Source organism: Acinetobacter sp. YH16042, assembly GCF_013417245.1.
GTDB lineage: Bacteria > Pseudomonadota > Gammaproteobacteria > Pseudomonadales > Moraxellaceae > Acinetobacter > Acinetobacter amyesii.
Genome location: NZ_VPEJ01000008.1, coordinates 57,672 through 115,342, shown reverse-complemented (window position 1 = coordinate 115,342; position 57,671 = coordinate 57,672). Strand labels below are relative to the sequence as shown.

Annotated in this window: 52 protein-coding genes, 2 tRNA genes and 3 pseudogenes (2 of these 57 cut by a window edge); 25 read left to right on the top strand and 32 right to left on the bottom strand. The window is 40.5% G+C overall.

Going from position 1 to position 57,671, the window contains the following annotated elements; translation table 11 throughout:
• On the top strand, nt 1-689 hold the 3' portion of the coding sequence (locus FTV37_RS08120; RefSeq protein ID WP_180063489.1) for a glycerophosphodiester phosphodiesterase family protein. The gene continues 499 nt to the left of window position 1, outside the view; only the last 689 of its 1,188 coding nucleotides appear in the window; its start codon lies beyond the left edge, outside the window; it ends in the stop codon at nt 687-689.
• A gap of 56 nt (nt 690-745) precedes the next feature.
• On the opposite strand, the pseudogene FTV37_RS17870 reads toward FTV37_RS08120, so the two are convergent.
• A pseudogene (locus FTV37_RS17870) lies at nt 746-952 on the bottom strand (hypothetical protein); the annotation flags it as partial.
• A gap of 84 nt (nt 953-1,036) precedes the next feature.
• Nucleotides 1,037-1,816 (bottom strand): annotated as a pseudogene (locus FTV37_RS08110) (MBL fold metallo-hydrolase); the annotation flags it as partial.
• Between the two features lie 372 nt (nt 1,817-2,188).
• Between FTV37_RS08110 and FTV37_RS08105 the strand changes: the two are divergent.
• From FTV37_RS08105 to lon, 3 genes are all read left to right on the top strand, one after another.
• Nucleotides 2,189-2,563 carry a diacylglycerol kinase gene (locus tag FTV37_RS08105; RefSeq protein ID WP_168378310.1) on the top strand — a complete coding sequence of 125 codons (375 nt, stop codon included), beginning with the start codon at nt 2,189-2,191 and terminating at the stop codon, nt 2,561-2,563.
• Nucleotides 2,564-2,870: 307 nt separating this feature from the next.
• The gene (locus FTV37_RS08100) at nt 2,871-3,458 is read left to right on the top strand and encodes a 5-formyltetrahydrofolate cyclo-ligase (protein ID WP_168378311.1); all 588 of its coding nucleotides are present in this window, start codon (nt 2,871-2,873) and stop codon (nt 3,456-3,458) included.
• Nucleotides 3,459-3,605: 147 nt separating this feature from the next.
• Nucleotides 3,606-6,032, top strand: a complete 2,427-nt coding sequence (gene lon, locus FTV37_RS08095; protein ID WP_180063488.1) for an endopeptidase La — start codon at nt 3,606-3,608, stop codon at nt 6,030-6,032.
• 416 nt (nt 6,033-6,448) lie between these two features.
• On the opposite strand, the gene FTV37_RS08090 is transcribed toward lon, so the two are convergent.
• Nucleotides 6,449-7,360, bottom strand: coding sequence for a M20/M25/M40 family metallo-hydrolase (locus tag FTV37_RS08090; RefSeq protein WP_180063505.1), 912 nt, complete (start codon nt 7,358-7,360; stop codon nt 6,449-6,451).
• Nucleotides 7,361-7,563: 203 nt separating this feature from the next.
• On the opposite strand from FTV37_RS08090, the gene rlmH reads away from it, so the two are divergent.
• The 4 genes from rlmH (at nt 7,564) to FTV37_RS08070 (ending at nt 10,369) form a co-directional block, all read left to right on the top strand.
• A complete protein-coding gene (gene rlmH, locus FTV37_RS08085; protein ID WP_078189858.1) occupies nt 7,564-8,046 on the top strand; it encodes a 23S rRNA (pseudouridine(1915)-N(3))-methyltransferase RlmH in 483 nt (160 codons plus the stop codon).
• Nucleotides 8,047-8,182: 136 nt separating this feature from the next.
• Nucleotides 8,183-8,959 carry a dioxygenase gene (locus FTV37_RS08080; protein ID WP_180063487.1) on the top strand — a complete coding sequence of 259 codons (777 nt, stop codon included), beginning with the start codon at nt 8,183-8,185 and terminating at the stop codon, nt 8,957-8,959.
• Nucleotides 8,960-9,126: 167 nt separating this feature from the next.
• A complete protein-coding gene (locus FTV37_RS08075; RefSeq protein ID WP_180063486.1) occupies nt 9,127-9,903 on the top strand; it encodes an META and DUF4377 domain-containing protein in 777 nt (258 codons plus the stop codon).
• A gap of 175 nt (nt 9,904-10,078) precedes the next feature.
• Entirely contained in the window at nt 10,079-10,369 is a 291-nt protein-coding gene (locus FTV37_RS08070; protein WP_257224256.1) for an META domain-containing protein, read from the top strand.
• Between the two features lie 162 nt (nt 10,370-10,531).
• Here FTV37_RS08070 and gdhA read toward each other — a convergent pair whose 3' ends face one another.
• The gene (gene gdhA, locus FTV37_RS08065) at nt 10,532-11,878 is read right to left on the bottom strand and encodes an NADP-specific glutamate dehydrogenase (RefSeq protein ID WP_227591817.1); all 1,347 of its coding nucleotides are present in this window, start codon (nt 11,876-11,878) and stop codon (nt 10,532-10,534) included.
• Between the two features lie 330 nt (nt 11,879-12,208).
• Between gdhA and FTV37_RS08060 the strand changes: the two genes are divergently transcribed.
• Nucleotides 12,209-13,003 (top strand): RnfABCDGE type electron transport complex subunit B, encoded by a 795-nt coding sequence (locus FTV37_RS08060; RefSeq protein ID WP_180003967.1) that lies wholly within the window; start codon nt 12,209-12,211, stop codon nt 13,001-13,003.
• A 2-nt stretch (nt 13,004-13,005) separates the two neighbouring features.
• Complete coding sequence (nth, locus tag FTV37_RS08055) at nt 13,006-13,695, top strand: endonuclease III (RefSeq protein ID WP_180020700.1); 690 nt, start codon at nt 13,006-13,008, stop codon at nt 13,693-13,695.
• 56 nt (nt 13,696-13,751) lie between these two features.
• On the opposite strand, the gene FTV37_RS08050 is transcribed toward nth, so the two are convergent.
• The 4 genes from FTV37_RS08050 to FTV37_RS08035 all read right to left on the bottom strand — a co-directional run bounded on the left by FTV37_RS08050 (nt 13,752) and on the right by FTV37_RS08035 (nt 16,679).
• Nucleotides 13,752-13,949, bottom strand: coding sequence for a hypothetical protein (locus FTV37_RS08050; protein ID WP_180063484.1), 198 nt, complete (start codon nt 13,947-13,949; stop codon nt 13,752-13,754).
• An 86-nt stretch (nt 13,950-14,035) separates the two neighbouring features.
• Nucleotides 14,036-14,695 (bottom strand): adenylate kinase, encoded by a 660-nt coding sequence (gene adk / locus FTV37_RS08045; protein ID WP_078189866.1) that lies wholly within the window; start codon nt 14,693-14,695, stop codon nt 14,036-14,038.
• An 84-nt stretch (nt 14,696-14,779) separates the two neighbouring features.
• Nucleotides 14,780-16,096, bottom strand: coding sequence for a hypothetical protein (locus FTV37_RS08040; protein WP_168378316.1), 1,317 nt, complete (start codon nt 16,094-16,096; stop codon nt 14,780-14,782).
• Between the two features lie 64 nt (nt 16,097-16,160).
• Entirely contained in the window at nt 16,161-16,679 is a 519-nt protein-coding gene (locus FTV37_RS08035) for a hypothetical protein (RefSeq protein ID WP_180063483.1), read from the bottom strand.
• A gap of 234 nt (nt 16,680-16,913) precedes the next feature.
• On the opposite strand from FTV37_RS08035, the gene mrdA reads away from it, so the two are divergent.
• Complete coding sequence (gene mrdA / locus FTV37_RS08030; RefSeq protein WP_180063482.1) at nt 16,914-18,935, top strand: penicillin-binding protein 2; 2,022 nt, start codon at nt 16,914-16,916, stop codon at nt 18,933-18,935.
• Between the two features lie 3 nt (nt 18,936-18,938).
• Nucleotides 18,939-19,490 (top strand): 16S rRNA (guanine(966)-N(2))-methyltransferase RsmD, encoded by a 552-nt coding sequence (gene rsmD, locus FTV37_RS08025; RefSeq protein WP_180063481.1) that lies wholly within the window; start codon nt 18,939-18,941, stop codon nt 19,488-19,490.
• 56 nt (nt 19,491-19,546) lie between these two features.
• Here the strand turns inward: rsmD and FTV37_RS08020 are convergent, their stop codons facing one another.
• Nucleotides 19,547-20,044: a hypothetical protein gene (locus tag FTV37_RS08020; protein WP_180063480.1), complete on the bottom strand. Its 498-nt coding sequence runs from the start codon at nt 20,042-20,044 to the stop codon at nt 19,547-19,549.
• 199 nt (nt 20,045-20,243) lie between these two features.
• Between FTV37_RS08020 and FTV37_RS08015 the strand changes: the two genes are divergently transcribed.
• Together FTV37_RS08015 and FTV37_RS08010 are read left to right on the top strand one after the other, a co-directional pair.
• Nucleotides 20,244-20,981, top strand: a complete 738-nt coding sequence (locus FTV37_RS08015; RefSeq protein ID WP_180063479.1) for a sulfite exporter TauE/SafE family protein — start codon at nt 20,244-20,246, stop codon at nt 20,979-20,981.
• Nucleotides 20,982-21,171: 190 nt separating this feature from the next.
• Entirely contained in the window at nt 21,172-21,501 is a 330-nt protein-coding gene (locus FTV37_RS08010) for a hypothetical protein (protein WP_180024138.1), read from the top strand.
• A gap of 80 nt (nt 21,502-21,581) precedes the next feature.
• Here the strand turns inward: FTV37_RS08010 and FTV37_RS08005 are convergent, their stop codons facing one another.
• Nucleotides 21,582-22,160 (bottom strand): 1-acyl-sn-glycerol-3-phosphate acyltransferase, encoded by a 579-nt coding sequence (locus FTV37_RS08005; protein ID WP_180063478.1) that lies wholly within the window; start codon nt 22,158-22,160, stop codon nt 21,582-21,584.
• A gap of 281 nt (nt 22,161-22,441) precedes the next feature.
• Between FTV37_RS08005 and FTV37_RS08000 the strand changes: the two genes are divergently transcribed.
• Nucleotides 22,442-22,924, top strand: coding sequence for a copper resistance protein NlpE (locus tag FTV37_RS08000; RefSeq protein ID WP_180063477.1), 483 nt, complete (start codon nt 22,442-22,444; stop codon nt 22,922-22,924).
• A 79-nt stretch (nt 22,925-23,003) separates the two neighbouring features.
• Here the strand turns inward: FTV37_RS08000 and groL are convergent, their stop codons facing one another.
• The 4 genes from groL to FTV37_RS07980 form a co-directional block, all read right to left on the bottom strand.
• Nucleotides 23,004-24,638 carry a chaperonin GroEL gene (groL, locus tag FTV37_RS07995; RefSeq protein ID WP_180063476.1) on the bottom strand — a complete coding sequence of 545 codons (1,635 nt, stop codon included), beginning with the start codon at nt 24,636-24,638 and terminating at the stop codon, nt 23,004-23,006.
• Nucleotides 24,639-24,711: 73 nt separating this feature from the next.
• Nucleotides 24,712-25,002: a co-chaperone GroES gene (gene groES / locus FTV37_RS07990; protein ID WP_078192966.1), complete on the bottom strand. Its 291-nt coding sequence runs from the start codon at nt 25,000-25,002 to the stop codon at nt 24,712-24,714.
• A gap of 183 nt (nt 25,003-25,185) precedes the next feature.
• The gene (locus FTV37_RS07985) at nt 25,186-25,971 is read right to left on the bottom strand and encodes a metallophosphoesterase (protein ID WP_180063475.1); all 786 of its coding nucleotides are present in this window, start codon (nt 25,969-25,971) and stop codon (nt 25,186-25,188) included.
• Complete coding sequence (locus tag FTV37_RS07980; RefSeq protein WP_180063474.1) at nt 25,952-26,890, bottom strand: diacylglycerol kinase family protein; 939 nt, start codon at nt 26,888-26,890, stop codon at nt 25,952-25,954. Before FTV37_RS07980 ends, FTV37_RS07985 begins: the two co-directional genes overlap by 20 nt.
• A gap of 412 nt (nt 26,891-27,302) precedes the next feature.
• Between FTV37_RS07980 and FTV37_RS07975 the strand changes: the two genes are divergently transcribed.
• Complete coding sequence (locus tag FTV37_RS07975) at nt 27,303-29,135, top strand: phosphoenolpyruvate carboxykinase (GTP) (RefSeq protein WP_180007483.1); 1,833 nt, start codon at nt 27,303-27,305, stop codon at nt 29,133-29,135.
• Between the two features lie 81 nt (nt 29,136-29,216).
• Here FTV37_RS07975 and glpD read toward each other — a convergent pair whose 3' ends face one another.
• Nucleotides 29,217-30,734 carry a glycerol-3-phosphate dehydrogenase gene (gene glpD, locus FTV37_RS07970; RefSeq protein WP_180063473.1) on the bottom strand — a complete coding sequence of 506 codons (1,518 nt, stop codon included), beginning with the start codon at nt 30,732-30,734 and terminating at the stop codon, nt 29,217-29,219.
• A 355-nt stretch (nt 30,735-31,089) separates the two neighbouring features.
• Here glpD and FTV37_RS07965 point away from each other — a divergent pair.
• From FTV37_RS07965 to FTV37_RS07955, 3 genes and pseudogenes are all read left to right on the top strand, one after another.
• Nucleotides 31,090-31,266 (top strand): annotated as a pseudogene (locus FTV37_RS07965) (alpha-ketoglutarate permease); the annotation flags it as partial.
• 287 nt (nt 31,267-31,553) lie between these two features.
• Nucleotides 31,554-32,873: an MFS transporter gene (locus tag FTV37_RS07960; RefSeq protein ID WP_078190125.1), complete on the top strand. Its 1,320-nt coding sequence runs from the start codon at nt 31,554-31,556 to the stop codon at nt 32,871-32,873.
• A gap of 197 nt (nt 32,874-33,070) precedes the next feature.
• Nucleotides 33,071-33,499 carry a hypothetical protein gene (locus FTV37_RS07955; RefSeq protein WP_180063504.1) on the top strand — a complete coding sequence of 143 codons (429 nt, stop codon included), beginning with the start codon at nt 33,071-33,073 and terminating at the stop codon, nt 33,497-33,499.
• Nucleotides 33,500-33,564: 65 nt separating this feature from the next.
• On the opposite strand, the gene FTV37_RS07950 is transcribed toward FTV37_RS07955, so the two are convergent.
• Nucleotides 33,565-34,233 (bottom strand): methyltransferase, encoded by a 669-nt coding sequence (locus FTV37_RS07950; RefSeq protein WP_078189884.1) that lies wholly within the window; start codon nt 34,231-34,233, stop codon nt 33,565-33,567.
• A 269-nt stretch (nt 34,234-34,502) separates the two neighbouring features.
• Nucleotides 34,503-35,351, bottom strand: a complete 849-nt coding sequence (folD, locus tag FTV37_RS07945) for a bifunctional methylenetetrahydrofolate dehydrogenase/methenyltetrahydrofolate cyclohydrolase FolD (protein ID WP_180063472.1) — start codon at nt 35,349-35,351, stop codon at nt 34,503-34,505.
• A 152-nt stretch (nt 35,352-35,503) separates the two neighbouring features.
• On the opposite strand from folD, the gene FTV37_RS07940 reads away from it, so the two are divergent.
• Nucleotides 35,504-35,577, top strand: a tRNA-Cys gene (locus tag FTV37_RS07940).
• A 10-nt stretch (nt 35,578-35,587) separates the two neighbouring features.
• Nucleotides 35,588-35,673, top strand: a tRNA-Leu gene (locus FTV37_RS07935).
• Between the two features lie 154 nt (nt 35,674-35,827).
• On the opposite strand, the gene FTV37_RS07930 is transcribed toward FTV37_RS07935, so the two are convergent.
• Nucleotides 35,828-36,820, bottom strand: coding sequence for an NAD(P)H-quinone oxidoreductase (locus tag FTV37_RS07930; protein ID WP_180063471.1), 993 nt, complete (start codon nt 36,818-36,820; stop codon nt 35,828-35,830).
• A 131-nt stretch (nt 36,821-36,951) separates the two neighbouring features.
• Between FTV37_RS07930 and FTV37_RS07925 the strand changes: the two genes are divergently transcribed.
• Nucleotides 36,952-37,302, top strand: a complete 351-nt coding sequence (locus tag FTV37_RS07925) for a co-chaperone YbbN (protein ID WP_180063470.1) — start codon at nt 36,952-36,954, stop codon at nt 37,300-37,302.
• Between the two features lie 16 nt (nt 37,303-37,318).
• Here the strand turns inward: FTV37_RS07925 and FTV37_RS07920 are convergent, their stop codons facing one another.
• The 7 genes from FTV37_RS07920 to cysD form a co-directional block, all read right to left on the bottom strand.
• On the bottom strand, nt 37,319-37,579 hold the full coding sequence (locus tag FTV37_RS07920; protein ID WP_180063469.1) for a DUF2798 domain-containing protein: 261 nt from the start codon (nt 37,577-37,579) through the stop codon (nt 37,319-37,321).
• Nucleotides 37,572-37,913 carry a DUF3861 domain-containing protein gene (locus FTV37_RS07915; RefSeq protein ID WP_180063468.1) on the bottom strand — a complete coding sequence of 114 codons (342 nt, stop codon included), beginning with the start codon at nt 37,911-37,913 and terminating at the stop codon, nt 37,572-37,574. Before FTV37_RS07915 ends, FTV37_RS07920 begins: the two co-directional genes overlap by 8 nt.
• Nucleotides 37,910-38,431, bottom strand: a complete 522-nt coding sequence (locus FTV37_RS07910) for a PadR family transcriptional regulator (RefSeq protein WP_180063467.1) — start codon at nt 38,429-38,431, stop codon at nt 37,910-37,912. Before FTV37_RS07910 ends, FTV37_RS07915 begins: the two co-directional genes overlap by 4 nt.
• Before the next feature lie 95 nt (nt 38,432-38,526).
• Nucleotides 38,527-39,252 (bottom strand): retron Ec48 family effector membrane protein, encoded by a 726-nt coding sequence (locus FTV37_RS07905; protein WP_180007476.1) that lies wholly within the window; start codon nt 39,250-39,252, stop codon nt 38,527-38,529.
• Nucleotides 39,242-40,441 carry a reverse transcriptase family protein gene (locus FTV37_RS07900; protein ID WP_180063466.1) on the bottom strand — a complete coding sequence of 400 codons (1,200 nt, stop codon included), beginning with the start codon at nt 40,439-40,441 and terminating at the stop codon, nt 39,242-39,244. The genes FTV37_RS07905 and FTV37_RS07900 overlap by 11 nt, the downstream gene beginning before the upstream one ends.
• A gap of 334 nt (nt 40,442-40,775) precedes the next feature.
• The gene (cysN, locus tag FTV37_RS07895) at nt 40,776-42,389 is read right to left on the bottom strand and encodes a sulfate adenylyltransferase subunit CysN (protein WP_180063465.1); all 1,614 of its coding nucleotides are present in this window, start codon (nt 42,387-42,389) and stop codon (nt 40,776-40,778) included.
• A gap of 152 nt (nt 42,390-42,541) precedes the next feature.
• Nucleotides 42,542-43,456, bottom strand: coding sequence for a sulfate adenylyltransferase subunit CysD (cysD, locus tag FTV37_RS07890; RefSeq protein WP_078189893.1), 915 nt, complete (start codon nt 43,454-43,456; stop codon nt 42,542-42,544).
• A 321-nt stretch (nt 43,457-43,777) separates the two neighbouring features.
• On the opposite strand from cysD, the gene FTV37_RS07885 reads away from it, so the two are divergent.
• The 3 genes from FTV37_RS07885 to FTV37_RS07875 all read left to right on the top strand — a co-directional run bounded on the left by FTV37_RS07885 (nt 43,778) and on the right by FTV37_RS07875 (nt 47,311).
• Nucleotides 43,778-44,320, top strand: coding sequence for a hypothetical protein (locus FTV37_RS07885; RefSeq protein WP_180063464.1), 543 nt, complete (start codon nt 43,778-43,780; stop codon nt 44,318-44,320).
• 464 nt (nt 44,321-44,784) lie between these two features.
• The gene (locus FTV37_RS07880; RefSeq protein WP_180007473.1) at nt 44,785-45,423 is read left to right on the top strand and encodes a YqiJ family protein; all 639 of its coding nucleotides are present in this window, start codon (nt 44,785-44,787) and stop codon (nt 45,421-45,423) included.
• Between the two features lie 175 nt (nt 45,424-45,598).
• A complete protein-coding gene (locus tag FTV37_RS07875; RefSeq protein ID WP_168379214.1) occupies nt 45,599-47,311 on the top strand; it encodes a flotillin family protein in 1,713 nt (570 codons plus the stop codon).
• 1,014 nt (nt 47,312-48,325) lie between these two features.
• On the opposite strand, the gene sucD is transcribed toward FTV37_RS07875, so the two are convergent.
• From sucD to sdhA, 7 genes are all read right to left on the bottom strand, one after another.
• Nucleotides 48,326-49,216, bottom strand: a complete 891-nt coding sequence (sucD, locus tag FTV37_RS07870; protein WP_168379215.1) for a succinate--CoA ligase subunit alpha — start codon at nt 49,214-49,216, stop codon at nt 48,326-48,328.
• A gap of 13 nt (nt 49,217-49,229) precedes the next feature.
• A complete protein-coding gene (sucC, locus tag FTV37_RS07865) occupies nt 49,230-50,396 on the bottom strand; it encodes an ADP-forming succinate--CoA ligase subunit beta (RefSeq protein WP_078192988.1) in 1,167 nt (388 codons plus the stop codon).
• A gap of 181 nt (nt 50,397-50,577) precedes the next feature.
• Nucleotides 50,578-52,008, bottom strand: a complete 1,431-nt coding sequence (gene lpdA, locus FTV37_RS07860; RefSeq protein WP_078189903.1) for a dihydrolipoyl dehydrogenase — start codon at nt 52,006-52,008, stop codon at nt 50,578-50,580.
• A gap of 60 nt (nt 52,009-52,068) precedes the next feature.
• Nucleotides 52,069-53,286, bottom strand: coding sequence for a 2-oxoglutarate dehydrogenase complex dihydrolipoyllysine-residue succinyltransferase (gene odhB, locus FTV37_RS07855; RefSeq protein ID WP_180063463.1), 1,218 nt, complete (start codon nt 53,284-53,286; stop codon nt 52,069-52,071).
• 16 nt (nt 53,287-53,302) lie between these two features.
• The gene (locus FTV37_RS07850; protein ID WP_180063503.1) at nt 53,303-56,125 is read right to left on the bottom strand and encodes a 2-oxoglutarate dehydrogenase E1 component; all 2,823 of its coding nucleotides are present in this window, start codon (nt 56,123-56,125) and stop codon (nt 53,303-53,305) included.
• A gap of 795 nt (nt 56,126-56,920) precedes the next feature.
• Nucleotides 56,921-57,628 carry a succinate dehydrogenase iron-sulfur subunit gene (locus FTV37_RS07845; RefSeq protein WP_078189905.1) on the bottom strand — a complete coding sequence of 236 codons (708 nt, stop codon included), beginning with the start codon at nt 57,626-57,628 and terminating at the stop codon, nt 56,921-56,923.
• 14 nt (nt 57,629-57,642) lie between these two features.
• Nucleotides 57,643-57,671, bottom strand: partial view of a succinate dehydrogenase flavoprotein subunit gene (gene sdhA / locus FTV37_RS07840; RefSeq protein WP_180026465.1) — the end only. It continues 1,870 nt past the right edge of the window; only the last 29 of its 1,899 coding nucleotides appear in the window; its start codon lies beyond the right edge, outside the window; it ends in the stop codon at nt 57,643-57,645.

Below are 57,671 nucleotides of genomic sequence, written 5' to 3'. Positions count from 1 at the left end.
ATAATGATCAATACAGCATCCCAACGCTCGAACAAATCATTGAACTTGCCGAAGCTCATTATAAAAAAACTGGAAAAATTGTTGGTTTATATATTGAAACCAAGCATCCCACATTTTTCCAACAGCAAAATCTAGCCATGGAAGATCGTTTACTCACCACGCTTGCCAAATACAGTTATACACGTGATATCGCACCTGTATATTTACAGTCTTTTGAAACCACCAATCTTAAGTACTTACGTGATCAACTTACGCAAAAGAAAACCATCAAACACGGCAAAATTATTCAATTATTAGATAGTCCAACTGCCATACCGGGTGATTTACAGCAGCAAACGTCTCCACAAAATTATGCAAGCTTAGCCACAGCAGAAGGCCTAAAATCAGTTGCAAATTATGCAGATGGTGTAGGTCCAAGTAAAACGTATATCTTTTCAAACACTGAATTTAAACAAACCAGTTTTGTCAAAGATGCCCATGCTGCTGGTTTGAAAGTCCATCCTTATACGCTCAGACCTGAAAATGGTTTTTTACCTGACTATTTAAAATGTAACTCAGTGGCGACCGAACGTTGTGATACGGGTGCAGCTAAAGAATTTGAGAACTTCTATAAAGCTGGTGTAGATGGTGTATTTGCCGATGATCCAGGACTGGCACGTAAAACCTTAACGCAACTGCAAAAGCCCTAATTTTCCTAAAATGAAAAAAGACGCCGAGGCGTCTTTTTTATTGTTCAATGGAAACCTTAAAGTGGGTTTGCCAAATATTCTGCGGCTGACTGCGTTGCCACTGGCTGAGGTGCTGGAGCTGTCGGAGCTATCGGAGCTGTCGGAGCTGTCGGAGCTGTCGGAGCTGTCGGAGCTGTCGGAGCTGTCGGAGCTGTCGGAGCTGTCGGAGCTGTCGGAGCTGTCGGAGCTGTCGGAGCTGTCGGAGCTGTCGGAGCTGTCGGAGCTAAATTTAGCGGGTTCCAACGGAACTGACCATCATTGATTTCACTTATTTTACCAATACCCGGAAATGGTAAATGTGCAAATGCAACAAAGGTTTGCTCTCGAGCAAAACGTTTAAAAATTGCTAAACGAGTTTCACTGGCTTTGACCGGATCGACATCAAAATCAACAGATAACTTGGGTTGTTCAAACTGTAAATGATAGGAATGAACCACATCACCGAGGATGGCAAAACTTTTAGCTTGCGATTTTAAGATAAAAGAATAATGCCCCGGTGTATGTCCAATACTCGGTAGTACTTCTAATCCATTAATCACCGAACCAACGCTAAAAGTCTTAAAACTCCGCATGGTTTGATAAGGCGCAATCGCAGCTTTAATTTTCGCAACAGTTGCTAAATAACCTTCACGCTTTTCAGCAGCTAAAGTGTCGACGGTGCTTTCACTTAACCAATACTGACTTTCTTGTTCATTGACGTAGATCGTTGCATTTGGAAACACAGCCTTACCTTGTTTCGCAATGCCACATGCATGATCAGGATGTAAATGGGTTAAGAAAACACTGCGTACGCGATTAAGCTTATAGCCAGCTGCTTCAATATTTTGTGCAATAGATCCTAAGTTCGGACCAAAACAACTGGCTGCACCACTATCAACAAGACTGATGCCACCTTGTCCATCATCAATCAGATAGGCATTGACACTGGTTTGTATGCCTTTGCTCTGATCAACCGCAAGCTTTTGAAATAAGGCACTGACTTCTTCTGGAGTTAAGTTTTGTTTAAACAAATCAGGACTTAATTCGAGTGTCCCATCTTTTAAAGCAATGACTTTATATGCACCCACTTGGAAAGGATAAAATCCCATGGGCTGTGTCACATTCGTTTTGATTTCCGTTTGAATAACTGCCGGCTCTGCACTGACAAACTGGCTGGTTAAAAGTGTTGCTGCAAGCACAGCAAAACTAAAGTTTTTCATTGTTGACCTATATCACTTTTATTATTTCATGCAATGAAGCAAAGGCTTCAAAATTAAAAATTTTAAACGCCTGTATTGTGCCTGAAATTCAGGCAAATTTTAAGTCTAATAATGAATAAACATAGCACTAACTTGATACAGGCTTATGTAAATCCCCTTAAATTTTTAGGCCCAATAAAATAAAAACTGAATGCAAGAAAACTTTAAGCTTGGCATGCTATATTTTCGCCAGTTTTTAAATCTATACGTCTGTACAGTGCTATGAGTGAAATTTCCCCGTTTAAAGGCAAATCTGGATTTAAACGAATTTTAAATGCAACGCAATATTCCCTCGACGGATTCAAAGCTGCTTATCAAAATGAAGCTGCATTTCGACAAATTGTCTGGATGAATATTGTGCTTATTCCTACCAGTTATTTTCTCGATGTGAGTCGTGCTGAACATGCCCTTATGGTAGTGGTGTGCTTATTTGCCTTGATAGTTGAGTTATTCAATTCTGCCATTGAAGCCGTTGTCGACCGCGTATCTTTAGACAAGCATCCACTTTCTAAAATTGCAAAAGATATGGGGAGTGCCGCTCAATTCGTTGCTTTAGCAATTATCTTTTTTACTTGGTTTATTATCCTTTTGCCTTAAATAAAGGCTGTCTCACTCTATTTGCAGGGTTATGCCCTGCTTTTTTTAATTCCTTATTTCTGTTTTTTAAGTAAAATTTACGCTTCCCTATGCACATCTACTGATCCATCGAAATAAGCCAAAAATTCAAACTATGAAATCATTGGCTTAAACAAGATTAGAGGGGGGGAAAATAGATACACATTCATTGAGCAGACCGCTTCTTAAGGACGCTTTTACAAGAAAAGATAAAATCTATTTCTTCGGACTTTTAAGCTTGAACGCGTTAAAATGCCTTTGAGAATTTTGTGCTACTTTGAAATGAATCATGACTTTGAGCACCACCAGCCTTCGCAAACAACTCCGCAAGCAGCGTCGTAGCCTAAACCTATGGGCCCAACGACAAGCTGAACAACAGGTCCTACAGCGTTTAATCCGACTCAGTCATTTTCAGCGCAGTCAGCATATAGGCGTGTATTTACATGCATTCGGTGAAATTCACACTCAACAGCTCATCCACTACTGTTTTACTCATCAAAAAAAAGTGTATTTACCCATGATTTGCAACATGAATCAGCAACTGGTTTGGGTTGAAATCTCACGACATCAATACATCAACAAACGTTTTTCTCATCACCCACTCGGCATGAAAGAGCCTATGGCGAGTCGTGGGAAGCATGTTTCTCATCTTGACCTTTTAATCATGCCCTTGCTCGCTTGCGACAAGTACGGCACACGTATTGGCATGGGGGGTGGCTTCTACGATAAAACATTAGCAACAGCCCACTCTATACCCTACCGTTTAGGACTTGGTCACGATTTTCAACTCATCCAAGACCCCTTAGTCCGAGAAGCATGGGATCAACCGCTAGATGGCTTTATTAGCCCATCTCAAACTTTAAGCTTCAAACGTTAATTTGATATTCTTGACACTGAGTTACACTTATAAATCACATATTTAGTCATTTTTTATACATTTTAATTGGCATGACCCTTGTAATTTAAAAAATACACATCACTATAAAAAACATGGCAACACCGTTGTCACTCATTAGGAGTGCCCATGTCTGAGATTATTATGAATGAAGAAAGCTTGGAAACTACAATTCCGAGCGTATTACCGCTCTTAGCGCTACGAGATGTGGTTGTATATCCTCACATGCAAATTGCACTGTTTGTGGGTCGTGAAAAGTCGATCAATGCAGTCAATGTCGCACGTGACAGTGACAATCTTGTATTCGTAGTTGCACAAAAAGATTCGCTTACAGAAGAAATTGATCACGACAATTTATATCAATACGGTACTGTCGCGAAGATTGTGCAAGTTGTGAATCATGAGAATGATGAAAACTGTATAAAAGTACTGATTGAAGGCTTATATCGTGCCAAGTTAGAAAAAATTATCGATGCCGATGATTACCTGACTGCCGAGCATTCATTAAGCCCAATGACGGTTTCTGTTGACTCAGAAACTCAGAATAATCGTGTGGAAGAATTACGCACCTTATTTGCTCAATATGCAGAAGCAAAATTGCGTAACGCACGTGAATTGATTGCAGCAGCCAATAAAATTGATGATTTGCTACAATTATTATTCTTCGTAGCAACACGCGTGCCTTTGAATATTGATGTAAAACAAAAATTCTTAGAGCATGATGAATTTGAAGCACATTTAGCTGAGCTCATGACGTATTTATTACAACAGTCAGAAGAGCAGCAAATTGAGCAAACCTTACATGATTCTGTGAAACGCCAAATGGAAAAGAATCAGCGTGAATACTTCTTAAATGAAAAAATGAAGGTCATTCAACGCGAACTTTCTGATATGAATGGCGGTGGTGAGGATGACGTTGCAGAAATTGAAAAACGTCTAACTGAAGCCGATTTACCTGAACATGTACGTAAAAAAGCTGAAAATGAGTTCCGTAAGCTAAAAGCAATGCAACCTGCTTCGAGCGAAGCTGCTGTCGTGCGTAACTATCTAGAAGTTATTTTAGATACGCCTTGGAACAAAGCCAGCAAAGTCAGCATTAACCTTGCGAAAGCTCAAGACATTCTTGATGCCGATCACTATGGTTTAGACGACGTGAAAGACCGCATTGTGGAATACCTTGCTGTTCAATCACGTGTGAAAAAACTTCGCGGTCCAATTCTTTGCTTAGTTGGTCCCCCAGGTGTAGGTAAAACTTCACTCGGTGAATCTGTTGCCAAAGCAACTGGTCGTGAATTTGTCCGTATGGCGCTTGGCGGCGTGCGCGACGAAGCTGAAATCCGTGGTCACCGTCGTACATATATCGGTGCGATGCCGGGTAAAATTGTGCAGTCTTTGACTAAAGTTGGAGTAAAGAACCCACTGTTCTTACTCGATGAAATTGACAAAATGGCGCAAGACTATCGTGGCGACCCTGCTTCAGCATTGCTTGAAGTCCTAGATCCATCACAAAACAGCAAGTTCAATGATCACTACTTAGATCTTGATCTAGACCTTTCTGAAGTGATGTTCATCTGTACTGCAAACAGCATGAATATTCCAGAAGCTTTGCTTGACCGTATGGAAGTGATTCGTCTACCGGGTTATACCGAAGATGAAAAAGTGAATATTGCTGAACGTTACCTTGTTCCAAAAGCCATCAAGAACAACGGTCTACGTGCGAAAGAATTAACCGTTCACGAAGAAGCCATTCGCGATATCGTACAACGTTATACACGTGAAGCTGGTGTCCGTAGCTTAGAACGTGAAGTGTCTAAAATTGCACGTAAAGTGGTAAAAGAAGCGGTGAGCAAGAAAGCGAAAAATCTTCAAATTGAAGTGAATTCGAAAAATCTTCCTGACTACTTAGGTCCACACAAATTCGACTTCGGTATGGCCGAAGAAGAAGCTGAAGTGGGTCGTGTAAATGGCTTGGCTTGGACATCTGTTGGTGGTGAACTACTAACAATTGAAGTTGCAGCAGTGAAAGGTAAAGGCAAGTTCATTACCACCGGTTCTCTTGGCGATGTCATGAAAGAATCGATCACAGCAGCGATGACCGTTGTACGTACCCGTGCAGATGAACTAGGTATTGAAGCGATTCGCTTTGAAGAAACAGATGTACACGTGCATTTACCAGAAGGTGCAACACCGAAAGATGGTCCATCTGCTGGTTTAGCCCTAACTACCGCTCTTGTTTCAGCTTTTACAGGCATTGCAATTCGTCCAGATATCGCGATGACAGGTGAAACCAGTCTTGGTGGCCGTGCAATGCGCATTGGTGGTTTAAAAGAGAAGCTTCTCGCTGCTCACCGTGGTGGTATCAAGCTTGTCTTTATCCCACAAGACAACGTTCGTGACTTGGCTGAGATTCCAGACAATGTCAAAGAAGGTCTAGAAATTAAACCAGTGAAATCGATTGATGAGATTTTACCTCTAGCCTTGGTTGATATGCCTAAACCTCTTACAAAGACACCGATTGTCAAAGCAACTGAAGGTGGCAAAGCTGCACGTCACTAAGTGCTAGCAACTCGCAATAAATGAAAAAAAGCCCTGTTTCGACAGGGCTTTTTTACATTCATGCTTTCACACTAAATATTTGAAAAATTTCATTCAAATCCTTCGCTATGACAAGACTCAAGACAACAGCTATGACTATTGATTAGATTACTATTTCAAATTCGACATCAAGATCAGTAATAGCCAATAAGAAAGTCTTACAAAATTTGAATGCTATTACTTGAAATATTGCCCTCTATCCCACATATATAGTAGAGAGATATACGCGCTGTATGTTTCTTTATTGGTTCCAATCACGTGTAAAAACGTGATGATCATTGGAACAAGAGGTCATCTACATCTCCAGGTAGATGACCTTTTATCGCAGTCCACAGGCTTTCGGGGCTGCGTTTTTTATGTCATGTTTTTAAGACATGCTATTTCAAATTTAAGATGTTTTTCACCAAACCATCGATCACTTGAGCCATTTTATCTAAGTTTAATTTATCCATAGTATCTTGCTCAGTGTGATAGTGCTTATTACGATAAAATGCCGTATCAGTGATCATCATCGCCGGCATATCAAATTGCCAATAATTCATATGATCTGAAAAATCCACACCCTGAATAAATGAGGGTGAAATCAAGCGTTCACATTGCAACTGCTTCAAAGACTCCATCGCCGCACAATACGATGAGGTTAAGTCACGAGACTGAATGTTCCCCACCGATGCAATAAAATTCGTATGCGATGGATAAATCCACCTCAGCCCAACTGGATATTCTTGGGTAACTTTCGGATCAAAATAACCAATCATTTCCAGAATATACACACCTGAAATTTTATCCTTTTCCTTTGCTACCGATTTTGCATGGATAAAACTGCCCATCGACTCTGTTCTAAAATACGGCGGTTCTTCGAGGGTATAAAATACAAATTCAATATTTTGTTTTAAACGCGCTTTTTCAGCCGAAAGAATCCGAGCAGCTTCGAGTACACCTGCAACGCCAGAAGCATTATCATCAGCGCCATGCTGCTCCTCAAATACATCGTAGTGCGCGCCAATGATCACTCGGTTGCTATGCCCTGCATTTAAGGGACAAACCACATTACGGTATGGTTGGCTGTTTACGGTATAGGTTTGAAAACGGCAATTCACACCAAATAAACGCATCTGCTCACGAATCCAAGCAGACACCCGATTTAACTCTTGAATGTTCTTATAGTTACGATATTCAGCTTCATTACCAATAATTTGCTCTAAATAGACTTTTAAATTATCCGGTTCAGCGGTTCTAATATTGTTGGCATACGCCGCAAATGAACACCATCCAAAAATTAAAAGCATTGCTGCTTGCTTGAGCAAAAATAATTTACCGTCCTGCCATGTTTTTTTCATTGTTATTATTCCAATTTTCATCTTAGATCTAATCTGCTTATGCTGCGTATTTAAACAGCAAGCAGAACACGATTTCAATTGCAAATTGTGTCTGAACATACAAAGTGCAAGCGAACCGTTATAATGCTCTTTTGTATACTTTCAGGCGCTGTATGAAAATTCGTATTCTGACAATCGGTCAAAAAATGCCAGCATGGGTACTGACGGGTTTTGAAGATTATTTCAAACGTATTCAGCCTTTTGTTCAAACGCAGATCATTGAATTGCCTATGGCCAAACGTGGCAAGAACGACTCAGAAGCCGACATTTTAAAATACCGTCAAATTGAAGGTGACAGCATTTTAAATGCCATGAAATCGAATGAAGTGCTGATCGCCTTAGAAGTCGGTGGTCGAGAGTTCAGTACCGAAAAACTAGCTGAAACCATGAAAGGTTGGATGCTTGAAGGCAATGATGTGGTTTTAGCCATTGGTGGGCCAGATGGACATTCTGAAGCAGTACGTAAAGCTGCAGCATGGCATTGGTCTTTGTCTAAACTAACTTTGCCGCATCCAATGGTTCGTGTCATGCTCATCGAACAGCTATACCGTGCAATGAGTATTAACCATAATCACCCTTACCATCGTGCGGGTTAATCCGAACTGACTCCAGTATCTACAGCAAGTACAGCGTTGCAACAATGAAACAAACCGTTGAAATTATCCGAATTGTTACGCTGAATAATTTAGTGCATGATCATCATATTCCTTTAAACAACCAACGGCGACCGCGATGAATTTACAAACACTTCCAGGTTTATTTATTTCCCATGGCTCACCTATGCTTGCCATCAATCCTGAGCAAGTCGGTCCTGCGTTGGAACGTTTAAGCCTGAATCTTCCAAAGCCTGAAGCCATTATTATTATGTCCGCGCATTGGGAAAGTAACGCACTAGAAGTAAGTACCAGTGCCCGTCCTGAAACTTGGCATGACTTCCGTGGCTTCCCTGCGGAACTTTATGATATCCGCTATCCTGCACTGGGTAACCCAGCGCTTGCTGAAGAAATCCTTCATTTGCTTGCCAATGCAGGATTATCTGCACACGCCAACAGCACCCGTCCACGCGATCATGGCGTTTGGATGCCGTTATTGCATATGTATCCTGATGCCGACATTCCTGTAATTGAAATATCACTGCCGATGACCATGTCTGCGCAAGAGATCTATAAAATTGGACAAACGCTTGCCCCTTTACGTGACAAGCAAATCCTGTTGATTGGATCGGGCAGTATTACTCATAACTTACGTGAATTGGCTTGGGATGGTCGTGCAGCAGCCGTGCCTGAATGGGCTTCGACATTTCGTAATTTTGTGGTCAATAAGCTCACTCATCAAGATTTTGATGCAGTTCTCGATTGGCAAAATATCCCGTTTGTACAACGCAACCATCCGACCATTGAACATTTTGCACCCATCTTCTTTGCGATGGGTGCAGGCCCCCGCTTCTCTATTGTTCACAGTAGCTTTAGTATGGGTTCGCTCGGTATGGATATTTATCGTTTTGATTAAACGTGGAAAAATGAGATAGATTGACTTATTCATAATTTATATTAATAAGTTAACAAATTATTATTTATGGATACATTTTGCTACTTATTTGAGCTGAATGTATTCATATTTTTTTAAAATGAATGGGTTATGCTACAGGCTGAAATTCACTTAGAACAGTTAGCGTAATGAAATTAAAATATTTAGCGATCGCCCTCTTCCCTTTAGCCCTTGCAGCATGTCAATCAAGCGATATCCAAAAAGCTGGAGATTTAGCCGTGAGCGTATTACAACAACAAAATGCTGATAAAACTTTAGCTTCATATCAATGGAGCACCACCACTGAAAATGCACCAAAACCTTTGGTTTTAAATTTTTTAGAAAATGGCACTTTGGGTATTTCAACCAGCTGTAACAGTATGTCAACCCAATGGAAAGTGGAACACAATACACTTGTAACAGGCAACATTGCATCTACCATGATGGCGTGTCCTGATAATGCGATGAAACAAGAAGGACTTGCATCTTCACTATTTAGTGACCGTAAAGCACCTTTTGTTTTAAATACTACAGATCCACAAAATCCAACGTTAACCATTATCTCTGCAACAGGTGAAAAACTGGTTTTCACTGGAAAATTAACACCTGAAACTCAGTACAACTCGCAAGGCGAAACGATTTTCCTTGAAATCAGCCCTGAAACTAAACAATGTACAGGCGTTGCTCCACAAACTTGTTTGCAAGTACGTGAAGTGAAATACGATGAAAAAGGCCTAAAAACACAAGTTGATAAAGACTGGACTTTATTTTACGATCAAATTGAAGGCTTTAAGCACACTCCTGCAGAACGCCAAATTATTCGCGTAAAACGTTTTGAACGTAAAAACCCTGCTGCTGACCAATCAAAATATGCCTATATTTTTGATATGTCAGTCGAACGTGAAACCGTAAAAGGTACGTTGTAAGTTACAGCCGATAAAAAACCGAGGTCATCGCCTCGGTTTTTTTATATCTACACAACCGCAAACGCTGATTGGATATGCATAGTATTCAAATCACGATGTACTGTTCAGCCAACGCTTTAGCGATGTCAATCTAAAGCTACTTCAAAAGCAAAATGCCCTGCCTGAATTAATCGTGATGAATAGCAATCAACAGACCTATATTTTTAAAGGCATACAGCGAATTGCTGATTTACGTGATTTTGAAGCAGAACAATTAACTCAAAAGACGTGGGTTCTCGTAGAGAATAAGGCTCTACCCGCCCCAATAACTCTCAAATTCAACAATGGCCGTATGACATTTTTTAATGGCTGTAATCGCATTGGCCACAATTATGATGTAGAAAAGCATACTTTGCGTTTTATAGGAGATGTAGGGAGTACTCTGAAGTTCAGCACACAGTTACATCGGTCAGGGCTTCATTTTTAAACGTTTGCTCGACCAACCCTTAAATTTTCACTTCAACATTATCGATAGCAAATTACAACTTAGGCTAATGAACACCTAGCAATATATCTATATTTTCTAAACCATTCCGCCATAAAAAAACCGAGGCTTGAGCCTCGGTTTTCAGTTCAACTTACGGAGAACTTAGTAAACGCCTTGAGCAAGCATTGCGTCAGCAACTTTTACGAAGCCTGCAATGTTAGCACCGTTTACGTAGTTCACAGTACCATCTTCTTCAGTACCGTATTTCACGCAGTTGCGGTGAATTTCTTTCATGATCGCGTGTAGACGCTCGTCAACTTCTTCGAAAGTCCAACCCAAACGAATTGCGTTTTGAGACATTTCAAGACCAGAAGTTGCAACACCACCTGCATTTGAAGCTTTACCTGGTGCATAAAGAATTTTCGCTTCAACGAATTTCTCAACTGCAGCCAAAGTAGATGGCATGTTTGCGCCTTCAGCAACACAGATTACGCCATTAGCAAGAAGAGCTTCAGCATCAGCTTCATCTAATTCATTTTGAGTTGCACATGGCAGTGCGATATCACATTTGATTGACCAAGGGCGTTGACCTTCTAAATATTCAAAACCGTGCTTAGATGCAAATTCAGAAATACGGCCACGCTTAACGTTTTTCAATTCCATTACTTCAGCAAGAAGTTCAGTTGTGAAACCGTCTTTCACGTATACAGTACCTGCTGAGTCTGAAAGTGAAACCACTTTCGCACCTAAGTACATTGCTTTTTCAGCAGCGTATTGTGCAACGTTACCAGAACCCGAAATCGTTACAACTTTATCTTTAAAGCTATCGCCACGAGTTTTTAGCATTTCCTCAGCGAAATACACAGTACCGTAACCAGTTGCTTCAGGACGCGCAAGTGAACCACCGAAAGTTAAACCTTTACCAGTGAACACACATGCTGTGTCATTGCTTAATTTTTTCATCATACCAGCCATGTAGCCAACTTCACGGCCACCTACACCGATGTCACCCGCAGGGATGTCAGTGTTAGAACCAAGATGACGGTATAATTCGATCATTAATGCTTGGCAGAAACGCATGATTTCGCCTTCAGATTTACCTTTAGGGTCAAAATCTGAACCACCTTTACCACCACCCATAGGAAGTGTAGTTAAAGCATTTTTGAAAGTTTGTTCAAAACCTAAGAATTTAAGAATTGAAAGGTTCACTGATGGGTGGAAACGCATACCACCTTTGAATGGACCAATTGCTGAGTTGTATTGAACACGGAAAGCACGGTTAACTTGAGTTTGACCTTTGTCATCTACCCATGAAACACGGAACTGAATTGCACGCTCAGGCTCAACAAGACGTTCTAGCAAACCGTAGTCAGCATATTGTGGGTTCTTTTCGATGAATGGCCAAAGGCTCGTCATCACTTCTTCAACAGCTTGAAGAAATTCAGGTTGATGTTCATCACGTGTTTTAACGTAGTCTAGGAAGTCGTTAAGGCTGTTATATTTCAACACTTAATCCTCAGCAGATGTATGGATCAAAATTGATCACAATTTTGATCAAAGATATATTTTGGCGCAAAATATTAAATATCTTTTGTAACTAATCAGCAATAGTTTTTTTAAAAAATCTTTAAATTCTTTAAAGAACAGCGATTTAAATTGATTAATCAGATATTTTAGTTATAAATATTATTACTTTTAGGAATATTTTAATGAATTATTTTGCTCATTTATGATGCATCTATAGACCCATTTTTGCGCACAGCAATTCATACTGAAACATGCTAGAATTCAACGTCCTCTTTGGTTTTTCACTGCCTTCATTTGTACTCGCGACTACCCATGACTTCTGAAATTTCCCTCATCCAACAAATTGATGCCCTATTGCCACAAACTCAATGTGGACTTTGTGGACACCGAGACGGCTGCTTACCCTATGCCAAAGCCATCAGTGAAGGAGAAGAAGCCAATAAATGTATACCCGGTGGTCAACCTGTGGCAGATTCACTAGCAGCGTTATTAAATCGTCCACACTTAACAGCAGAAGCCAGTGTTTGGCCCATCCAAAGTGATGGGCGCCCGCAACGGGTCAAAGCCGTGATTCGTGAGGATGAATGCATTGGTTGTACCAAATGTATCAGTGCCTGCCCTGTTGATGCCATTATTGGCTCAGGCAAATTGATGCATACGGTCTTGACGGATTTATGTACGGGCTGCGAACTCTGCATCCCACCGTGTCCAGTGGATTGTATCGACCTTGTCGAAGAGCTTGATCAAGTGCCATCTGAACCTGTTCGAATCGCAGAACAGAATGATTTACGTCGCCGCTACTATGCACATATTCAGCGTGAGGAAAAGCGCCGAATTCATCGTAAAGGCCCTATTGTACGCGCAGAAATTGATACGGAACTTTTTGCCCAATTTTCGACCCAGACAGACTCAGTACCGGTCATTGAAGTCGTGGAAAAACCTGCTACGCCAGTCGTTCAACTCGATGCAAAAACCACCATTGAACTTGCAAAAATTCGTACACAAATTAAGAAATTAGAAAAACAACTGAGTGTTCGAGACGATGCAAAAAAACGTGAGTTACTCCATACGCTCACGCAACAATTAACACAACTGCAAGGGGCTTAATCATGGCTGTTAAAAACATGACTAAGAAGCAAATTCAAACTTTTTTTGAACGCTTACGTGAGCAACGCCCCAACCCGAAAACTGAACTCAATTATAGTAGTCCATTTGAACTTTTAGTGGCTGTTACCCTATCTGCTCAGGCCACAGATGTCAGTGTCAACAAAGCCACAGATAAACTTTTTCCAGTAGCAAATACTCCTGAAGCTATTTATGCGTTAGGTGTTGACGGACTGAAGGAATATATCAAGACCATTGGCCTGTATAACTCAAAAGCGGAAAATGTCATTAAAGCCTGCAAGATTCTCATTGAGAAGCACAACAGCATCGTTCCGAATAATCGTGCAGATTTGGAAGCCTTACCCGGTGTCGGTCGTAAAACTGCAAATGTGGTGCTGAATACTGCTTTTGGTCAACCGACCATGGCCGTTGATACACATATTTTTCGTTTAGGTAATCGTACAGGATTGGCTGTCGGCAAAAATGTTCTGGAAGTCGAACACCGACTCGTCAAAGTGATTCCTAAAGAATTTATCGTCGATTCACATCATTGGCTGATTTTACATGGACGCTATTGTTGTATTGCCCGCAAACCCAAATGCGATGAATGTATCGTGTCTGATGTATGTAATTGGAATGATAAGTATGAGTTTGGTGCATTAAGACCGATTAAAACCACCCAAATTGAAGATTAATCTCTTCAATTTCGGGGTAGATGGAATTTGTAAGAATCAATTGATCAAATTGATGCTTAATTTTTATCTTGTTCTTTGTTTTTTTTATCAAACTCTTGCTGCAGCTTTGGATGTAAGCGATATTGCTTCGAGTTCAATTTAGCTTGCTCTGCTTCTTCCACTTGCACCTTACGCAACATTTTAAAGCTGACAAATAATAAGCCCAATAACACCGCCACAGCGATGATGACCATTATAACCAAAGCAAATTTCATAACAGATTCGCCCTAAAAGCCACATAAAAAAAGAGCCCCACTATGCAGTAGGACTCTTTGATTGTCAAAAATTCAAAAAAGTTGAATTATTTAGACTGATCTAAAATCGCGAACAAATCAGTTTGAACTTGATCGATTGGACGAAGACCATTTAATTTGTCATAAGTCGGTGCGTTTTCGCCAGAAGCTGCACGACCTTGGTAGAAACCAACCAATTGCTCAGTTTCAGCGTGGTAAGAACCTAAACGCTTACGAATTGTTGCTTCTTGGTCATCCGGACGTTGAACAAGGTCTTCACCAGTTTCGTCATCTTTACCTTCCACTTTTGGTGGGTTGTAAACGGTGTGATATACACGACCAGATGCAGGGTGTTGACGACGACCAGATAAACGTTGAACGATTTCTTCGTCAGGTACATCGATTTCAATCACGTGATCGATGCTAATACCTTCGTTTTCAAGCGCTTCAGCTTGTGGAATCGTACGTGGGAAACCGTCGAAAATGCAGCCGTTAACACAGTCAGGTTGAGCAATGCGTTCTTTAACAAGACCAATAATAAGCTCATCAGATACAAGGCCGCCATTGTCCATGACGCTTTTAGCTTGTAGACCTAATTCAGTACCTTCACGAATCGCAGCACGGAGCATATCACCGGTTGAAATTTGTGGGATATCGTAGCGCTTACAGATCAACTGAGCTTGTGTACCTTTACCTGCTCCAGGTGGTCCGAGTAATATAATGCGCATAAAAAAACATCCTCATTTTAAACATTGTATATGACGCTATGTAGTGATCTGAACCCAAGATTCAAATCGTCTTCCAGCATCTAATTATAAGAAAGCCACAAACAAATGTATTGTACCCGCGATAAAACCGGTTACACCACCCAAGACAATTAAAATCCATTCGTCTTCCTGAAATGCAGGACGTAATAGATTTTGAAATTCTTTCGGTGTTAGCTCACGAATACGGTCTCTAAACATTTGAAAGATTTTCTGTGCACGGCTCGCATTAAACGCAGGGTCGCATACAGGCACCATCGTAATTTCAATTGAGCGATCGATCAAGTCTGTCTTGAGTTTTGCGTACTCTTTTGGACCTAAAGACAACTGTAATGAGGTACGAACCAGTGGAGATTCCATAATTTCATTAATATGACGTTTCACAATGCGACGAGTCTTATCTTTCTTCCCGCCATACATCATTTCGGTCATGATAGATTTTAACGTAATTAGGTCTTCTGTGACTACACTTGCGAATACATCTGAAACTTCTTCTTGGCGTTTCATAAACGCCCCTTGAACATTGTACGTTCCAATACGTGGAATCACAGGTTTAATCCAAGGGAATTTACGATCTTTAGTTAATTCAAATAATTGCAAATACTTAACAGGGTGCGGCTCTATTGGATTAAATACCATCCAGATGGCAATCCAGTTGGTCAAAAAGCCCCAGATTGCGGCCCAAAATGGAACCGTCCAATGCCATGGCACCACAAACCAAACGATCATTTGGAAGATACCAAAGAACATCCCAATCAAGGCACTAATATGCCAAATAAAGTTGATTTCTTTTTGGCCAACTTTAAGGAACATACGCACCATCAAGAGACGATCCGCTTCCATTTGGCTCACCACCATTTCACGCATATCAACAAGTGACTCTACGTTCATGGTCAGTTCGGTCACGAGTTCTTTTAAGGTATTTGGCAGCTGCTTGTGTGCTTGGGCATAAATACGACGTTTAATCGAATACGGTAGGTTTTCCCAAAGCACCGCATTTCGGTCTAGCATGACTTCATCAATCAAATGTTCAAGCTCAAAGCCAACTTGTTCACCAATGATGCGCGCCATGTCCTCAGGATCCATTGCATCCAAAAACTCACGCAAGGAACCCAATTTAGACAATGTATTATCCGTAATAATGCCAGAAATACGTCCAGCTTTTCTTGGCACAATCCCCTGCCATCCCACGGGTAATGGACCTAAATGGAATCCCCAGAAAGTAATCGGGTAAAACACCATTTTCAGTGCCATCCAAACGTGTGCCCAGGTAACGAATGCGGTAACGGGGATAATACTTAGCACAGCCCAAAAATCGGGACGTTGCAAAAAGGTTTGCCACAATTCGTTAACATACTCAAGCATGCATAACTTCCATATTTAATTTTATTCAGTGAGTGCGGTTATAAAATAAAGTTGATTATTTTCACTACAAACCAAAACTTAAAGTATATGAGATTTGTAGTCTCGGTTCGGTTTCCACAATCACATTACCTGATTTGTCTTCTAATTTTTCACCCACACCCAAGCCTACACTAAACGTACTAATACGCTCGGCACTCAACATCACATAAGCAAGATCGATACCACCACCTAAACGCGCTTCATCTTCACCATCTACTTTCTTGGAGTCGATGTGGCCCGCATAAGCTCCGATATAATAACCATTTTTATCTTTGCCAGTGAAATGAACGGGGTAACGAAAGCCGACTTGCCCACCAGGTGTTTTATCATCGTTCAAGAAAACACCAGCTTTTGCATAGGCAATGCCATATGGGTTTACCCACTCACCATTCACGTGAATAATTTTTTGAGTAAAACCTGCTCCAACATTCCATGGTTGATAACCCTTACCTGTTAACTTTGCCTCAGGTAAAAATGAATTGTCATTGGCATGTGCGATGCTTCCGAGCATCATAAATGCAAGCAATGGATATAATTTATTCATTGTTTTCACAAACTTCCTTAGTATTATTTTTTGGAATATTCCTTTTTTATACGTTTCGACTTTAGCAGAATAATATGAACTGTTATACACAAAGCCCCATATTTTTCATGTCTGCAAAGTCAAAATGTAGACTGCAATCACAGCAGAGTCTTTTTTATTTATCAAAAAAATGTCAGTTGCGCTAGAATATGCCTCTTCCGTTATTTTAGCTCTCAGTCTTTAAGTCGATCGCGTATGAAGCAGCATTATCCTTTAAAAAATGTCCAGCAAGAAAAGCGGATTTATCGTAATCGCGTGGTGATTTCGATAGGGATTGTCTCCTTCTTTATGCTGTTGCTTGTGGCACGATATGCATATTTGCAAATCAAAAGTTATGAGACCTTTTCGACTGCTGCCGATCAAAACCGAATTCGATTGCAACCGCTTGCACCTTCTCGTGGTTATATCTATGACCGTAATGGTGTGTTATTAGCGGATAATTATCCGGTTTTCTCAGCAACCATGAGCCGTGCGGATGTTGAAGACATTGATGATACGGTAGAGCGCCTAACGCCTCTGTTAGAACTGACTGATGAAGACATTGAACGTTTCAAAAGTCGGATTAAAACCTCTAAAAAGACTGAACGCGTTTCGATTAAACTGAATTTAAATGAAAATGATATCGCCCGTTTTAGTGAGGTGAAATATCAATTCCCGGGTGTCAATATAGAGACCCAAATGACTCGCTACTATCCACATGGTGAACTGTTTGCCCATGTGATTGGCTACGTAGGTCGTATTAATGACAAAGAACTAAAAACGATTGATAAAGATTTATACGCTGGCTCAAACCTGATCGGTAAAATTGGCGTTGAAAAATCATACGAAGAACTTTTACATGGTATGCCGGGAAATGAGTCGGTTGAAGCCGATGCCTTTGGTAATGTGTTACGACATCTAGGTCGTAAAGATCCGATTCGTGGTAATGACTTATATTTATCCCTAGATTATGGACTGCAAATGGTCGCTTCAGAGCAGCTTGCAGATCGACGTGGTGCAATTGTGGCGATTGACCCACGTACTGGGGAAATTCTTGCTCTTGTGTCCAGTCCTAGTTTTAACCCCAATTTATTTGTTACTGGCATTAGCAGCAAAGATTATTCTGAACTACGTGATAGCCTCGATCAGCCATTATATAACCGTGCTGTGCAAGGGGCTTATCCACCGGGTTCAACGATTAAGCCAATGTTTGGTCTAGGTGGTATTCATTATGGTCTAGTGGATTGGAGTACAGCCATTTCCGATCCGGGCTATTTCACGCTTCCGGGTGACAGCCATCGTTTCCGTGACCACAAAAAAACTGGTCATGGCTCAGTTAATTTACACAAAGCTCAAGTCATTTCCTGCGATACCTATTTCTATGTCTTGTCCTATCGTATGGGCATTGAAAAAATGAATACTTGGATGCGTCAGTTTGGCTTCGGTGAAAAAACCGGTGTAGATTTACCAAGTGAAAGTACGGGGCTATATCCAAATCCTGAATGGAAGCTCCGCACACGGAAGTCCAATTGGCTCAAAGGTGAAACGATTTCCGTCAGTATTGGTCAGGGTGCATTTACTGCAACACCATTACAACTGGCGATGGCGACTGCTATTACCGCCAATCAAGGCTCACATGTTACACCTCACGTTTTGCGTGAAAGTAAAGGCGCTAAGGTTCATAAAGTCCATAACGCCCCGAATGGTCGCATTCAATTTAATGGTAAGCCAGATGATTGGATTAAAATGCATGATGCCATGATTGATGTGGTTCAAACAGGGACCGGTCGTGGTATTCGTACCCCAATGTATCAAATCGCAGGTAAAACAGGCACCGCACAGGTTAAAAGTATTGCCCAAGGTAAACGCTATAACGAATCTTTATTGACAGAGCGTCAGCTTGACCATGGTTTATTTGTTGGTTTTGCCCCTGCGGAAAAACCTGAAATTGCGATTGCCGTCGTTTGGGAAAATGGTCGTCACGGTGGTTCTGCTGCTCAAATTGCTAAACCAATGTTTGACTACTGGTTATTAACACGTAAAAAGAATCCAATTCGTCCTGCTAGCCATCAAATTAGCGGTGGTCTCATGACTGCGGGTCTAAAACCGAGTGAGTTACCAAGCGGCTCGAATATTTTATCAGCCGACCCAAATGCAAGCCCAACTGCACAGCAGAACAATAGTGCAAATACAACACCTCGTGCTGCCAGTGCCGCACATGCAACCGATGAGGAATAATTCATGAAAAATCAATTAAGAATCATTGGGGGTGAATGGAAACGCCGTCAACTGCCTTTTGCCAGTATTGATGGTTTACGCCCTACACCTGACCGTGTGCGCGAGACATTATTTAACTGGCTCATGTGGGATGTTCAAAATGCCAAAGTTCTCGACCTTTGTACAGGTTCAGGTGCTTTGTCATTTGAAGCACTCTCACGTGGTGCAGCAGAAGCTGTTTTAATTGAACCTGATCGCACCCAAGCGAAATTTCTCATGGACAATTTAGAACTCTTAAGGGTGAGTAAACAACGTGTGCAACTCAAAAACATGACGGCACAACAAGCCATTCCTAACGTGAAAGACCAATTTGATCTGATTTTCTTAGATCCCCCTTATAGTCTTGATTTATGGCAGGAACTTGCTGAATTGGTCGATCCGTGCATTGCAGACAATGGTTTAATTTATATCGAAGCTGATCGCGATCTTGCTCAGTTAAAACTCCCAAGCACTTGGCAGCAAATTAAACAAACCAAAGCTGGAACGGTGCGTGCAGGCTTATATAAAAAGGCTTAATGTAGATGCACATAAAAAAGGACGTTAATGCGTCCTTTTTTATTACTTGAAAATCATTAAACCTGTGGTCGAAGTGGACGCTGGCTGTTAAATCCACCCGGGGTTTTAGCTTTATCCACGGGCGTTACTTTAGGACGTTGTTGCTGTGGTTTTTGCTGCTGGGGCTTGCTTGTATTGGGTTTAGCTGGCGTCTGAGGCTTTGCGCTTGGACGATGCACATTTGACGGATGCTGAGATGAAGGATTCTGTACATTCGGTTTATGCGCATTTGGTTTATGCACATTCGGTTTATGAGTATCGTCTGGACGGTTATTCGAATTCGATCGTGGTGAGTTTGGTCGATGTTGCGGGCTATTCACTCGACTATATGAACGGTCATAACGCTGACTTGAGTCATAGCGCTGTCCGTATGAACCATCATATTGACCTGAATAACCATATTGATTTGCATAGCCATATCGATTCGATTGGTATCGGCCATCATCAAATGGCGCCACGACACACCCTGTAAATGTAACTGCAACCACAGATAGCAAAGCAACTTGTTTAAGCATGTGTAGCACTCCTCTTTGATGAAGAGCATTTTCACTTATCGAAATGAATTTAATTGGAAGTCTGTGTACATCTGCTGTATTTAAATATTCATGTTCTATTCATGATTTGATGTCCAATTTTGCTACATTTACTCAGTCAGCCACATTTATATAGAAAAATTCACTACAATAGCGCCACGTATTTCAAAGCTGTAATTTAATGACTTGGCTGATTTTTATTCTTGGTGCCATCTTTGCGGGATTCGTACAAGGATTAACAGGGTTTGCATTCGCCCTTATCGCAATGTCATTTTGGGTTTGGATACTCCCCCCGCAAATAGCCGCACCCTTGGTGGTCTGCGCTTCAGTTTATAGCCACTTCATCTCATTATCATCAGAACGTAAAAGCATTCCGATCAATAAAAAAATCATTTATCCCTATTTAATTGCAGGAATTTTAGGTGTACCGCTCGGCACCTATTTATTAGACAGCATTAATCCAGATACATTTAAATTGGTTTTGGGCGCTTTTTTAATGTTTTGGTGCCCAATTTTATTTTTTAATCCGAAATTTTCATTCATCCAAAAATCAGGGAAATGGGCGGATTCTAGTATTGGATATATTGCTGGAATCTTGGGTGGTCTTGGAGGCTTTTGTGGTGCATTACCCTCTGCATGGCTCATGCTGAAAAATACACCCAAAGCAGAACAACGCTATATTTTGCGACATTTCAATTTAGCCATTCAGCTCGTTACACTCATCAGCTATCTGCTACAAGGGATCATCCATCGTGAACATCTGCCCTATTCAGCCGTGCTGTTGGTGATTATGGCTTTTCCAGTGATTTTTGGTGCCAAACTTTTTTATCGCATTTCAGAACGCCAATTTAAGCATATCGTGTTAGGGCTATTATTTTCTTCAGGCTGCTTTTTGGTAACGATGAGTATCTTAACCTGATGACTCAAAACCTAAAGATATTTGTAGAAATTATTCTAATAAAACGCCTTTTCAGTTAGACATTCACATCTTGTAACAATGACACAGTTCACATTTAAATAAAAATTAGCCAAATGGTAAAAAAGTAATTAATTTTTCTGACGAAAATTAATAGAATATTGCACCTCATAATTTTGCTTAAAATAAAACCATGAAAAAGTTCATCCTGCTTGCAGGTGTAACTCTGCTTAGCGGCTGTATGTTTGGCACGTCCAGCGAAATTAAAAAAGCTGAAAAACTACTCTCACATTTTCAGTGCAATAATATTGAAAGTTCACATATGACTCATAGCTCGATTACAACTTTCCATGAAGAAAAACTAGCATCAAGCAAACAAAAAGTCGTGTCTTATATCGATAGCTATAAGCAAGGCGAAAAGTTATTTCGTATCCCGCTCATCGATGTGGTTGATCAGCAATACATTATTTATAAGGCGGCATGTCAAAATCTGGGCGGTATCCATCCCGATTTTAATGATTAAATTCAATATAAAAATCTAAACAGAATCATCTAAACGTAAAAAGGACAGCCAATACTGTCCTTTTTTATTGGATTGTTAGATTAATAATAGCGTGTATCGACACTGAAGTTTTCAGGAAATTTGGCATGAATTTGCGCGTAAAAATCCATGATTTCAGCCATATCTTTTTCATAATCGCCTGTAGGATAAACAATTTTACCCACACCCGTTTTTTTCTGCGCATAGTCCATATAGGCTAAAGCAATCGGCACACCTGCTTGCATGGCAACATGATAAAAACCGGTTTTCCACTTCTCTTGTTTAGCGCGCGTCCCTTCAGGCGTTACCAACATGACTAATTTCGGATGTTGCTTAAATAAGTCAGCCATCAGCTCAACCATACTTTGACGTGCTTCACCATCTTGTTTTGGACGACGATTAATACCAATTCCGCCCATGGCACGTACAAAAGGCCCAAACGGGAATTTCATATAACTGTCTTTAATCGTGATACGAACATTTACCCCTAAAGCTTTCAGGGCAAGGCGTGCATAAAGTGCATCCCAATTACTGGTATGTGGCGCTGCAATCATGACACATTGGTCGATATTTAAATCCCAATGGTTATCAATTTGCCACCCCATTAAGTTCAGACTTTTTTCCGCTGTTTTTTCAAACACAATTTGCACCGACAGTTTTTTCTATGCCACAGAGTTTAACAACGCAAAATAATTATAAAAGCCTATATTGTTCAGTAATCCACCAATTAATATATAAATGTCCTTTAGCGTTCACTTTTAGGTAAATCACCAATATTTCACTATTTACGAATTTTTAAAAATCAAATGTCTGTTTTGATGTATTAAGCAAAAACACAATTGTTAACAGGAATAGGCTATTTTTCTTGCGCAATAAAAGTCACGCTTAGCATTATATTGGGTACATACGGTGTATAAATCTCATGAAAAAACTAATGCTCGCTCTCTGTATGGTCAGTGCAACCCTAACGGCATGTTCAAAGACCAGCAATGAATCTGAAACCGCTATACCACCAGATAATAATGTCATTGCTAATACAGACGCTGCCTCAGAAAGTCCGATTGCCACAGGTGATAACACCGAAAATGCACTTGATTGGGCAGGTGAGTATAAAGGGATTCTACCTTGCCATGATTGCAAAGGGATTGAAACTGAACTTGAACTCAAACTTGATAAGAGCTATGAACTCAGCCAAGAGTTTTTAGGTAAACCTGCGAACACTGAAAATAAAGTGAAAGGCAGTTTTAAGTTCTTGCCAGATCAACCTGGAATGATTCAACTTGATGCTGAGGGTGACAATCGAATTTATTTTGTAGGTGAAAACTTTATTGAGCTTCGTAGTGATAAAGGTGAAAAACTAGAAATGCCTGAAGTAAATCTTAAACTCACCAAAAAGCTTGATTAGTGTTTTACTCTAACTAGGATTGTTATAAAAAAATCCCCGCAAGTAGCGGGGATTTTTTAGATCGGATGATCAGTATGAATTACATCATACCGCCCATGCCGCCCATACCGCCCATATCAGGCATAGCAGGTTTGTCTTCTGGGATTTCAGTAATCATACATTCAGTTGTAAGCATAAGACCTGCAACAGATGCAGCATGCTCAAGCGCAGAACGCGTTACTTTAGCTGGGTCAAGAATACCCATTTCAAGCATATCGCCATACTCTGAAGTTGCAGCGTTATAACCGAAGTTACCTTCACCGTTTTTCACAGCATTGATTACAACTGATGGCTCATCACCAGAGTTCGCAACGATTTGACGAAGCGGTGCTTCAATTGCACGACGTAAAATGTTGATACCAACATTTTGGTCATCGTTAGCACCAGACACACCTTCAAGTGCTTTTGCAGCACGTACAAGTGCAACACCACCACCTGCTACAACACCTTCTTCAACTGCAGCACGAGTTGCATGAAGTGCATCGTCAACGCGATCTTTCTTCTCTTTCATTTCAACTTCAGTTGCAGCGCCGATTTTGATTACAGCAACACCGCCTGCCAATTTAGCAACGCGTTCTTGAAGTTTTTCTTTGTCGTATTCTGAAGTAGATTCTTCAATTTGCGCACGGATTTGAGTTACACGCTCAGCGATTTGAGCTGCATTACCAGCACCGTCCACAATCACTGTGTTTTCTTTAGAAACAGTCACTTTATGAGCTGTACCTAAATCTTGAAGAGACGCTTGTTCAAGTGACATGCCTACTTCTTCAGAAATTACAGTCGCGCCAGTTAAAATCGCGATATCTTGAAGCATTGCTTTACGGCGATCACCGAAACCAGGCGCTTTAACCGCACATACTTTGATAATGCCGCGCATGTTGTTCACTACAAGTGTAGCCAACGCTTCGCCTTCAACATCTTCAGCAATGATAAGAAGCGGTTTACCTGTTTTAGCAACAGCTTCAAGTACAGCAATCAATTCACGGATGTTGCTGATTTTTTTATCAACAAGAAGAATGTATGGGTTTTCAAGTTCAGCTGTTAGTGTATCTTGTTTGTTTGCAAAGTAAGGGCTGATGTAACCACGGTCAAACTGCATACCCTCTACAACATCTAGAGAATCTTCAAAGCCTGAACCTTCTTCAACTGTAATTACACCCTCTTTACCGACTTTTTCCATTGCTTGAGCAATAAGTTTACCAACAGTGGTGTCAGAGTTCGCAGAGATCGAACCTACTTGTTCAATGGCTTTAGAGTCAGAAGCAGGTTTAGCAGTCGCTTTAATTTCAGCAACAACAGCTTTAACCGCGATGTCGATACCGCGTTTAAGATCCATTGGGTTCATACCAGCAGTAACTGATTTGATCCCTTCATTTAGGATTGCTTGAGCAAGTACAGTTGCAGTTGTTGTACCGTCACCCGCGATGTCATTGGTTTTTGAAGACACTTCACGAACCAGCTGAGCGCCCATGTTTTCAAACTTGTCTTTTAACGTGATTTCTTTAGCAACAGAAACACCATCTTTAGTGATGTGCGGCGCACCGAAAGAACGGTCGATGACAACGTTACGGCCTTTAGGACCTAAAGTCACTTTTACAGCATCTGCAAGTACATTTACACCCGCGATCATTTTTGAACGCGCTGAATCACCAAATTTTACGTCTTTAGCTGACATGTCTAACTCCGAATCTTTTTAAAATTTTTAACAATTTATGATGAATAAAAGGGTCTAAATGCGTGTACGAAACTTAAGCTTCAAGTACCGCTAAGATGTCAGACTCTTTCATAATAAGAAGCTCTTCGCCTGCTACTTTTACTTTTGTACCGGCATAAGTGCCAAACAATACGTTGTCACCAACTTTAACGTCTAATGCACGTACGCCATTGTCAGTTACTTTGCCATTACCTACAGCGATTACTTCGCCTTGAGCAGGTTGTTCAGCTGCTGAAGTACTTAAAATAAGACCACCAGCAGTTTTAGTTTCCTTTTCAACACGGCGAATCACAACGTTGTCATGCAAAGGACGAATATTGCTCATAGTTAACTCCAGACTAAGTCTATTTACTAGATAAAAGACGATGACATTTTGATTTCCATAAGCCATCGACAAAAAATAATTTAGATGACACTTTTGTGGGGATGGAAAAAAACCCTTCAAGGGCAAATTCTAAATTTTTTCATCTTTTTGTATTTTTTTTCTTCAAAATTTAAATTTAAATGGTTAAAGCTCATCTAAAACATGAGTGCTGAGATTTTCTTCAAATATTTTTAACTTTGAATGATAAAAATAATGTCGCACATTCATCTGCTCATCAATGACATTAAAACTGTTGGCAAGGTTATCGTGTAGGCGATATGACGTTGCAGTTCCAGCATGAATATCCCAAACTGGATGCGCAGCACCTAAAGCATAAATCTGATTGAGGTCATAGCTGGCTGGAACATGTAAATGTCCATGCAATAAACCATTTAAACCGTGTTGACTCCACTGTTCGAGTGCCAAACGCCCTTGAACAGGACAATCTTTCACACCATGCGGGTCATTGGGCGGCGTATAAAAAGGTTGATGCGCTATGATTAATTTCACTTTATTGGGCGGCGCATGTCTAAGTAATTCCTCGACATGATATATTTGCTCGAGCGATACATGCCCTCGCGTATGGTAACGACGGCGAATACTATTGATCCCAATTAAATAAAAATGCTCGGTTTCCAGTACATTTTCCATGGCACCAAAAAAAAGTTGATAACGTGCAAAAGGACTAAAAACACGGTTCCATAAATGATACAGTGGAATATCATGATTCCCCGGTACAACGATATATGGCAGCTTTAAGCTTTCTAAAAATTGCTTACATGCATAAAACTGACGATAGCGCGCACGTTGGGTCAAGTCTCCACTGGCAACCACGGCCTCGATACGCTGTTCACGACAAAATTGCTGAATCGCGCGCATACACTCTGGCTTTTCAGTGCCAAAATGCAGATCAGACAGATGCAGTATCATGTGGCACCCGTATCTTTAAGGCTTGTTTTTGCACTCGAATTTTAAGCGGCGGTTTCATTTCTACAATCTCACCATCCACAGCAACGGTCATTTTTTTTCGTTGGGTATGTATGGTGACTTCATCAGCGGCAAAACTATACACATCTGGTGCATTGTCGATATTGCCACGGATTAACTGCCATAAAATTTTAAATAACGTTTTCTTATCACTTTTTGCGACCACCACACCTGCAACTTTACCTGCCTCTGCATCCTTAGCAATTTGCAAGTTTAAATCGGCCAATTGCAATTGATTATTGCCAAAAAAGATCAAGGCCGTTTTGACTGGATAAATATGATGATCCACTTCGATTTCCAATTTTAACTCTTTGCGATCTCGAATCAGCACATCCAAACCTGAGGTATAAGCGTGCAATGGGAAACGACCAAACTTTTGATTATAAAACTCTCTTTTTTGTATAAATAAAGGATACAAGCCCAAACTGGCATTGTTTAAATAGATATGTTCATTGATTTGCGCCACGTGCACCTGTCGATTATTGCCTGTCGCAATCACCTGTGCCGCTTGAATTAAATCGAGAGGAATATTGAGTACGCGCGCCACATAATTAAATGTGCCCAAAGGTAAAATCCCCATAGGAATATCGGTATGCATCAACTGATGAGCAACAGCATTTAAGGTTCCGTCCCCGCCTGCCGCAACGACAACGCCCAAATTATCGGGGTCTTGGTGGCGTGCAAACACCTTGCTCATTAAAGTATCAAAACTGGCTTCTTGCCCAAGCTCAAATGACTGTATTTCGAAATCATGATCGGATAATATCCGCACAAGTTCCTCATAGACTTCATCTTTGTTTGCAGCATGAAATCCTGATTTTTTATTATAAATAATAGATAAAGGCTTGGCTTGTTTAATCACTTTTTATACATCTTGGCCGCTTAGTTTTGTATTTTGTCGAATTTAACAGCAAATAATAGCGCCTTTATGTAAAAATCGAATTACCACCATTTATTTAATCAATAATAATTCTCAAATATCAAATACATGCAACTTTTTGTTTTTATTAAAAATAAATATATAAAATATTGTCCATCACATTAATAAATAAAGTTAAAATTCGCCATAAAATATAGTAAGTTATTGTATTTTATTTATATTTAACTTAAATAGCATTAACTACCAAAAAAAATCTACCACTTCTTTAGTCTTATTTTTTTTATGATTTTATGCTTTAATACAGCCACTTTTTTTCATCTTTTATCTGCATGATGTATCCCATAATGCAGATTATACTTTGTACGGTTAGTACATTTTTGAGATAGGCCTCACCATGACCCAAGTGAACGCACCAGAATTCGTTCGTCACCCTAAGCTCATTGCTTGGGTGGAAGAAATTGCCAAATTAACCAAACCAGCAAAAATCGAATGGTGTGACGGTAGCGCAGAAGAATATCAACGTTATATCGACTTGATGATCGCTAACGGCACTATGCAAGAACTTAACCAAGAAAAACATCCTGGTTCTTACCTTGCTAATTCTGATCCTTCTGACGTTGCTCGTGTTGAAGGTCGTACTTACATCTGTTCTGAAAAACAAGAAGATGCAGGCGCAACAAACAACTGGGAAGCTCCAGCTGAAATGCGTGCTCGTCTGAATGGTTTATTTGACGGTTCAATGAAAGGCCGTACTTTGTACGTAGTTCCTTTCTCTATGGGTCCTTTAGGTTCTCATATTGCTCACATCGGTATCGAACTTACTGATTCTCCTTACGTTGCTGTAAGCATGTCTAAAATGGCTCGTATGGGTAAAGCTGTTTATGACGTACTTGGTACTGACGGTGACTTCATTCCTTGCGTACACACTGTTGGTGCTCCGCTTGAAGAAGGTCAAAAAGACGTTGCTTGGCCTTGCAACCCTGAAAAATACATCGTTCATTACCCAGAAACTCGTGAAATCTGGTCTTACGGTTCTGGTTACGGCGGTAACGCATTGTTGGGTAAAAAATGCCTAGCTTTACGTATTGCATCTTCTATGGGTCGTCAACAAGGTTGGTTAGCTGAACACATGCTCATCCTTGGCGTGACAAACCCACAAGGCGAAAAACACTACATCGCAGCTGCATTCCCTTCTGCGTGTGGTAAAACAAACTTCGCGATGTTGATTCCACCAGCGGGTTACGAAGGTTGGAAAATTGAAACTGTAGGTGACGATATTGCTTGGATCAAACCAGGTGAAGACGGTCGCTTATATGCAATCAACCCTGAAGCTGGTTTCTTCGGTGTAGCACCTGGTACAAATACCAAGACTAACCCGAACTGTATGGCGACTCTTCATAAAGACGTAATCTATACCAACGTTGCTGTAACTGACGAAGGTGAAGTATGGTGGGAAGGTCTGACTAAAGAAGCGCCTGCTAACTTGACTAACTGGAAAGGTCAACCACACACCGGCGAAGAAAAAGCAGCTCATCCAAATGCTCGTTTCACTGTTTCAGCTGGTCAATGTCCTTCTATTGATGCCGACTGGGAAAATCCAGCAGGTGTTCCAATTTCTGCGTTCATCTTCGGTGGTCGTCGTGCAGACACAGTGCCTCTAATTTCAGAAGCATTTGACTGGGTTGACGGTGTTTACAAAGCTGCAACTATGGGCTCTGAAACAACTGCTGCTGCTGTTGGTCAACAAGGTATCGTTCGTCGTGACCCATTCGCAATGCTTCCATTTGCGGGTTACAACATGGCTGACTACTTCTCTCACTGGTTAGAACTTGGTGAAGAAGTTGCTGCTAAAGCTAAAGCTGCTGGCAATAAACTTCCTGGTATCTACAACGTGAACTGGTTCCGTCGTGATGCTGAAGGTAACTTTGTATGGCCTGGTTTCGGTCAAAACATGCGTGTTCTTGAGTGGATCATTGACCGTTGTGAAGGTCGTGCAGACGCTGTTGAAACACCTATCGGCCTTGTTCCAACATACGAACAATTGAACTGGACTGGTTCAGACTTCACTAAAGAGCAATTCGAGCTTGTAACTTCTCAAGATAAAGATCAATGGATCAAAGAACTTGAAAGCCACACTGAATTGTTCAACAAACTTGGTGATCGCTTACCAAAAGCACTTAAAGTACGTCAAGACGAACTTTTAGAAGCTGTAAAAAAATCTGCTTAATTGGCCTTTAATTTCCCTCCTTTAAAAGAGGGATTAAGGAAGATTTAAAAGACCGCCTTGCGCGGTCTTTTTTTATATCAACTAAGCCACATCTTGAGCTTTTTGCTTTATTCGTATTGCCATTAAGTATTCATCCAAAACATCAACTTCAGCTGCACTGAATTGCAAATATAACTTTGTCCGTCTTTGCAAAATATCTTCAGAACTTCTCGCCCACTCCTGCTCAACTAAATAATCCACTTCTTGAGCATACAAACCATGTCCAAAGTTTTGACCCAATTCATCAATCGAAGTTAAATGATTCAGTAAAGCCCAAACACGTGTTCCATAAGCATGTGCCCAACGACTGGCTAGACTGATCGAAACCCCTCGCACTTTTTGTTGGATTTCAGCTATCAACTGCTCGATTGATTCTAAATTTTCCGCACCAGGCAATGCTGTATCAGCAGTCCAAGGTTTGGATCGATGATGAAAAACAGTTTTAAGCTGATCTAATGCCGCTTCTGCTAGTTTTCGGTAAGTGGTAAGTTTGCCACCAAAGATTGAAAGTAATGCAGCCCCTTCTACATCGGTCAGTGCCAAAGTATAATCTCGCGTGACTGCGGCTGGATTATCTGACTCATCATCACACAGCGGACGCACACCTGAATAAGTTGAAATGATGTCCGTTTGCGTCAATTGAGTTTTAAAGTGATCATTTGACACATCAAGCAAGTAATCGATTTCTTCTTGGCTTATCTTTACTCGATTTGGGTCTGCATGATATTCACGATCTGTCGTGCCGATCAGTGTAAATTGTTCTAAATAAGGGATCGCAAAGACAATGCGATGATCATCATTTTGCATAATAAAAGCTTTATCACCCTCAAAAAGTTTTGGAACAATGATATGACTACCTTGTATCAGCCGTATACCATAAGGTGACTCTTGCTTTAACCCCTGTTTTATAAAGTCAGCAACCCAAGGACCTGCCGCATTCACCAATACTTTAGCCTGCACATTTTGCAAACCCTTAGCATTTTTTAAACATACCTGCCAAATACCTCCCTTACTATATGCATTTAAACATTCTGTTCGAGTCAGAATCTGTGCACCATATTCACGTGCTTGTATCGCATTGAGTACAACCAAGCGTGCGTCATCCACTGCACAATCGGAATATTCGAACCCTCGGGTAAATTTGGATGCTAAAGGACTATTTTCCAAGTCAAATTCAATACCATTTGAGCCTGCAAGCTGTTCTCGCTTACCCAAATAATCATAAAAGAATAATCCAGTACGAATTAGCCAAGCCGGTCGTAAGTGCGGTTCATGTGGCATGATAAAACGCATCGGTCGAATAATATGAGGGGCTTTTTTAAGCAGAACTTCACGTTCTGCCAGTGCCTCACGTACCAAACGAAATTCTTTATGTTCTAAATAGCGAAGACCACCATGAATTAATTTGCTACTTGCAGATGAAGTGTGGCTCGCGAGATCGTCTTTTTCACAGAGCAAAACACTTAAACCCCGCCCCGCTGCATCACAGGCAATACCAACACCATTTATTCCACCACCAATGACCACCATGTCATATATTGATTGTTGTTGTGTATTCATCGCTCCCTCCCACTCTGTCTTTTTATTCAACAATGCTTCGTTTTCTTTGCTTTATTATTTTTCTCATTGATCATGCTTTTTTGATCAAGTACCTATTTTGATCAAGATATCTGTACGCTGAGTTTTTTATATCCTTCAATAAATGAGAAGTTATATTTTAAATGTACGTTTAAAAGCTTGCTGGCTCAAGCATGAAATCAATCATTTTAAAGTCAGAACCTATATTCAAAGCAAACATAATTACAAGCAGTTGATTTGTATTTTTTTTCAACCTAATCTTTTTTAAAATTTTATTTCAAGCTTTTATATATTGCATGTTCAGCTGCAGAAGCCTTCAGTTTTGATGTACCCCGTTTATGCACTTACAGATACCATCTTTGGTGGTACTGCAGAATTTTTTGCCCTAAGTTTCAAAGAAGCTGGCTATGAGACATGGTTCTTCATCTATGTAACCATCATGATTTTTATTTCATTATTGGTCTACGTCTTTATGAAAGACACCAAACACCATTCCAAAATTCAGGAGCATTGATCAGGTTCATTTGATGATGACTTATTGATCAAGCTGATCAAAAACAGCATGTTTTTCCAATCAAAGCCTCAATCGATGAGGCTTTGTTGTTTTCATTTAGTCGTGAAAAATCTATCTGGTCAAAAAATTCGCATCTTATAGACTAAAGTCGCATGATTTTCTGCGACAACAGGAGTATAAATTAAATAAATATAGTTCCATCTCCCATTTCGACAAAATATATTGATTTAAACTTTTCCCAAAGAGTTTAAATGGATATGTTTTGCATTCATTCCTTGGAGAATGATGTGTCAAATTCATCTGAGCCAGTTGTTCCTGAACAATTGGATAGAAAAACTCGTGTCAAATCTATCCTCGGCGGATCTGCCGGCAACCTCGTTGAATGGTACGACTGGTATGTCTACGCTGCCTTTACCCTTTACTTTGCACCGCAATTTTTCCCTGACGGTGACAATACTGTAAAACTCTTACAAGCAGCTGCAGTCTTTGCACTCGGTTTCTTAATGCGTCCAATCGGCGCATGGGTCATGGGTATTTATGCAGACCGCAAAGGTCGTAAAGCAGGTTTAACGCTGTCTGTATCGTTGATGTGTGTCGGCTCACTGATGATCGCATGTGCGCCAACCTATGATTCTGTAGGCATGCTCGCACCCGCTATTCTACTTTTAGCGCGTTTACTCCAAGGCTTAAGTGTCGGCGGTGAATATGGCTCTAGTGCGACCTATTTGACTGAAATGGCAGGGAAAAACCACCGTGGTTTCTTCTCAAGTTTCCAATATGTCACACTGATTTCAGGTCAGCTATTGGCTCTTTGCGTTTTAATTATCCTACAACGCAATTTCTCAGAACAAGCTTTAACTGAATGGGGCTGGCGTGTTCCGTTCTTCATCGGTGCGTTGCTCGCTATAGTGGTGTTCTGGATTCGTCGCGGTTTAGTTGAAACTCAATCCTCTAAAGAAGCTCAAGAACAAGCTAAAAATGGTGGTCCAAAATCAGGTGCTTTAGCGTTATTTACCAAATACCCTAAACAAGCCTTCACTGTGATCATGTTGACTGCCGGTGGTACTTTAGCGTTCAACACCTTTACCACTTATTTGCAAAAATATTTGGTCAACACGTCTGGCTTTGAAAAAACCACAGCAACTGAAATTACCACTGCTGCGATTTTCATCTTCATGCTTTTACAACCTGCTGTTGGTGCGCTTTCAGACAAAATTGGTCGTAAGCCAATCATGATCGCCTTTGGTGTGCTTGGTGTACTCTTTACCATTCCAATTTTCAATGGAATCGGTTCTACGACTAGCCCAACCACTGCATTTATGCTCTGCATGAGCGGTATGGTGATTGTCACTGGTTATACTGCGATTAATGCCGTAGTAAAAGCAGAGTTGTTCCCTGCGCACATTCGTGCTCTAGGTGTTGCATTGCCTTATGCCATTGCAAATACACTCTTTGGTGGTACCGCAGAACTTGTGGCTTTGAGCTTCAAAAATGCAGGCCATGAAAACTACTTCTTCTACTACATTACATTCATGATTGGTTTATCTTTAATTACCTATGTCTTCATGAAAGATACCAAAAAACATAGCATGATCACTGACGATTAATTCGCTCAGCCCTGCTATTCCACTTAAGCTCATCAAAGCCTATTTTGATGAGCTTTTTTTATCTCCATTTCCATCCATTCATCGACTCGTCCACATCATAATTTAATCAAACTTCTTTGGCTTTCTTGGTTTTCGCCATCGAGTCGACAGACGGACTATGGCATACTGAGCATACAAATACACACGGCGAATGAATGATGAAAAATATTTACAAAGTTTTAAGTTTGGGTATTGTTGCAATGTCGATGGCTGCTTGCCAAAGCACTCCACGTGCTTTTAATGGTCAAACGGGCTTTCAAATAGAGTCCAAATCTGAAGATAGCGCAACACTTGCATATACTTTAGCGGGTCGCCAAAACCAACAACTGGATGCCAATAAATTACAACGTGCTTGCCAAAAAGTATTAAATACGCAAAAGACCTATAAATTACAAATCTTAAGCGTGAACGAAATTGCAAATCCTGCTTTGGAAAATACCCAGTACGGCCGTCAAATTGGTAATACACGTGCGAACTTCGGTCTGTCAAATACCCCAGACCTTCGTAACTCTGAAAGCTTAGGCGCACGCGATGCACTCGATGCTCGCCCTGCCACCTTACGTGTGGTTCGTTATACTTGTTCTTAATCAAATTTGCTGTTCAAAAGACAAAAAAAAGACGCTTTGAGCGTCTTTTTTTATGGGTTCAATATTTATAGGGTTTTATAAAAACTCACATTTCGAAACTCAGGTGATTCATCCAAATCAGGCCATGTTGTTGCGCTACGTTCATCGAGTTTTTCATATTTAGGATGACTAAAGTTTTTCACACGACTGTCTGCCACCCACACTTCTGGAGCAAACTTTAAAAACTCATCCAAAAAGAAACGGTTGCATTGGTCATATAGCACATCTGCAGCCAATAAAATATCGACTTGTTCGGCTTTATACAGATCGTCCAAATATTCGAGTTCAACATTATTCAACTCTGCATTGGCACGGCATGCATCTAGGCTCACTTGGTCGATGTCACAGCAGATCACGCGTTTCGCCCCTGCCATTTTTGCTGCAATCGCCACCACGCCTGAACCTGCACCAAAGTCCAATACCACTTTATCTTTGACATGATGCGGCTCAGCCAATAGCCACTGCGCCATAGCAAGCCCTGAAGCCCAGCAGAAAATCCAATACGGCGTATCATTCCATATACGACGAATGACTTCATCATCCAATTTATCGGTTGGAAATACCGGTGGAATCAACCATAGAGAAATAGGTGTTTCAGGCAACTGTTGAGCATGCAATTCACAATGCGGAATGACTTCATGCAGTGCTTTCAGTAAATGTTCAGGGGCTTTGGGAAATTGGAAAGTACAGCTCATTGGAATTTTATTTTTCGAATATGCAGAATTTTAGTGTCATAAAAGCCTAAATTAAGATCGGAAGTTCCCTCTCCTGAGCAAAATTTAAAGCACTGCTTTTAAATTGAAGCGCAAGAGAGGGTTAGGGAGAGGATTATTTATAAAAAAGCACCCTCACCCCAACCCTCTCCCACAGGGAGAGGGAGCAACATAGAATCAATTTGAGACGATCAGTTCCCTATACTTTTAGGAGATGAGAAGCACTGCTTCGCAAGAGAGAGGTCTAAAGATTAACCCAACGCTTTTTCAGCAGCTTCAACAGTTTGACGAATCAACGTTGTAATGGTCATAGGACCTACACCACCCGGAACAGGTGTATAAGCAGAAGCAACGTCTTCAATACCCACCAATTGGATATCACCTACACCACCGCCATTACGTGGATGAAAGCCAGCGTCAACAACCACTGCACCCGGTTTGATCCAATCTTTTTGAATCAATTCAGCTTTACCTACCGCACCCACAATAATATCCGCTTGCTTAACAAAGTCAGCTAAGTTTTGAGTACGTGAGTGGCAAGTGGTCACTGTTGCATTCGCTTCAAGTAGCATCGCAGACATTGGTTTACCCAAAATTGCAGAACGACCCACAACAACCGCATGTTTCCCTGCGATTTCAATGTTGTTTTCTTTTAAAATGGTCATGATGCCTGCAGGAGTCGCAGAACCATATGCTGCTTCACCCATTGCCATACGGCCGAAACCTAAGCAGGTCACGCCATCCACGTCTTTTTCAAGAGAGATCGCATCGAAACAAGCACGCTCATCAATTTGAGCAGGTACGGGGTGTTGTAACAAAATACCGTGAACATCTGGATTTGCATTCAATTTTTCAATTTCAGCAAGCAATTGCTCAGTTGTGGTTTCTTTAGGAAGCTCAACTTTTAATGAATCCATACCAACACGGCGGCAAGCATTCCCTTTCATACGTACATAAGTTGCAGATGCACCATCGTCACCTACCAAAATAGTCGCAAGAATTGGGGTACGACCAGTTTTCTCTTTTAGCGCTTCTACGCGAGTCAACAAGTCAGCTTCAATTTTCTTCGCCAATGCACGACCATCTAAAACTAATGCCACGGCACTTCTCCAAGTGATGATATGAATCAATTTTGCACATAATACATGATTATTTTAAATTTTTTACCTTGTATGCTGCTTTTATGCTCATACAGATGAATCTGCTATTGTTTTTTTTTCAGAGCTTGCTAATATACGCATCAACAAGACATGGCGGGGTGGCAGAGTGGTCATGCAGCGGACTGCAACTCCGTGTACGCCGGTTCGATTCCGACCTCCGCCTCCAATCTTGTTAAGCCCGAGTGGTGAAATCGGTAGACACAGGGGATTTAAAATCCCCCGCCCACAAAGCGTGCCAGTTCGAGTCTGGCCTCGGGCACCATTCTTCTACTACTGAAGATGGTGTAATAAAGAACCCAGCGATAAGCTGGTTTTTTTATGCCTAAAATTTAGTAAAACAATAAAAAAGAGGAACATTGCCCTCTTTAATTATTTTAAAACACCATGCAAATACATCGTGTTTTAAAGATAAAACTTTAGATTACTTCAACCACAATCTTACCCACATGGTCGCCTGTATCCATGGCTGCATGCGCCTCTTGAATTTGATCAAACTTAAATGTTTTGTAGATCATTGGCAGACATTCACCTTTAGACCATAACGGAACAACATTTTCCTGAATGCCTTTGGCAATCTCTGCTTTTTCTGCAGTATTACGCGCACGCATGGTTGAGCCTGTAATGGTCAAACGCTTCATCATGATTTGACCCAGTTTCACCTCTTTGGCCTTTGCACCACCTAAAAATGCGATATAGACCAAACGACCATCACGACGTAATAGATTGAGGTTCTGCGCCAAATACGGTGCGCCAACAATATCTAAAATGACATCTACACCTTGCTCATTGGTCGCTTCATTAATCACTTGCTCAAAGTCTTGAGTCTTGTAGTTAATCGCATGCGTGATATCAGAGATCGCTGCCACTTTTTCATCTGAACCGACTGTTGCAAAGGTTTTCATGCCCAACGCATTACACAGCATGATTGCCGTAGTTCCAATACCACTGGTTCCACCATGAATCAGCACCGTTTCACCTGCTTTGGCTTTGCCCATTTGGAACACATTGGCCCATACGGTAAAGAATGTTTCAGGAATCGCTGCAGCTTGAGTAAAGCTGACGCCTTCAGGAATCGCAATGGTTTGGCTTTCAGGCACCACGCAATATTCTGCATAACCGCCACCATTGGTCAGTCCGCAAACCTTATCGCCCACCTTAAACAAAGTGACTTCTGCACCCACAGCAACCACTTCACCTGCCACCTCTAAACCCGGTACTGGTGTTACCCCTTTCGGCATTGGGTACAAGCCTTGACGTTGCAAAATGTCTGGACGGTTAATACCAAAGGCATGCACTTTAACCAACACTTCATCCGCTTTCGCATCTGGGATGGCAACGCTTTCATAGGCCAGTTTATCGACACCGCCCGGTTCAGTAATAATGACCTGCTGCATGCTTTGCTGTGACATTGTTTTTCCTTTTCAATTATTGACTATTCATCTATCTCTGCACTATTTGAACATAGAAATGCCGCAGAATGAATAAACATGGACTTATGTATAATCTGTACTGTATTTCGTAAATGAATAATAGGCCAAGCATGTCTCAGATCATTGAATACAATGAAGATAACGCCAGTGACTATGAATGGTTTGATGGTTTTGCCATAATTCGCTTCTATGCAGACTGGTGCGCGCCCTGTGTGCAAAACTTCCCTGTCTTTGAGCAGTGTGCACAGCAAATATCTGCCCAGCATGCACAGCTCAAATTTGGCAAGGTCAATGTTGACTCTTCGCCTATACTGACCTTGCGTTATAACGTTTATGGCCTACCTTCAACCTTGCTGTTTTATCGTGGGCAAGTGATTCAACGTATTGCAGGTGTCAAATCACTCTCTGAATTAACAACCATCATTCAAAGCGCTATGCAGTCACACTCAGACAACGACTAAGCAAATTGCCTAACTGTTATTTGGAAGTCGGTTCATTCGGCAAGCGTACAAACTTCATTAATGTATTACGCACCAATGGCAGCACAATCAAAATAAGCGGAAATGCCATCATCCACGATAGGCTCCAAGCATGCAGCCAAATCCCTAAAAAGCCCTCAACCGCACCGACTTTTAAATAAATATTAAAGCAAGAAATTGAGCCACTCATTATGCCAGATAGGATCAAAGGCATTAACCACGTGAGATGCTTAGGATGAAATTTTGGGAGATTATTCATGGCTTTCACCTTGTTCTATCGTTACTGATTGTGTACTTGAAGTTTTCACTGTTTGTTTTAGGGTTTTCATAAATTGAATAAATTGCGGTAAAAACGCCTTAAATAAAGGGATGTCTTTATTTTCCAGCAAGGTTTCACCAAACAGCTTCAAACCCACGGCAAAAGCTTTGGTCTTTTCATCATCTAACAATTGCGCTTTAGTCAAATGCTCTAGCACCTTAAACATGTCATCATGGTTGTAAGCATTAAACTGCAAAGCTTCGGTATAGGTCGATGGATTGCCCTGTGCATCGGCAATGTGTTTGAGCGTGATTTCATATTGATGCTGCTTCATTGTGTTACCTCCATACGGCTGATTTCGACGGCCGCCTGATCGATTTTTTCTGCAATGGCATACACCTGCTCGGGTGTCAATTCACAGTGCTGAATTTTGATGCGTAGTGATGCTTTTAGGTTTTCCATCGCGCGTTTGATATCAACGTATTGTTCATTGTTATGAATTTGCTTGCGGGTATCAAAACGGCACAGGATTTTCTCTACAGTGGCTTTTTCTGCATCTAGATGCGCTAAGCCGGACTGCGTAACGCTGTATTGTTTACGGTCTTCTGCATTCAATTCTGCATGGATGTATTGCTGTTCTTCTAGGTAATTCAGCGTTGGGTAAATTGTACCTGTGCTGGGGCTGTAGCCACCGCCGACGATTGTGCCGACATCTTTGATAATGTCATAGCTGAACTTAGGCGCTTGGGAGATCAGATGCAGTACCAATAGTTTCATGTGCCCTGCTTCAAACAGGCGTTTTCGGGTTTTAACTGGACTATCGTTACTGTCGAGAAGGTCTGAATTTGACATTGCAAAGATATACCTTAAGATTAATTAAGATATATCTTAATTATTAAAATGTAATAATTCAACTTTTTTTATTCTTCTAGTCTCAAACTTCACTACTACTCGTAAGCGTTATATGTAGCAACTTCAAGTTCTTCACAATCTATATATTTATTTATATTATTGAAAAATAAGTAAAGTTCTTTCTCTAACATCAAAAAGTCTTTTCTTTCGCATTTTGGAACAGTAATCCCCATCTCACTTAATGAATTTATTAAAAAATCACGATGTGAAACGTACCCTAATTTTCTTGGTAAGTTATTGTTAAGTAATATAATATTACTATTGATATCAAAAAGTGATTTTTTATATCTATCTGATATTGAAAAATCACCTAACTGAGGATTTAAGAATACATAATTATAAAAGATAAATTTATCAAAACTCCTTTTAGTTAAATATTTACTTCCATTTAAATAATTTTCCAAAATTTCATTAAAAAACTTAAAATGACTTAAATAAGTTGACTTCTGATTAACCATTTGAATATTTAAATTATTTTTATGAGTCGTTAAATAAGTACTTAAATAAATCTGCACAGTTAACCATGCCAATAAAACTGTAGTAATAGCTACCAAAAACTTAAAAAGATTTAATATATTCTCAAAAAAACTAAAAAAATAATTAATACAATCTTTATCTAAACAAAAACCATTTGTTTTAGTTCTCCACAACTCATCCAAAGACAACGAAAAAGAAATAATTGTTAATACAAATACAAAACCAGCTAATTTTTTTATTACCCTATTTATTATAAAAGAGGCTTTCTGTACATCAATTTCCACTTTCTGTCTTTCTCTCTAATTCATCATTTAAACGAAGAAGTTGTAATTCTCTATTTAGCTCTACAGCTTTAGCATTATAAATACCTTTCGGATGTTTTTTTAGAAGTGCAATCCTATACTGAATTTTATAAAATTTTTTCTGATATACAAAGGCATTCTTAGAATTCAATTTAAGTTCTTTTAGGTTGTCAATAGAGTTACGTACATAAGTTACATCAGCATTATTAGGTAAAGGAAAAATTTTTTTTAGCTTATTCTTTAATTTAAAGTATGAAGGATGCTCAACTCTCCCTAATTTATTAATAAATCCCATGCAAGAGTTATAATCTTGCCTATAAAAATAATGTGTTCTGTAATTTGGTTTTTTAACTAATAATTCTAGACGATGAACCATAGCTTTAATTCTTTTAACATCTGCTTGATCATATCTTGGAAGTTTAGAATCAACTCTTACATTATGAACTTTCAAAGGTTCTAAACCAAACCTGCAAATTTCAACCTTATCTTTATTTAATGGCAAATCTAAACTATTCAATTCCTTTTCGATAATCTTTATAATCATATCAAAACTAAAATCTCGATCTTTTGATGAAATCGTAATATCATCAACATACCTTGTATAAACTAATTTTTTATTTTTCAATCTAAAATACAGTCGTTCTTCAATTGAATACAGCGCCAAAGTTGCTAAATAGCTTGATGTAATTCCTCCTTGTGGAACCCTACCATCTAAACAACAAATTTTTGCCAAAGTATCCGCAGCATCTTTATCAAAAAACATTACATTTTCAAAGATTTTTTGAACTAACTCTTGAGAGATATTATCAAAAAAATCTTCCACATCTAATTTAACTAGAGATTTTGCACGACAATGCCTAGATGCACATGCAATGAAGTCATGTGAGTTTTCATTTTCAGCCGGAATTGAACCATATAAATACACCGGCCAACTTATTAGGCTAAAAATTCTGTTCTTAATTTTGCGCTGAATTTTACGAACAATAGGACTTGGATTATTTATATTTCTAAATCTTCCATCATTTTTTACAAGCTGCGAGGATTTATATTTTGCTTCATCCTCTAACATCAATATGAAATCCAATTCAATCTCATCAACACCTAGAACCGTTGATAATTCTGATCTTGAAATTGGACCACCCTTGTAAATAATTTTTGTTAATTCATTCATATTGATATAAGTGGAGCCAATCTAATTGTTAAAAAACAATACATAGAATTTATGATTTGTACCCGCTTCTTCTGTATAAATACTTATAGATGACCATACCAACCAATAGCTCCACCTATCAGGACTATTTCAAGGAAATAGGACGGAGTCCACCCCCTCTACACTTGCTAGTTACCTAGCATCAATTTTTAAAATTGATCAATAAGCATTATTTTTTTACAGCATTAGCAATCAAACGAAACGTTTGAGGTAATTTCAGTCTATCAGTTACATTTATTTGTGTAAATAAAAAACCCGCCTTTCGGCGGGTCTTTTTTTAAATCAATTCAACCAATTACAGACGAACCAACTCAACAATTTTCTCAGCAACTTCTTCAGCAGTCTCTACTATGTAAGCTACATCAGTACCTTCAGTCGCATCTGTAATCACAACCACACCAGTTTCACGTACAAGCGCAACTTGCTCTACAGTTAAACCAGCTTTCGCAATCGCAACCACACCTTGTTGAATCAACAAGCTTTCAATTGCTTGCGCATTTTCAAGGGCTTTAGCAGTTACAGTTACAGCAGCAGGTTTTTGACCTAAACGTGCAGCACGCGCTTCAGCAGTTACAGGCTCGTTGTGTGCAGTCCATTCAACCGCAGATTCAACCATACCCGCACCAACAGTCACGTTGCTTAAACGGTCAATAAAGATGAATGAACCTGTGTAACGACTGTCTTGGTAACGGTCAAATACCACTGGCGCATCAAACTCAATCGTTACATCTGCAATCGCATTCAGTTCAAGCTGTTCAACTTCCGTTTTTTCCAATGTGTTTACATTGGTACGGTAGTTGATTTTCGCAACTTTCGCAGGAATGGTTTGTGTACCAAACTTCACGTTATACAGTTTACCAACCACTAAAGGCGCATCTGTCATCCATACCACAGAGGCACGTGCAGAACGTGAAATTAATGGCTGTTCGCCTGCTTTAACTAAAACGTTACCACGTGAAATATCAATTTCATCATTTAGCGTAAGTGTTACCGCTTGACCTGCAACAGCATGGTCTAAGTTACCGTCAAAAGTCACGATTTCTTTAACAGTCGAAGACTTACCAGATGGTAATGCAGTAATGGTATCGCCAACTTTCACTTCACCAAGTGCAATCGTACCGCAGAAGCCACGGAAATCGAGGTTCGGACGGTTGACATATTGAACTGGGAAACGGAATTCGTGCTTGCTCGTATCATGCGAAATTTCAACAGTTTCCAAAGTCTCCATTAAAGTCTGACCTTGGTACCACGGTGTATTTGGCGATTTGTTTACAACGTTATCACCATTCAACGCAGAAATAGGCGTGAAGATAATGTTCGCAGGTTTACGGTCGCCCAATTGGTTTACGAACTCATTGTACTCTGCTTGAATTTCATTGAAGCGCGCTTCAGAGAATTCAACCAAGTCCATTTTGTTCACTGCAACCACGATATTACGAATACCCAAAAGACTCGCAATAAATGAGTGACGACGAGTCTGAGTTTGTACGCCATAACGCGCATCAATCAAGATGATCGCTAAATCGGCAGTCGACGCACCAGTTGCCATGTTACGTGTGTACTGCTCATGCCCCGGGGTGTCAGCAATGATGAACTTACGTTTTTCAGTAGAGAAATAACGGTAAGCCACGTCAATGGTAATACCCTGCTCACGTTCCGCTTGCAGACCATCTACAAGTAAAGCCAAGTCAGGTGCATCACCCGTAGTACCGACTTTTTTAGAGTCACGAGTCACGGCTTGCAATTGATCTTCATAAATCAATTTTGAATCGTAAAGCAAACGGCCGATTAAAGTCGATTTACCGTCATCAACGTTACCGCAAGTGAGGAAACGTAGAAGGTCTTTATTTTCGTGTTGTTTTAAATACGCCAAGATGTCTTGGCTAATTAAATCTGATTGATGAGACATTGCTCAAAGCTCCACATATTCTTTTGAAATCGGTTTCTGAATCTTTTTAATCCCTCTAAATCTCCCTTTAAGAAAGGGAGACTTTGCTCCGTTATTTCTCGGGAGTTCCCCCTCTTTAGTAAAGAGGGGGTTAGGGGGAGATTATGAGATTCTTAGAAGTAACCTTCCTGCTTTTTCTTTTCCATCGAACCTGCTTCGTCATGGTCGATCATACGGCCTTGACGTTCAGATGTTGTGGCTAAAAGCATCTCTTGGATAATTTCCGGTAAAGTTGTTGCAGTTGATTCAACCGCACCTGTAAGTGGGTAACAACCTAAGGTACGGAAACGCACCGATTTCATTTGTGGTACTTCACCTTCGTTCAAACGCATACGCTCATCATCAACCATGATCAGAGTACCGTTACGCTCAACCACTGGACGTTCAGCAGCCAAGTACAAAGGAACCAATTTAATATTTTCAAGGTAGATGTATTGCCAAATATCCAACTCAGTCCAGTTAGACAATGGGAACACACGAATACTTTCGCCTTTGTTCACTTTACCGTTGTAAAGATTCCAAAGTTCAGGACGTTGGTTTTTAGGGTCCCAACGGTGTTTAGTATCACGGAATGAGTAAACACGCTCTTTGGCACGAGATTTCTCTTCGTCACGGCGCGCACCACCGAAAGCCGCATCAAACTGATATTTATCAAGCGCTTGTTTTAAGCCTTGAGTTTTCATAATGTCAGTATATTTTGAGCTACCGTAATCGAACGGATTTACACCTGCGTCTTTACCTTCTTTGTTTTGATGCACGATCAAATCAAAGCCATGCTCTTTTGCCATGTTGTCACGGAAAGTAATCATGTCTTTAAATTTCCAACCCGTGTCTACATGCAGTAGTGGGAATGGAAGTTTGGCAGGATAGAATGCTTTTAAAGCAAGATGCAGCATGACCGCTGAATCTTTACCGATTGAATACAGCATGACTGGGTTTTCGAACTCAGCAGCAACTTCACGGATGATATGAATACTCTCAGCTTCAAGCTGTTTAAGATGAGTAAGTCTTTCCTCATTTAATGACATGGACAACACCAGCTTAGAATATGTGTACTTATTACACTTTTAAAGATATATATACATTATAGTGATTAAGCTTTCATAACGATTGCTTGTTTTGTGATATTGATATTCTTATTCGTCATATACAAATTGTCTGATACTGCTTATCAATTTTAATTAATTTAATACAATAGACTTATCAATTTCATTATTATTCTAGTCCGAGATCCGTAAGTTTACGCAATTTTTTATCAATTAACTAATCGCTAAATCCTCTAAACAATCGGTATTCAAACTCGCTCAAAGTACCTAAAGTAGCTATATCACTCTCCAATAGTTATTGATATGCCATATAGTCACTATACGCTTGAAACCTTAAAGTCGCTGATTGAAGCAGCAGGTCTTGCTGGCTATATTTATCAGCATTCTTCACACATGCTCGTGCTCCAAGAAGCCTTAAATGATGACGGCAGCCCGCTGAATAACTTTATACAACATGAGCTGAGTGCTGACCAAATTGGCCTTCAGTTCGGCCTACGACTTTTGGACAATAAACTCGAGTTTTTGATTGGGGTGACTCACAGTAACCAAGATCGCGGCTACGAAATTGGCGCTGGCAATTTAAAGGCCGATCGACGTGCATTTAATCTGCTCTATGCTTTTTATAATTTTCCCAAAGCATTTCACTTAATCCATTTCCCGCTCGCAGCCAATAGCACCCAGTTAGAGGAAGAGATCGAAAAGCAACTGTTTCAACTTGAAAGCATGGGCTTTTTAGACACTGCGATTAAAACCAATCCGATGGGCGAACAAGTGAAGTGGATGAAAACCTTTATTGTTCAAGCGGCTTTAGATATGAAAGTACGCATTCAAACTTCATTGTTATAAAAACGGTTAAAGCCACCTAAAAATAGCTCTATTGAACTCTAGTTCAAATCTCCATATGACATCGAAAGTCACGGCAAAGGGCTCAGCACTGCCGTGTCGACTGTAATTTTACATTTCATAACATTGTTTTCTGTGCCGTTTAACAGGCCATTTCTCTCCCTTGAGCACGACCACTTATATATCTGCAATTAGACTGAAAATTTGATTGATCACAATGACTTAAATCTTAAATGGGTAAAGCAGAAATACTATTAACTTTAGATTTAGATAACCCTGACTTAATTGATCAACTATTTTTAAAGAAAAACTTAGTAATAGCTCACATAAAAGCCGACTTTTTGTTAATCTGATCTGTAATTTTTTTACACAATTTCGACAGATAATGTTATTTTATTTAATGAAAAAAATTCGGCCAGAATTATTTTTTTTGATTTTTTATAAGCATAAATATAGAGATAAATATAATGTGGGAATTGTTTACTCACCCGTCTAATATCGTGTTTAGCATCAGTCTCTGCTTAATGTTCTTGTTTGGACTTTTTGAGATTGTGTTAACAATTTTAGGGGGGGGTTCTCAAGGCTTCTTAGATCAATTCCTACCTGAGGATGTTGGTCATAATGCAGAGCTAGGTGTAGATGCCGATGCAGGTATCGTGACACGTGTGCTCGATTGGTTGTATTTGGGTCGTATTCCACTGTTTGTATGGCTCATCATTTTCTTATGTGTCTATAGTTTGTTGGGCTTTGCTATTCAAGCCATCGTTAACCAAATGACCAGTATGATGTTCAGTGCATGGATTATTGCACCAGCCTGTATTTTTCTGTGCATGCCCTTCGTACGTTTTAGCGCAATGCTCATTGCCCGTATTTTACCGCAAGATGAAACAACCGCCATTTATAGTGATGAATTGATCGGTAGAACGGCCACGATCATTTTGGGTGATGCACGACCACAGTCTCCTGCTCAAGCCAAAGTCAAAGATCAACACGGATTGACCCATTATATTTTGGTTGAACCTGAACAAGATGAAATTTTCAGCCAAGGTCAATCAGTGGTTTTAACCCAAAAAACAAATGTAGGCTTTCAAGCCACCATGCTCTAAATTTTGAATGAATTGATGCTCGATCAGTTCTTCTAACACATATAAATACATTTAACGCATCATTCCTTCTGTAAATCTCGAAGTCATGATAAGTCAACAAAATACTGATTTTTAAACCAAACTTGTTAGCACTTTAGAGGGTTAACTTGAACTACAACAAAAGAGATAAACGTCCATGTTAGACATTATTCCAAGCGGTATCCTTGTTTCAGTCGGGATAATTTTTGCCGCACTTATTTTTATTGGTTTTATTATTGCTCGACTTTATCGTCGCTCAAGTAAAGAAATTTCATTTGTGCGTACAGGCTTCGGCGGTGAAAAAGTGATTTTAGGTGGCGGTGCTATTGTGCTTCCTGTGCTGCATGAAATTATTCCAGTCAATATGAACACCCTACGTCTTGAAGTACGCCGTGCAGATGACCAAGCGCTGATTACACGTGACCGTATGCGTGTCGACGTGATGGCGGAGTTCTACGTCCGTGTGAAACCAACCGCAGATTCGATTGCTACCGCAGCACAGACTTTGGGTCAAAAGACCATGTCGCCAAATGAGTTAAAGAATTTGGTCGAAGGAAAATTCGTTGACTCTCTACGTGCAGTTGCCGCAGAAATGGCGATGGAAGAGTTGCATGAAAAACGTGTCGACTTCGTACAAAAAGTTCAGCAAGTGGTGTCTGAAGATTTACATAAAAACGGTTTGGAACTTGAAACCGTTTCATTAACTGGCTTAGACCAAACAGGCTTTAAATACTTTAACCCACAAAATGCGTTCGATGCTGAAGGTTTAACTAAACTGACAGAAACCATTGAAGACCGTCGTCGTAAACGTAATGCGATTGAACAAGATGCAGATCTTGCAATTAAGACCAAGAACTTAGAAGCAGAACAAGCACGTCTACAAATTTTGCGTGAAGAAGAATATGCAAAACTGCAACAAGAACGTGAAATTTCAATCCGTCGTGCAGAACAGCTTGCAGAAATTGCATCACAAGAAGCTGCTAAAAAACGTGAAGCCGAAGAAGCGCGTATTGCTGCTGAACGTGAAGTTGACTTAAAGCGTATTACTGCTGCACGTGACGTTGAAAATCAAAATATTCAAAAGTCACAAATTATTCAGCAAGCCCAAGTGGAACAAAAGAAAACCATTGAACTCGCTGAGCAAGACCGTGCTATTGCTATTGCTGAAAAATCTCGTGCTGAATCTGAAGCTAAGGCACATGCCGATCAAGCCCGTGCTCAAGCGGTAAAAGCCGAAGAAGAAGTGATTACCGTTCGTCAGATCCAACAAGCTGAACGTCAAAAAGCTGTTGAATTGGTCTCTGCGAAAGAAAAAGCGGAGAAAGATGCGATTGCCATTACTGTCGCGGCTGAAGCGGGTAAACAAGCAGCCGCAGATGATGCAGAAGCGATCCGTATTGCAGCTGAAGCCGAAGCTGAAAAAGTTCGTTTAAAAGCCAAAGGTGAAGCTGACGCAAAAGTTCTCTTGGCTCAAGCGATGGAAAAACAATACCAAGTTGATGCTGAAGGTACACGTGCAGTGAACGAAGCAAACAACGTATTGTCATCTGAACAGGTTGAAATGCAAATTCGTTTAGCGATGTTGAAATACTTACCTGAAATCATTCGCGAAAGTGTTAAACCAATGGAAAACATTGATGACATTAAGATTTTGCAAGTAAATGGTCTAAATGGTGGTCATGCAGGTTCTTGCCAAGGTGATGCTCACCACGAAGGTAGCGGTAATGTTGCCTTGTCAGACCAAGTGGTAAATAGTGCCCTACGCTACCGCAGCCAGGCCCCACTGATTGATAGCTTGATGAGTGAGCTTGGTATCCAAGGTGGCGATATTAACGGTTTAACTCAGAGCTTAAAAACCAGCAAAAACTAAGTTTTTGATTGAGATAGGGCTCCATCAAATCTCTTTATTCAGAAGTGATTGCTTGAGCAACACATTCTAAATGAATTAAAAAAGCAGTGTCCGCACTGCTTTTTTTATGGCTTAGATACTTGTACTTATGGGCATACAATCTCCCAAAGAAATGAACAACATTTTCTGTCTTATCAGAGCGCTTTTAATGGTTTCTGACATTTATATTTCGCATCACAGCCTGATGTTAAATCAATGAACAAATGGCGTATTTCATAAAAATACTCATTTAGAAGCTATAGAGCAAACAGCATAAAATTATGAAACAAAATATTTAAAATCAATTAATTGATATATCCTTCTCATCTTACAGAATAAGATATTTACTTCTATATATTCAGCTCGATAACATTTTGTTCTATCTATTGTTTTTATAAAACTTGGAAATTGCTTATTAAATTGAAAATAGGGCCTAACAAGGTTTTTGCACTTCAAACCATCAACTAAAAAATAATAGCTGACTATAGATGTATATGCTCATGTAGATTTTCTTAAAAAAATTTCATCACTGAGATAGCAAATTTCACCAATTTTAAAGCTCCCCCTTCTCATATTCCTGATCTACCATCCTTTGTATAAGGCTTGAGAAAATTACAAATAAAATAATTTCTATTGAAAATATTAGGCTTCATCCAAGTAAAAAAGCTCTTTGATGATAAAGATCCATTAAAAATCTCAATTAAATTAGTTATTTTCCCTAAAATCAATATACTGCACGCTATACGAAATTATTTTTAAAAATCATAAACCTATGACCATCCCCGCAATCATCACATATTCGGATTATTATGTGTTCTTTACATTTCATAGTTATTGAACAACCAATATTCCATCCGTTTATGCAGCGTCACTGCACCCCAAAGCAGAACACATAGCCATGCCCTTATGGCTTTTGCATAGCGGCTGAAATACGCTTTTTTTTGCGTAAAAAAAAAGAGAATCCGAAGATTCTCTTTTGATGTTTAAGTATGGCGATTAAACCAAACCTTTGCCTTTCAGCACTTCGTACATGGTCGAACCTAATTCAGCAGGACTACGGGTATAAGCCATACCCGCTTTTTCAAAGGCAGCGAATTTCTCTTCAGCTGTGCCTTTACCGCCCGAAATGATTGCCCCTGCATGCCCCATACGTTTACCTTTAGGTGCAGTTACACCCGCGATATAACCAACAACAGGCTTTGTAACATTCGACTGGATATATTCAGCTGCTTCTTCTTCTGCTGTACCACCAATCTCACCAATCATGATGATCGCTTCAGTTTGCGGGTCGTCTTGGAACAGCTTTAAGCAATCAATTTGGTTCATACCCGGAATAGGGTCACCACCGATCCCAATACAGGTAGACTGACCTAGTCCCAGCTTGGTGGTTTGCGCCACAGCTTCATAAGTCAAAGTCCCTGAACGCGAGATAATCCCTATTTTACCCGGTTGATGAATATGCCCCGGCATAATACCGATCTTGCACTCGCCCGGTGTAATAATTCCTGGACAGTTTGGACCAATTAAACGTGCATTATTGCCATAGGTTTCTAGATAACGTTTAGCTTTTAGCATATCGAGTGTAGGCACACCTTCCGTAATCACAACGATCAGCTCAACACCTGAATCAATCGATTCAATAATTGAATCTAGGACAAATGGTGCCGGTACATAAATCGAGGTTGCCGTTGCACCCGTTTCACGTACCGCTTCTTTCATGGTATTGAATACGGGCAGATTCAAATGTTGTGTACCGCCTTTACCCGGCGTCACACCACCGACCACTTTTGTGCCGTAAGCAATAGATTGTTCTGAATGAAATGTGCCGTTTTTACCGGTAAAACCTTGTACCAATACTTTAGTGTCTTTATTAACTAATACGCTCATGATCTCTACTCCCTTAGCCTTTTACCGCAGCAACAATTTTTTCTGCAGCATCAGCCAAGCCATTTGCAGAAATCAATTTCAAACCTGATTCATCAAGTAATTTTGCACCCAACTCTGCATTGTTCCCTTCTAAACGAACAACCACAGGTACAGTCACATTTACTTCTTGAACCGCTGCAATAATTGCTTCAGCAATCATGTCACAACGTACAATCCCACCAAAAATGTTGATTAATACACCTTGTACAGAACTATCGGCCAAAATGATTTTAAAGGCTTCAATTACGCGTTCTTTGGTCGCGCCACCGCCTACATCTAGGAAGTTTGCAGGTTGACCACCATAGAGTTTAATGATGTCCATGGTTGCCATCGCTAGGCCAGCACCATTGACCATACAACCAATATTGCCTTCTAAGGCAACATAGTTCAAATCAAATTCTGATGCTTTCAGCTCACGCTCATTTTCTTGCGTTTTATCGCGTAGTGCTGCGATTTCTGGTAAACGATACAAGGCATTCGAGTCGATACCAATTTTTGCATCCACACATAAAATCTCGCCATTTTCACGTACGGATAACGGGTTAATTTCAAATAAGGCAAAGTCATTTTCAATGAATGCTTGATACGCAGCAGACATGATTTTGACAAATTGATTCACTTGACCATCTTTTAGGTTTAAAGCAAATGCCACTTCACGCGCTTGGAATGGTAATAAACCTACTAAAGGATCAACTTCAACTTTAATAATTTTTTCTGGGGTTTCTTCTGCAACTTTTTCAATTTCCACACCGCCTTCAGTCGATGCCATAAAGGTCACACGGCGGCTAGAACGGTCAACCACAGCACCTAGGTACAATTCACGCTCTACAGGATAGACATCTTCAGACACCAAAATACCACTGACTGGCTGACCTAATGCATCTGTTTGATAAGTAACTAAGCGTGAACCGACCATTTGGTTCACATAATCAGTGGCTTCTTGCGCAGATTTTACCACTTTCACGCCGCCCGCTTTACCACGACCACCTGCATGGACTTGGGCTTTTAAAACTGCAAACTTACCACCCAGTTGCTCAAAAGCTTTGACTGCTTCTTCTGCGGTTGTTACAAATACGCCTTCTTGGACTGGCATACCATATTTTTTTAATAACGCTTTAGCTTGATATTCGTGTAGATTCATTGAACAACCTTTTACTCTTTTTTCGCTTTGTTATGACCCATTAAAGCCCAGACATCCGTCAAAGCAGCTTTAACCTTTTTTAAATCTTAAAATATTTCTTATCTTTATTTTTAGATGATTATTCAAATTAAAACAACCATCAGAAACAAAAAAGAGCGGCCTAAGCCGCTCTTTTTACATCTTATTTACGTTTACGTTGAATCGCGTGAATCGCACGTCCATCGACTGCAAGCGCAGCTTCGTGAACGACTTCAGAGAATGTCGGGTGACCGAAAGTCATTAACTGAAGGTCTTCAACACTTGATACAAACTCAAGTGCAATCATACCTTGGTGTACGATATCAGACGCTGCAGGTCCAATGACATGCATACCAAGTAGACGATCCGTTTTTGCATCAGCAACAAACTTAACAAAGCCTGCGTTTTCACCAGCAGCCATTGCACGACCATTCGCAGCAAAGCCAAATTGACCAGTCTTCACTTCATGGCCTTTTTCTTTCGCTTGCTCTTCTGTTAAACCAACCCACGCCGCTTCTGGGTGTGTGTAGATTACAGAGATGATTGTGTCGTAGTTCACTTGAGCAGCGTGACCGTGCATACGTTCAACAGCCATTACGCCTTCTTCCATTGCTTTATGTGCAAGCATTGGACCACGTACCAAGTCACCAATTGCGTATACGCCTTCAACCGAAGTTGCACACCAATCGTTTACTTCAACTAGACCGCGTTCAGTGAGTTTAATGCCTGAATCTTCAGCCAATAAACCTTCTGCATATGCTTTACGGCCAACACAAACGATCAATTTATCGAAAGTTTGAGTTTTGTCTTCGCCACCTTGCGTATACTTAACAGTAACTTCACGGCCATTTACTTCTGTACCAGCAACTTTAGCGCCAACACGGATATCAAGACCTTGTTTAGTCAATACTTTTTGGTAGTCTTTTGCCAAAGCTTTATCAGCCATTGGTAAGAATGCATCCATTGCTTCAAATACAACAACTTCAGCACCTAGACGACGCCAAACAGAACCAAGCTCTAGACCAATGACACCCGCGCCAATTACGCCAAGACGTTTAGGCACTTCTGGGAACTCAAGCGCACCAGTAGAGTCAACAATAATGTCTTGGTCTACAGGAGCAACAGGAATATTTACCGGTACAGAACCCGATGCAAGGATTACATATTTAGGTTCTAAAATTTGAGTTTCACCTTCGTGAGATACAAACTCAACTTTCTTACCTGCAAGTAATTTACCTGTACCTTTTAACCATTCGATACCATTGCCTTTAAGTAGGCCATCAATACCCATCGTCAATTGGTTAACAATTTTGTCTTTACGATCAAGCAGTTTTGCAAGATCAAATTTCACTTCACCAGTTGTAATACCGTGGTCATCTAAGTGATGAACGGTATCTTCATAGCGGTGAGATGAATCAAGTAATGCTTTAGATGGGATACAACCCACGTTTAAGCAAGTACCACCTAAAGATGGTTTACCTTTATGAATACGTTTTTCAATACAAGCTACTTTAAAGCCTAATTGAGCAGCGCGGATAGCAGCCTCATAACCACCAGGACCGCCACCAATAACAACTAAATCAAATTGAGACATGTGTATCTCCAAAAATGGGCTTAGAGGATCGCTCTAAGCCCATTGCATTATTCTGAAGTATTAAAGATCAAGGATTAGCTTAGCTGGTTCTTCTAACAATTCTTTGATTGTTACAAGGAAGCCTACTGCTTCTTTACCATCGATTAGACGGTGGTCATAAGAAAGCGCTAAGTACATCATTGGCAAGATTTCAACTTGACCATTTACAGCCATAGGACGTTCTTGGATTTTATGCATACCCAAAATCGCAGTTTGTGGCGTATTTAAGATCGGTGTAGAAAGCAATGAACCGAAAGTACCACCATTAGTAATAGTGAATGTACCGCCAGTCATATCTTCGATACCCAATTTACCGTCACGCGCTTTACCAGCGTATGCACGGATACCGTTTTCAACTTCAGCATAGTTCATACGGTCAGTATCACGAAGAACTGGAACCACTAGACCACGGTCGCTTGATACAGCAACACCGATGTCGTAGAAACCGTGGTAAACGATGTCATTGCCATCGATAGAAGCGTTTACAGCTGGGTAGCGTTTAAGTGCTTCAGTTGCCGCTTTAACGAAGAATGACATGAAGCCAAGACGTGCACCATGACGCTTTTCAAAAGTATCTTTGTATTGCGCACGCATTTCCATGATTGGTTTCATGTTTACTTCGTTGAACGTAGTCAACATTGCAGTTTCTTGAGTTGCAGCAAGCAGACGTTCAGCAACACGCTTACGAAGACGAGTCATAGGAACTCGTTTTTCGATACGCTCACCCACCGCAACGCTTAATGGCTGCGCTGCAGGTGCTGCCGGCTTCGCCTGATGATTTGCCACATCTTCTTTAGTGATGCGACCGCCACGGCCAGTGCCAGCAACGTCAGCAGCAGCAATGCCAGACTCAGTCAATGCTTTACGCACTGCAGGAGCTTGATCAGCAACAGGTTGAGCACGTTCAACAACAGGAGCAGCACCCGCTTGAGTTTGAGCAGCAGCTTGTTCTACTTTCTCTTCTGATTGAACAGCTTGAGTTTGAGCAGCGCCAGAAGCAGCACCTTCTTCAAAAGTCGCGATCACTTCAGCAGAAAGAACTGTATCGCCTTCGTTTTTAACGATTGCAGTAATAGTACCGTCAGCAGGAGCTACAACTTCTAAAACAACTTTATCTGTTTCAATATCACAAATCACTTCGTCACGTGATACTGCTTCACCTGGTTGTTTGTGCCAAGTTGCAACTGTACCGTCAGCAACTGACTCTGGGAATACCGGTGCTTTAATTTCGGTTGCCATTATTAAGAATCTCCTGTTATTCAGCTACGATAGCTAAAGCATCATTTACGAGCTGAGCTTGTTGTTTTGCGTGCAAATATGGTGAACCACAAGCCGGTGCAGCAGAAGCTTCACGACCTGCATAACTAATACGAACTTGTTTGCCCGCTTTCATCACGTCGTCATATAGACGCGGAGCGATGAATAACCATGCACCTTGGTTCTTCGGTTCTTCTTGAGCCCAAACCAATTCTTTAACGTTTGGATATTGTGCCAGAACTTCAGCAAGACGTGCTTCTGGGTACGGATACAATTGTTCAATACGAACGATTGCTGTGTTGTTCAATTCTTTTTCACGACGTTTTTCAAGTAAGTCGTAGTAAACCTTACCACCACAAAGCACTAGACGAGTTACGTCTGACTTGTTGATATTGTCGATTTCATCAATCACAGTTTGGAATGTACCATTTGCAAGTTCTTCTAATGTAGACGTTGCAAGTTTGTGACGAAGAAGAGACTTCGGTGAAGTCACGATCATTGGTTTACGGATTGGACGAAGTGCTTGACGACGCATCGCATGGTAAATCTGCGCTGGTGTAGTCGGTGTGATCACTTGCATGTTTTCTTCAGCACATAGCTGTAAGAAACGCTCTAAACGAGCTGATGAATGCTCAGGACCTTGACCTTCAAAGCCATGTGGAAGAAGCATAGTCAGACCGCATACACGTTCCCACTTAGTTTCGCCAGACGCGATGAACTGATCGATTACAACCTGTGCACAGTTTGCGAAGTCACCAAATTGCGCTTCCCAAATGACAAGGCTCTTCGGAAGAGTCGTTGCATAACCGTATTCAAATGCAAGAACCGCCATTTCTGACAATAATGAGTCATAAATAGCTGTACGTGGTTGGTTTTCTTTCAAGTTACATAATGGAATGTAAGTTGAACCATCTACTTGGTTATGAAGTTTTGCATGACGGTGTGAGAATGTACCACGACCAACGTCTTCACCTGTTAAACGAACAAGGAAACCTTCATCTAGAAGAGACGCGTAAGCTAATGTTTCAGCAGCACCCCAATTCAATGGCATTTCACCAGTCTGCATTTTCAGACGGTCATCAATCACTTTAGCAACCTGACGTTGCATCACGAAGCCTTCTGGAAGCTCGCGCATTTTCGCACCAAGCTCTTTTAGACGTTCGATTGGGAAAGTGGTATCCCATTTATCTGTGTATTCGTGGCCTAAGTAAGGTTTCCAGTCCACAAACATTTTTGTGTTTGGCTCAAGTACCAACGCATTTGCAACGTGTTTACCTGCTTCAAGGTCAGAACGATACTGTTCAACCATTGCATCAGCAGAAGCACGATCAAGAACACCTTCTTGTACAAGCTTGTCAGCATAAAGCGTACGTGTAGTCGCTTTTTTATTGATGATTTGATACATCATTGGCTGAGTTGCAGCTGGCTCGTCGGCTTCGTTATGACCACGACGACGGTAGCAGAACATATCGATTACAACGTCTTTACGGAATGTATGACGGAAATCGTGTGCCAATTGAGAGACAAATAATACAGATTCAGGATCATCACCGTTCACATGGAAGATCGGTGCTTGGATCATTTTCGCGATGTCAGTACAGTATTCTGTAGAACGCGCATCACGTGGGTCAGACGTTGTGAAACCAACTTGGTTGTTCACGACGATATGAACTGTACCACCCACGGTATAACCGCGAGTTTGTGACATTTGGAAAGTTTCTTGGTTTACACCTTGACCTGCAAATGCAGCATCACCGTGAACGATGATTGGTAATACATCATCACCACCGATATCTTTACGACGTACTTGACGTGCGCGTACAGAACCTTCTACTACAGGTCCAACGATTTCTAAGTGTGATGGGTTAAACGCTAATGCCAAGTGAACTTCGCCACCCGGAGTCATGACGTTTGAAGAGAAACCTTGGTGGTATTTAACGTCACCAGAGCCTTTTTTATGCAGAGATTTGCCTTCGAACTCACCAAATAGATCAGCTGGGTTTTTACCCATGATGTTTACAAGAAGGTTTAAACGGCCACGGTGAGGCATACCGATAACCACTTCTTTACAACCTACCGAACCCGCACGTTGAATAAGTTCATTCACCATAGGAATGAAAGATTCACCACCTTCAACACCGAAACGTTTCGCACCAACGAATTTGTTACCAAGGTATTTTTCTAGGCCTTCAGCTGCAGTTAGACGTTCAAGGACGTGTTTCTTTTGGTCTGCAGTGTAGCCGAATTGACCACGAGTACCTTCAAGGCGTTGTTGAATCCAACGTTTTTCTTTGGTATCAACAATGTGCATGTATTCAACACCAATTGAAGCAGTATAAGTTGCTTCCATTGCTTGAACCATTTCACCAAGAGTTGCTTCAGATTTACCGATTGCAAGGTTACCTGTATTAAATACAGTGTCTAAGTCAGACTGAGTTAAACCGTGCGCAGCAAGATCTAGATCAGGTACGATTTCACGTTTTGCAAGACCTAGTGGATCTAATTTTGCGTTTTGATGACCACGGTTACGGTATGCAGCGATCAACTGTAATACACCGATTTGACGGCGTTCATGCTCAGAACTTACTGCACTTTGCACTACTGGCTGAACACGGCTTGAATTACGGCCTAATAATAGGAATTGCTCACGTACATTGCTGTGTGGTTGATCACCTTTCGGGAATTTATCGAAGTATTCACGCCAATCAGCCTCTACTGAGTCTGGAGCCGTTAGATACTGCTCATAAAGTTCTTCAATATACGCTGCACTGTCAGCGCTAAGTTCAGTGTCAAGACGCAGTGCGTCAGCAACTTCTTGCATTTGTGGACCCATTTCCTATTGCAAAACATTTCAGGATGCTTTTTAAGCGAACCCATGATTAGTAATGTCAAATTGGTAATATGACATTAGTCCCCATTAGGCTTAAGCCTTGAGGCGTTATCACTACATTAGGATTACCCAATGTGATTAATGAACAATAACGCCCTCAGCGGCATCATTACTCATTGAGAAATACCCGACATAAATCGGGCAATTTTTGCAAATCGTCTTAGAAAAAATAAAATTTGCACCATTATCTTTTCTAAAGCGACTTTATTAACATTTATATACCGTCTACAGCGCTTAAATTGTAGAAAAAATGTACCTAATTCAAAGTCATTTTTTACATATAGTGATGCTTTAAATGCTAACACGTTCGAGCATTTTCAATTGATTTTTTTGACACATACCTCTCATAAATTAGCGAAATACACTGTTTGTATTTTCATCTATGATATGGTGCTACATATAAAATGATCTTTCAATTAAGACAAAAGTCTACGTTCGATTTTTCCCTGATCTCATATACAAAAACAAAAGAGAGCTGACATTCCTATCCTCTCTCTTTTTACTACGTTACATAATAACATCTTCTAATCCTTTTGACAGACTTGAACGAGCGTTTCATCAATAAATAACCATTTATCTATCGCTTTATACCTTTAATTCACTACGTTTCTATTAAATCCATTTAAAGCAGTCAGCAATGACAGTGAATAACTTTCACTATCATCACTTTTATATATGACAAAAAAAGCGCACCCAATGGTGCGCTTCTTTTTACTGCTAAATCTATTAACCTAGATCTAAAAGCATATTACGGATGTGACCGATTGCTTTAGTTGGGTTAAGACCCTTAGGACATACAGATACACAGTTCATGATACCTTTACAACGGAACAATGAGAATGGGTCGTCAAGACGAGCCAAACGTTCTTGAGTTGCTGTATCACGAGAGTCAATGATGAAGCGATATGCGTTCAACAATGCTGATGGACCCAAGAACTTGTCTGGGTTCCACCAGAATGATGGGCATGAAGTTGAACAACATGCACAAAGAATACATTCGTACAAACCATCTAAATGTTCACGCTCTTCAGGAGACTGCAAACGCTCTTTAGGAGGCGCAGGCTGATTGTTGATTAGGAACGGATGGATTTTATTGTACTGATCGTAGAACTGATTCATATCTACAACCAAGTCTTTAATAACTGGAAGACCTGGAAGTGGACGAATTGTAATCACTTCTGGTAAGTCGTTTAGGTTCCAAAGACACGCTAAACCATTTTTACCATTGATGTTTACACCATCAGAACCACAAATACCTTCACGACATGAACGACGGAATGTTAATGATTCGTCTTGTACTTTTAATGCTAGAAGCGCATCAAGCAACATACGGTGCTTGTCAGTCAACTCTAGTTTAAAAGTTTGCATGTACGGAGCTGCATCCTTATCAGGATCGTAGCGGTAGATATTAAATGTACGAGTACCTCTACTCATCTTACTTCTCCCAATTAGAATGTACGTGGTTTAGGCGGAATAG

Excerpts from the sequence above, each read along its gene's own strand:
- FTV37_RS08105 (WP_168378310.1), top strand. The coding sequence starts at position 2,189 with ATGAGTGAAATTTCCCCGTTTAAAGGCAAATCTGGATTTAAACGAATT.
- FTV37_RS08100 (WP_168378311.1), top strand. The coding sequence starts at position 2,871 with ATGACTTTGAGCACCACCAGCCTTCGCAAACAACTCCGCAAGCAGCGT.
- lon (WP_180063488.1), top strand. The coding sequence starts at position 3,606 with ATGTCTGAGATTATTATGAATGAAGAAAGCTTGGAAACTACAATTCCG.
- FTV37_RS08090 (WP_180063505.1), bottom strand. The coding sequence starts at position 7,360 with ATGCTTTTAATTTTTGGATGGTGTTCATTTGCGGCGTATGCCAACAAT.
- rlmH (WP_078189858.1), top strand. The coding sequence starts at position 7,564 with ATGAAAATTCGTATTCTGACAATCGGTCAAAAAATGCCAGCATGGGTA.
- FTV37_RS08080 (WP_180063487.1), top strand. The coding sequence starts at position 8,183 with ATGAATTTACAAACACTTCCAGGTTTATTTATTTCCCATGGCTCACCT.
- FTV37_RS08075 (WP_180063486.1), top strand. The coding sequence starts at position 9,127 with ATGAAATTAAAATATTTAGCGATCGCCCTCTTCCCTTTAGCCCTTGCA.
- FTV37_RS08070 (WP_257224256.1), top strand. The coding sequence starts at position 10,079 with ATGAATAGCAATCAACAGACCTATATTTTTAAAGGCATACAGCGAATT.
- FTV37_RS08060 (WP_180003967.1), top strand. The coding sequence starts at position 12,209 with ATGACTTCTGAAATTTCCCTCATCCAACAAATTGATGCCCTATTGCCA.
- nth (WP_180020700.1), top strand. The coding sequence starts at position 13,006 with ATGGCTGTTAAAAACATGACTAAGAAGCAAATTCAAACTTTTTTTGAA.
- FTV37_RS08050 (WP_180063484.1), bottom strand. The coding sequence starts at position 13,949 with ATGAAATTTGCTTTGGTTATAATGGTCATCATCGCTGTGGCGGTGTTA.
- adk (WP_078189866.1), bottom strand. The coding sequence starts at position 14,695 with ATGCGCATTATATTACTCGGACCACCTGGAGCAGGTAAAGGTACACAA.
- FTV37_RS08040 (WP_168378316.1), bottom strand. The coding sequence starts at position 16,096 with ATGCTTGAGTATGTTAACGAATTGTGGCAAACCTTTTTGCAACGTCCC.
- FTV37_RS08035 (WP_180063483.1), bottom strand. The coding sequence starts at position 16,679 with ATGAATAAATTATATCCATTGCTTGCATTTATGATGCTCGGAAGCATC.
- mrdA (WP_180063482.1), top strand. The coding sequence starts at position 16,914 with ATGAAGCAGCATTATCCTTTAAAAAATGTCCAGCAAGAAAAGCGGATT.
- rsmD (WP_180063481.1), top strand. The coding sequence starts at position 18,939 with ATGAAAAATCAATTAAGAATCATTGGGGGTGAATGGAAACGCCGTCAA.
- FTV37_RS08020 (WP_180063480.1), bottom strand. The coding sequence starts at position 20,044 with ATGCTTAAACAAGTTGCTTTGCTATCTGTGGTTGCAGTTACATTTACA.
- FTV37_RS08015 (WP_180063479.1), top strand. The coding sequence starts at position 20,244 with ATGACTTGGCTGATTTTTATTCTTGGTGCCATCTTTGCGGGATTCGTA.
- FTV37_RS08010 (WP_180024138.1), top strand. The coding sequence starts at position 21,172 with ATGAAAAAGTTCATCCTGCTTGCAGGTGTAACTCTGCTTAGCGGCTGT.
- FTV37_RS08000 (WP_180063477.1), top strand. The coding sequence starts at position 22,442 with ATGAAAAAACTAATGCTCGCTCTCTGTATGGTCAGTGCAACCCTAACG.
- groL (WP_180063476.1), bottom strand. The coding sequence starts at position 24,638 with ATGTCAGCTAAAGACGTAAAATTTGGTGATTCAGCGCGTTCAAAAATG.
- groES (WP_078192966.1), bottom strand. The coding sequence starts at position 25,002 with ATGAGCAATATTCGTCCTTTGCATGACAACGTTGTGATTCGCCGTGTT.
- FTV37_RS07985 (WP_180063475.1), bottom strand. The coding sequence starts at position 25,971 with ATGATACTGCATCTGTCTGATCTGCATTTTGGCACTGAAAAGCCAGAG.
- FTV37_RS07975 (WP_180007483.1), top strand. The coding sequence starts at position 27,303 with ATGACCCAAGTGAACGCACCAGAATTCGTTCGTCACCCTAAGCTCATT.
- glpD (WP_180063473.1), bottom strand. The coding sequence starts at position 30,734 with ATGAATACACAACAACAATCAATATATGACATGGTGGTCATTGGTGGT.
- FTV37_RS07955 (WP_180063504.1), top strand. The coding sequence starts at position 33,071 with ATGAAAAATATTTACAAAGTTTTAAGTTTGGGTATTGTTGCAATGTCG.
- FTV37_RS07950 (WP_078189884.1), bottom strand. The coding sequence starts at position 34,233 with ATGAGCTGTACTTTCCAATTTCCCAAAGCCCCTGAACATTTACTGAAA.
- FTV37_RS07930 (WP_180063471.1), bottom strand. The coding sequence starts at position 36,820 with ATGTCACAGCAAAGCATGCAGCAGGTCATTATTACTGAACCGGGCGGT.
- FTV37_RS07925 (WP_180063470.1), top strand. The coding sequence starts at position 36,952 with ATGTCTCAGATCATTGAATACAATGAAGATAACGCCAGTGACTATGAA.
- FTV37_RS07920 (WP_180063469.1), bottom strand. The coding sequence starts at position 37,579 with ATGAATAATCTCCCAAAATTTCATCCTAAGCATCTCACGTGGTTAATG.
- FTV37_RS07915 (WP_180063468.1), bottom strand. The coding sequence starts at position 37,913 with ATGAAGCAGCATCAATATGAAATCACGCTCAAACACATTGCCGATGCA.
- FTV37_RS07910 (WP_180063467.1), bottom strand. The coding sequence starts at position 38,431 with ATGTCAAATTCAGACCTTCTCGACAGTAACGATAGTCCAGTTAAAACC.
- FTV37_RS07900 (WP_180063466.1), bottom strand. The coding sequence starts at position 40,441 with ATGAATGAATTAACAAAAATTATTTACAAGGGTGGTCCAATTTCAAGA.
- cysN (WP_180063465.1), bottom strand. The coding sequence starts at position 42,389 with ATGTCTCATCAATCAGATTTAATTAGCCAAGACATCTTGGCGTATTTA.
- cysD (WP_078189893.1), bottom strand. The coding sequence starts at position 43,456 with ATGTCATTAAATGAGGAAAGACTTACTCATCTTAAACAGCTTGAAGCT.
- FTV37_RS07885 (WP_180063464.1), top strand. The coding sequence starts at position 43,778 with ATGCCATATAGTCACTATACGCTTGAAACCTTAAAGTCGCTGATTGAA.
- FTV37_RS07880 (WP_180007473.1), top strand. The coding sequence starts at position 44,785 with ATGTGGGAATTGTTTACTCACCCGTCTAATATCGTGTTTAGCATCAGT.
- FTV37_RS07875 (WP_168379214.1), top strand. The coding sequence starts at position 45,599 with ATGTTAGACATTATTCCAAGCGGTATCCTTGTTTCAGTCGGGATAATT.
- sucD (WP_168379215.1), bottom strand. The coding sequence starts at position 49,216 with ATGAGCGTATTAGTTAATAAAGACACTAAAGTATTGGTACAAGGTTTT.
- sucC (WP_078192988.1), bottom strand. The coding sequence starts at position 50,396 with ATGAATCTACACGAATATCAAGCTAAAGCGTTATTAAAAAAATATGGT.
- lpdA (WP_078189903.1), bottom strand. The coding sequence starts at position 52,008 with ATGTCTCAATTTGATTTAGTTGTTATTGGTGGCGGTCCTGGTGGTTAT.
- odhB (WP_180063463.1), bottom strand. The coding sequence starts at position 53,286 with ATGGCAACCGAAATTAAAGCACCGGTATTCCCAGAGTCAGTTGCTGAC.
- FTV37_RS07850 (WP_180063503.1), bottom strand. The coding sequence starts at position 56,125 with ATGCAAGAAGTTGCTGACGCACTGCGTCTTGACACTGAACTTAGCGCT.
- FTV37_RS07845 (WP_078189905.1), bottom strand. The coding sequence starts at position 57,628 with ATGAGTAGAGGTACTCGTACATTTAATATCTACCGCTACGATCCTGAT.